At 61.1% G+C, this 56,225-nt stretch carries 54 protein-coding genes and 1 tRNA gene (2 of these 55 cut by a window edge); 27 read left to right on the top strand and 28 right to left on the bottom strand.

Translation table 11 applies throughout. The features are described 5' to 3' along the window. The 4 genes in view from J4E00_RS14580 to J4E00_RS14565 are tightly spaced (each overlapping or abutting the next) and all read right to left on the bottom strand, a layout consistent with a single transcriptional unit that may run on beyond the window. Positions 1-2,280, bottom strand: the 5' portion of a protein-coding gene (locus tag J4E00_RS14580; RefSeq protein ID WP_208175912.1) for a hypothetical protein. It extends 186 nt beyond the left edge of the window; 2,280 of the gene's 2,466 nt are visible here — the first part of the coding sequence; its start codon is at positions 2,278-2,280; the stop codon falls past the left edge of the window. After that, on the bottom strand, positions 2,273-2,995 hold the full coding sequence (locus J4E00_RS14575; RefSeq protein ID WP_208175911.1) for a hypothetical protein: 723 nt from the start codon (positions 2,993-2,995) through the stop codon (positions 2,273-2,275). Before J4E00_RS14575 ends, J4E00_RS14580 begins: the two co-directional genes overlap by 8 nt. Next, positions 2,992-4,143, bottom strand: coding sequence for an AAA family ATPase (locus tag J4E00_RS14570; protein ID WP_208175910.1), 1,152 nt, complete (start codon positions 4,141-4,143; stop codon positions 2,992-2,994). Before J4E00_RS14570 ends, J4E00_RS14575 begins: the two co-directional genes overlap by 4 nt. Further along, the gene (locus J4E00_RS14565; protein WP_208175909.1) at positions 4,143-4,772 is read right to left on the bottom strand and encodes a hypothetical protein; all 630 of its coding nucleotides are present in this window, start codon (positions 4,770-4,772) and stop codon (positions 4,143-4,145) included. Before J4E00_RS14565 ends, J4E00_RS14570 begins: the two co-directional genes overlap by 1 nt. Positions 4,773-4,996: 224 nt before the next feature. Between J4E00_RS14565 and J4E00_RS14560 the strand changes: the two genes are divergently transcribed. Next, the gene (locus J4E00_RS14560) at positions 4,997-6,127 is read left to right on the top strand and encodes a hypothetical protein (RefSeq protein ID WP_208175908.1); all 1,131 of its coding nucleotides are present in this window, start codon (positions 4,997-4,999) and stop codon (positions 6,125-6,127) included. Positions 6,128-6,186: 59 nt separating this feature from the next. Here the strand turns inward: J4E00_RS14560 and J4E00_RS14555 are convergent. Next, a tRNA-Met gene (locus J4E00_RS14555) sits at positions 6,187-6,259 on the bottom strand. A 121-nt stretch (positions 6,260-6,380) separates the two neighbouring features. Then, the gene (locus tag J4E00_RS14550; RefSeq protein WP_208175907.1) at positions 6,381-6,575 is read right to left on the bottom strand and encodes a hypothetical protein; all 195 of its coding nucleotides are present in this window, start codon (positions 6,573-6,575) and stop codon (positions 6,381-6,383) included. Between the two features lie 256 nt (positions 6,576-6,831). On the opposite strand from J4E00_RS14550, the gene J4E00_RS14545 reads away from it, so the two are divergent. From J4E00_RS14545 to J4E00_RS14515, 7 genes are all read left to right on the top strand, one after another. Further along, positions 6,832-8,088 (top strand): TCR/Tet family MFS transporter, encoded by a 1,257-nt coding sequence (locus tag J4E00_RS14545; RefSeq protein ID WP_208175906.1) that lies wholly within the window; start codon positions 6,832-6,834, stop codon positions 8,086-8,088. A 70-nt stretch (positions 8,089-8,158) separates the two neighbouring features. Then, positions 8,159-8,587 carry a hypothetical protein gene (locus tag J4E00_RS14540; protein WP_208175905.1) on the top strand — a complete coding sequence of 143 codons (429 nt, stop codon included), beginning with the start codon at positions 8,159-8,161 and terminating at the stop codon, positions 8,585-8,587. Positions 8,588-8,798: 211 nt separating this feature from the next. Beyond that, positions 8,799-9,167 (top strand): BlaI/MecI/CopY family transcriptional regulator, encoded by a 369-nt coding sequence (locus J4E00_RS14535; RefSeq protein ID WP_208175904.1) that lies wholly within the window; start codon positions 8,799-8,801, stop codon positions 9,165-9,167. A gap of 2 nt (positions 9,168-9,169) precedes the next feature. After that, positions 9,170-10,711: a M56 family metallopeptidase gene (locus tag J4E00_RS14530; RefSeq protein ID WP_208175903.1), complete on the top strand. Its 1,542-nt coding sequence runs from the start codon at positions 9,170-9,172 to the stop codon at positions 10,709-10,711. A gap of 16 nt (positions 10,712-10,727) precedes the next feature. Then, the gene (locus J4E00_RS14525; RefSeq protein ID WP_208175902.1) at positions 10,728-12,293 is read left to right on the top strand and encodes a TlpA family protein disulfide reductase; all 1,566 of its coding nucleotides are present in this window, start codon (positions 10,728-10,730) and stop codon (positions 12,291-12,293) included. 85 nt (positions 12,294-12,378) lie between these two features. After that, positions 12,379-14,484, top strand: coding sequence for a M13 family metallopeptidase (locus J4E00_RS14520; protein ID WP_208175901.1), 2,106 nt, complete (start codon positions 12,379-12,381; stop codon positions 14,482-14,484). Between the two features lie 145 nt (positions 14,485-14,629). Beyond that, positions 14,630-16,381: a T9SS type A sorting domain-containing protein gene (locus tag J4E00_RS14515; RefSeq protein WP_208175900.1), complete on the top strand. Its 1,752-nt coding sequence runs from the start codon at positions 14,630-14,632 to the stop codon at positions 16,379-16,381. An 88-nt stretch (positions 16,382-16,469) separates the two neighbouring features. On the opposite strand, the gene J4E00_RS14510 is transcribed toward J4E00_RS14515, so the two are convergent. Further along, positions 16,470-17,666 carry a hypothetical protein gene (locus J4E00_RS14510; protein WP_208175899.1) on the bottom strand — a complete coding sequence of 399 codons (1,197 nt, stop codon included), beginning with the start codon at positions 17,664-17,666 and terminating at the stop codon, positions 16,470-16,472. 24 nt (positions 17,667-17,690) lie between these two features. On the opposite strand from J4E00_RS14510, the gene J4E00_RS14505 reads away from it, so the two are divergent. From J4E00_RS14505 to J4E00_RS14495, 3 genes are all read left to right on the top strand, one after another. Then, the gene (locus J4E00_RS14505) at positions 17,691-17,972 is read left to right on the top strand and encodes a hypothetical protein (protein ID WP_208175898.1); all 282 of its coding nucleotides are present in this window, start codon (positions 17,691-17,693) and stop codon (positions 17,970-17,972) included. A 12-nt stretch (positions 17,973-17,984) separates the two neighbouring features. After that, positions 17,985-18,368, top strand: a complete 384-nt coding sequence (locus J4E00_RS14500; protein WP_208175897.1) for a T9SS type A sorting domain-containing protein — start codon at positions 17,985-17,987, stop codon at positions 18,366-18,368. Between the two features lie 190 nt (positions 18,369-18,558). Further along, positions 18,559-20,298 (top strand): T9SS type A sorting domain-containing protein, encoded by a 1,740-nt coding sequence (locus tag J4E00_RS14495; RefSeq protein WP_208175896.1) that lies wholly within the window; start codon positions 18,559-18,561, stop codon positions 20,296-20,298. A gap of 212 nt (positions 20,299-20,510) precedes the next feature. On the opposite strand, the gene J4E00_RS14490 is transcribed toward J4E00_RS14495, so the two are convergent. From J4E00_RS14490 to J4E00_RS14475, 4 genes are all read right to left on the bottom strand, one after another. Next, positions 20,511-21,581, bottom strand: coding sequence for a chorismate mutase (locus J4E00_RS14490; protein ID WP_236049797.1), 1,071 nt, complete (start codon positions 21,579-21,581; stop codon positions 20,511-20,513). 182 nt (positions 21,582-21,763) lie between these two features. Beyond that, on the bottom strand, positions 21,764-22,690 hold the full coding sequence (locus tag J4E00_RS14485) for a prephenate dehydrogenase (RefSeq protein ID WP_236049795.1): 927 nt from the start codon (positions 22,688-22,690) through the stop codon (positions 21,764-21,766). Positions 22,691-22,711: 21 nt separating this feature from the next. Further along, on the bottom strand, positions 22,712-23,905 hold the full coding sequence (locus J4E00_RS14480; protein ID WP_236049793.1) for a pyridoxal phosphate-dependent aminotransferase: 1,194 nt from the start codon (positions 23,903-23,905) through the stop codon (positions 22,712-22,714). Between the two features lie 90 nt (positions 23,906-23,995). Further along, a complete protein-coding gene (locus J4E00_RS14475; RefSeq protein ID WP_208175894.1) occupies positions 23,996-24,940 on the bottom strand; it encodes a prephenate dehydratase in 945 nt (314 codons plus the stop codon). Between the two features lie 482 nt (positions 24,941-25,422). Here J4E00_RS14475 and J4E00_RS14470 point away from each other — a divergent pair, with 482 nt between their 5' ends. From J4E00_RS14470 to J4E00_RS14455, 4 genes are all read left to right on the top strand, one after another. Further along, positions 25,423-25,971: a GNAT family N-acetyltransferase gene (locus J4E00_RS14470; protein WP_208175893.1), complete on the top strand. Its 549-nt coding sequence runs from the start codon at positions 25,423-25,425 to the stop codon at positions 25,969-25,971. Between the two features lie 108 nt (positions 25,972-26,079). Then, positions 26,080-26,718: a YhcH/YjgK/YiaL family protein gene (locus J4E00_RS14465; RefSeq protein WP_208175892.1), complete on the top strand. Its 639-nt coding sequence runs from the start codon at positions 26,080-26,082 to the stop codon at positions 26,716-26,718. Positions 26,719-26,775: 57 nt separating this feature from the next. Further along, positions 26,776-28,029 carry a TPM domain-containing protein gene (locus J4E00_RS14460; RefSeq protein WP_208175891.1) on the top strand — a complete coding sequence of 418 codons (1,254 nt, stop codon included), beginning with the start codon at positions 26,776-26,778 and terminating at the stop codon, positions 28,027-28,029. Positions 28,030-28,211: 182 nt separating this feature from the next. Beyond that, on the top strand, positions 28,212-28,757 hold the full coding sequence (locus J4E00_RS14455; RefSeq protein ID WP_208175890.1) for a GNAT family N-acetyltransferase: 546 nt from the start codon (positions 28,212-28,214) through the stop codon (positions 28,755-28,757). Between the two features lie 2 nt (positions 28,758-28,759). On the opposite strand, the gene J4E00_RS14450 is transcribed toward J4E00_RS14455, so the two are convergent. Continuing rightward, entirely contained in the window at positions 28,760-29,425 is a 666-nt protein-coding gene (locus J4E00_RS14450; RefSeq protein ID WP_208175889.1) for a hypothetical protein, read from the bottom strand. Between the two features lie 47 nt (positions 29,426-29,472). Beyond that, on the bottom strand, positions 29,473-30,072 hold the full coding sequence (locus tag J4E00_RS14445) for a TetR/AcrR family transcriptional regulator (RefSeq protein ID WP_208175888.1): 600 nt from the start codon (positions 30,070-30,072) through the stop codon (positions 29,473-29,475). A gap of 117 nt (positions 30,073-30,189) precedes the next feature. On the opposite strand from J4E00_RS14445, the gene J4E00_RS14440 reads away from it, so the two are divergent. From J4E00_RS14440 to J4E00_RS14425, 4 genes are all read left to right on the top strand, one after another. Next, positions 30,190-30,957 carry a creatininase family protein gene (locus J4E00_RS14440; RefSeq protein WP_208175887.1) on the top strand — a complete coding sequence of 256 codons (768 nt, stop codon included), beginning with the start codon at positions 30,190-30,192 and terminating at the stop codon, positions 30,955-30,957. A gap of 111 nt (positions 30,958-31,068) precedes the next feature. Continuing rightward, positions 31,069-31,707 (top strand): HAD family hydrolase, encoded by a 639-nt coding sequence (locus tag J4E00_RS14435; RefSeq protein WP_208175886.1) that lies wholly within the window; start codon positions 31,069-31,071, stop codon positions 31,705-31,707. 47 nt (positions 31,708-31,754) lie between these two features. Beyond that, a complete protein-coding gene (locus J4E00_RS14430; RefSeq protein WP_208175885.1) occupies positions 31,755-32,105 on the top strand; it encodes a DUF433 domain-containing protein in 351 nt (116 codons plus the stop codon). Between the two features lie 114 nt (positions 32,106-32,219). Next, the gene (locus J4E00_RS14425) at positions 32,220-32,645 is read left to right on the top strand and encodes a hypothetical protein (RefSeq protein WP_208175884.1); all 426 of its coding nucleotides are present in this window, start codon (positions 32,220-32,222) and stop codon (positions 32,643-32,645) included. An 11-nt stretch (positions 32,646-32,656) separates the two neighbouring features. Here the strand turns inward: J4E00_RS14425 and J4E00_RS14420 are convergent, their stop codons facing one another. From J4E00_RS14420 to J4E00_RS14405, 4 genes are all read right to left on the bottom strand, one after another. Next, on the bottom strand, positions 32,657-34,318 hold the full coding sequence (locus J4E00_RS14420) for an MFS transporter (protein WP_208175883.1): 1,662 nt from the start codon (positions 34,316-34,318) through the stop codon (positions 32,657-32,659). Positions 34,319-34,445: 127 nt separating this feature from the next. Further along, positions 34,446-35,480, bottom strand: a complete 1,035-nt coding sequence (locus J4E00_RS14415; protein WP_208175882.1) for a LacI family DNA-binding transcriptional regulator — start codon at positions 35,478-35,480, stop codon at positions 34,446-34,448. Between the two features lie 296 nt (positions 35,481-35,776). Then, positions 35,777-36,379: a pentapeptide repeat-containing protein gene (locus tag J4E00_RS14410; RefSeq protein WP_208175881.1), complete on the bottom strand. Its 603-nt coding sequence runs from the start codon at positions 36,377-36,379 to the stop codon at positions 35,777-35,779. 82 nt (positions 36,380-36,461) lie between these two features. Then, on the bottom strand, positions 36,462-38,534 hold the full coding sequence (locus J4E00_RS14405) for an ExeM/NucH family extracellular endonuclease (RefSeq protein WP_208175880.1): 2,073 nt from the start codon (positions 38,532-38,534) through the stop codon (positions 36,462-36,464). A gap of 221 nt (positions 38,535-38,755) precedes the next feature. Here J4E00_RS14405 and J4E00_RS14400 point away from each other — a divergent pair, with 221 nt between their 5' ends. Both J4E00_RS14400 and J4E00_RS14395 read left to right on the top strand, forming a co-directional pair. Then, positions 38,756-40,108: a Gfo/Idh/MocA family oxidoreductase gene (locus J4E00_RS14400; RefSeq protein WP_317196630.1), complete on the top strand. Its 1,353-nt coding sequence runs from the start codon at positions 38,756-38,758 to the stop codon at positions 40,106-40,108. 170 nt (positions 40,109-40,278) lie between these two features. Beyond that, positions 40,279-40,701 carry a hypothetical protein gene (locus J4E00_RS14395; RefSeq protein WP_208175879.1) on the top strand — a complete coding sequence of 141 codons (423 nt, stop codon included), beginning with the start codon at positions 40,279-40,281 and terminating at the stop codon, positions 40,699-40,701. 157 nt (positions 40,702-40,858) lie between these two features. Here the strand turns inward: J4E00_RS14395 and lysA are convergent, their stop codons facing one another. Then, positions 40,859-42,094, bottom strand: a complete 1,236-nt coding sequence (gene lysA, locus J4E00_RS14390; RefSeq protein WP_208175878.1) for a diaminopimelate decarboxylase — start codon at positions 42,092-42,094, stop codon at positions 40,859-40,861. Between the two features lie 195 nt (positions 42,095-42,289). On the opposite strand from lysA, the gene J4E00_RS14385 reads away from it, so the two are divergent. Then, a complete protein-coding gene (locus J4E00_RS14385; RefSeq protein ID WP_208175877.1) occupies positions 42,290-42,814 on the top strand; it encodes a DinB family protein in 525 nt (174 codons plus the stop codon). 98 nt (positions 42,815-42,912) lie between these two features. Here the strand turns inward: J4E00_RS14385 and J4E00_RS14380 are convergent, their stop codons facing one another. Next, positions 42,913-44,004 (bottom strand): NADH:flavin oxidoreductase/NADH oxidase, encoded by a 1,092-nt coding sequence (locus J4E00_RS14380; RefSeq protein WP_208175876.1) that lies wholly within the window; start codon positions 44,002-44,004, stop codon positions 42,913-42,915. A gap of 330 nt (positions 44,005-44,334) precedes the next feature. On the opposite strand from J4E00_RS14380, the gene J4E00_RS14375 reads away from it, so the two are divergent. The 4 genes from J4E00_RS14375 (at position 44,335) to J4E00_RS14360 (ending at position 48,787) form a co-directional block, all read left to right on the top strand. Further along, positions 44,335-46,392: an ExeM/NucH family extracellular endonuclease gene (locus J4E00_RS14375; protein ID WP_208175875.1), complete on the top strand. Its 2,058-nt coding sequence runs from the start codon at positions 44,335-44,337 to the stop codon at positions 46,390-46,392. Positions 46,393-46,525: 133 nt separating this feature from the next. Beyond that, complete coding sequence (locus J4E00_RS14370; RefSeq protein WP_208175874.1) at positions 46,526-46,957, top strand: hypothetical protein; 432 nt, start codon at positions 46,526-46,528, stop codon at positions 46,955-46,957. 48 nt (positions 46,958-47,005) lie between these two features. Next, complete coding sequence (locus J4E00_RS14365) at positions 47,006-47,668, top strand: helix-turn-helix domain-containing protein (protein WP_208175873.1); 663 nt, start codon at positions 47,006-47,008, stop codon at positions 47,666-47,668. A 138-nt stretch (positions 47,669-47,806) separates the two neighbouring features. Continuing rightward, a complete protein-coding gene (locus J4E00_RS14360) occupies positions 47,807-48,787 on the top strand; it encodes a hypothetical protein (RefSeq protein WP_208175872.1) in 981 nt (326 codons plus the stop codon). Here the strand turns inward: J4E00_RS14360 and J4E00_RS14355 are convergent. After that, entirely contained in the window at positions 48,784-49,698 is a 915-nt protein-coding gene (locus J4E00_RS14355; RefSeq protein WP_208175871.1) for a DUF5694 domain-containing protein, read from the bottom strand. The genes J4E00_RS14360 and J4E00_RS14355 overlap by 4 nt on opposite strands. Positions 49,699-49,906: 208 nt before the next feature. Next, entirely contained in the window at positions 49,907-50,641 is a 735-nt protein-coding gene (locus tag J4E00_RS14350) for a DUF3826 domain-containing protein (RefSeq protein WP_208175870.1), read from the bottom strand. A 190-nt stretch (positions 50,642-50,831) separates the two neighbouring features. On the opposite strand from J4E00_RS14350, the gene J4E00_RS14345 reads away from it, so the two are divergent. Beyond that, complete coding sequence (locus tag J4E00_RS14345) at positions 50,832-51,713, top strand: SDR family oxidoreductase (RefSeq protein WP_208175869.1); 882 nt, start codon at positions 50,832-50,834, stop codon at positions 51,711-51,713. A 249-nt stretch (positions 51,714-51,962) separates the two neighbouring features. Here J4E00_RS14345 and J4E00_RS14340 read toward each other — a convergent pair whose 3' ends face one another. The 7 genes from J4E00_RS14340 to J4E00_RS14310 all read right to left on the bottom strand — a co-directional run. Further along, positions 51,963-52,496: a hypothetical protein gene (locus J4E00_RS14340; protein WP_208175868.1), complete on the bottom strand. Its 534-nt coding sequence runs from the start codon at positions 52,494-52,496 to the stop codon at positions 51,963-51,965. Positions 52,497-52,604: 108 nt separating this feature from the next. Beyond that, on the bottom strand, positions 52,605-52,922 hold the full coding sequence (locus tag J4E00_RS14335; RefSeq protein ID WP_208175867.1) for a hypothetical protein: 318 nt from the start codon (positions 52,920-52,922) through the stop codon (positions 52,605-52,607). Positions 52,923-53,044: 122 nt separating this feature from the next. Next, positions 53,045-53,482 (bottom strand): carboxymuconolactone decarboxylase family protein, encoded by a 438-nt coding sequence (locus tag J4E00_RS14330; RefSeq protein WP_208175866.1) that lies wholly within the window; start codon positions 53,480-53,482, stop codon positions 53,045-53,047. Between the two features lie 66 nt (positions 53,483-53,548). Then, a complete protein-coding gene (locus J4E00_RS14325) occupies positions 53,549-54,166 on the bottom strand; it encodes a Crp/Fnr family transcriptional regulator (RefSeq protein WP_208175865.1) in 618 nt (205 codons plus the stop codon). Positions 54,167-54,835: 669 nt separating this feature from the next. Continuing rightward, positions 54,836-55,237 carry a RidA family protein gene (locus J4E00_RS14320; RefSeq protein WP_208175864.1) on the bottom strand — a complete coding sequence of 134 codons (402 nt, stop codon included), beginning with the start codon at positions 55,235-55,237 and terminating at the stop codon, positions 54,836-54,838. Positions 55,238-55,335: 98 nt separating this feature from the next. Beyond that, positions 55,336-55,926: a Crp/Fnr family transcriptional regulator gene (locus J4E00_RS14315; protein WP_208175863.1), complete on the bottom strand. Its 591-nt coding sequence runs from the start codon at positions 55,924-55,926 to the stop codon at positions 55,336-55,338. A 98-nt stretch (positions 55,927-56,024) separates the two neighbouring features. After that, a protein-coding gene (locus tag J4E00_RS14310; protein ID WP_208175862.1) for a hypothetical protein crosses the window boundary here: on the bottom strand, positions 56,025-56,225 show its final stretch. 273 nt of this gene lie beyond the right edge of the window; the window shows 201 of its 474 coding nt (coding positions 274-474); its start codon lies beyond the right edge, outside the window; its stop codon occupies positions 56,025-56,027.

Raw genomic sequence — 56,225 nt, 5'->3', positions numbered from 1 at the left:
GCGCAGGTGGAGCAGGCCGCGCGGGTCCACCACGGTTTCGCTGCCATCGGGCCAGGTGAAGCGGTGGAAGCGCACCTGCTCGTTGGGCGTCAGGGTGGCAGTGCCGGCCCCGGTTGCTTGCACCCGGCGCACCGCGTTGCGGTCCGAGGCAACGGTCATCAGCTGCAGGCCGTGGTTCAATGTTGCGGCATAGCTGATGAGTCGCAGCTCATGTCCTTGAATCACCAGCTCACTCAAGCCATTCACTTCCAGCCGGCTTATGCGCAGCAACACGTTGTACCCGTTGTTGACATGGCGCTTGAGGTGACCGAAATCAGGCCGAAATACGGGATGCGTATTAGCCGGGAAGATGTTGCTGTGATGGTCGGTCAGCCGTCGTTGCTGCCAATCGAATACGGCTACATTTCTGGATTTCCGCTGCACATAAAAGCGCTGGTTTATGAATGCTGCCCGAACGATGTCTTCCCCCGCTTCCAGTTCCCCGGATAAGTCGATACTAGTCACTTCCTGCGTCATATCCACCTGGCCAGCTTCCAAGTTGTAGGGCGCAAACAGGTAAGCTAGCAGCCGCCCGGGGCCACTTACCAACACGTAAAACTGCGTTTGGCCATCGCTGCCAAACCAGTAATTGCCCTCCTCAATTACCGGCAAAAGCTCCCGTGCTCCCAGATTTCTATCGGTCCAAAACAGTACCCGCCGTACGTCATTGATGGCCAGCACACCGATTTCCGGCACTTGAAATGTGTTCCTGATGGACATGAACAGGCCCGTGACCGGCAGGTAAAGCGGGGCTGGGTCGCATTGCAAAAAAGCCGGCGAATTGGCGTTATACTGAGCAGGGCGGCGCGACTGACGCGGTGGCGCGGCAAACAGCAGCTCCTCCAAATCATAGCGGGCGGCGCTGAGCGGCACGCGGTGGCCGTTCTGGTACTCGTAGAGTTGCAGCTCGCCGCTGCGGTCCACTGTGAGCAGGAAGCGCAGGGCAGTTTTGGCCTCGGCCAGCGCGAGGGCAAACTCGGGCTGGTGCAGCAGTTGCGCATCAGTAATGAGCAGGCTATCGGCCGGGGCCTGCGTTTGCGAAAGCCGCGCAAATGCCTGCAACGCCACGCCGCCGTGCAGCGCCACATCAAGCAGCTCCAGCGCCGCCACCACGCCTTCGAACGTCTCTAAGTCGAGGGGTGAAAACTGCTCTCCACCCAGGGCCACGGCCGCCACCGGAGCCGGCGGGCGAGTCTGACGCGAGTTGCGGGCCCAGGCCAGCGCGGCGGCCAGCGCAAACACGCGCGGTACGCCCCACATGCGCAAGGTGGTATCGAGCAGGATGATGCGCGGGCGCACGTCCTGGCGTGGCGGCTCTTCGCGGCGCAGGTACAGGGCTTCGTTGTTCACCAGCCGGGCCATCAGCGAGAGGTCGTCGTGGGCCAGCTCGCTGAGCAGCAGCCGGTCGAAGTTGCCCCGGTTGGTCACATCCGATACGCCGCCCAGGGGCTGGTCGCTGGCCCCTTGAAGGTGCATGGGGATGCGCAGCGCCGCCACCAGGTGCTGGGTGAGGCGGGCCAGGCCGGCCGTGCGCGGGTCCTGCGCCAGCTGGGCCATCAGGTCGAGCGGCGGGGCGAGGATTTCGGGAGCGGGCGGCTCGGGCAACGGCAGGGGCTCGGGCAGTTGGTCGAGGCCGGTGCGCAGGTGTAATTCGAGGCTGCCCGGGACCTCAAACCGCCGGCCTGCATTTCCCAATGGGATGAGGTCACTAATGAGTTTACTCCAATGGGAGGACGGGCCTATTCCTTGTAAAGCAACATCCAGCCGGCCACTTGCCCACTCATCAACCATCGATAATGCTTGCACAGGCTCGATGCTTCGCGACGTGCGTTCCGCAAATACCTCTCGAAATAGATGCTGCTTTGGTACGCCAGTACGCAGTTCGGCTGGCAAAGCGGCCACCTGCTGCAACAGCTTAATTGTATAGTCTATGTTTCTCGTCAGCAGTGTGTCATCCAGAAACCCGCTGTATTGCCGACGTTGCTGCCACAACCGCTCCCCAGCCGCATCGGACCAGCTACTGCAACCGGCAAGCAACAGCAATACCGACCCAAGCTGGGGCAAGGCCAAGCCATTGGTAAGTAAGCTCTTCAGCATCCCCAACAATTCCTCCCGGTAGCCGATGGTGTTACCGTCCTGCCATTCCACTACGTCCAGCCCTTCTGCCCACCGCCAGAAATAATCAGTAGTGGCCTGAAAATATTTAATTGCAGCATCTTGTCCTTCTTCACGTTCACTCATCACCAAAACCCTTAGCCGTGAGCCGTACCGCACTGCGCGTCACGGGCAATAAATGCTCATTCGGAATCCGCTCCCAACTGCCATCTGCCGCGAAAAGCAGCACAGAATCGACCGCCGGGTTGAGCTGCCGGGCGAGCAGGGCAGCCAGCATCGGGGCTTCAAAATCGAACCCGGCGGGCAGCAGCATGCCCTCGCTCAGCCAATGCTCCTGGCCCGGCAGGGGCGGCAGGGGCGTGCCCAGCAGCAGTACGCGCCGGTCGGTGGCCACGGCAAAGCGCAGGCCCGTCAGCCGGATTTCGGGCGCGGTGTTGGCATATTCGTGCCAGGCGGCAAGGGTGGTGAGCAGGGCAGCGCCCGTCTCGGCCTGGGCCGAAGGAGCCAGTTGCACACGGTAGCGCGGGGCAGCCTGGGCGGGCAGCGCGGCTGTCGGCAGTTCCAACGGCACAAACACCCGAATGGGCTGCCAGACCAGCGTCGGCAGCTGCGCGATGGGCGTGAGGCTGCCCGTGGGAAACAGCCGGCCGGCGGCATCCAGCACGAAGGAAGCCGTGGCCGGCAGCGCCCGCACGGCCAGCGGAAGCTCGCCGGTGGCGGGCAGGCCGCGCAACCAGAGCTGCCCGGCGGCTTCGGTGGCTTGCAGACCTGGCACGGCGCGCACACCGCCCAAGGTTTCCCGGGCGGAAGCGGCCAGCACGAAGACGCGCTCCGTCATCATGCGTGCTGCAGCACTTTCTGCCAGAGGGCGTCCAGCGGCTCCTGCACGTAGGCACGCTGCACCTCGTTGGTGAGCCACTGGGCCCGGCCGTGCAGGTAGCGCAGCTGGTCTTTGATGGCCGTGCGCTCGGCGGGCGAAGTTTCGGGCAGTTCCCACTGGGCGGCCAGGGTGCTGATTTCGCGCAGCAGCGCGTCGGCATCCGGGGCGTCGTGGCCGGCGGCGCGGGGGTGCTGGGCGGGCTGCGCGTCGGCGTGCACTACGGCATCCACGATGCCAGCCACTACTTCGCGCTGCTCGTCGGTGTCCCAGATATAGCGCAGCACCCACATATCGGAGGGGATGACGGTGGTGCGCTGGCACAGCAACGCGCTGGCGGCCAGCAGCCGCTGCAGCTTCACGGCACGGCGGTCCGACACGGCCACGCCGGCCAGCCGCAGCTTGCGGATGAGGTCGGTGTAGGCCGGACGCACTTCGCGCAGGTCCACCTGCGGGATGGCGGCTTGCAGACGCAGAATGTCCTCGGCGGCGATGGTGGGCGCGGTTTCATCGGCGCGGCGCTCCAGGTTCCAGCCGGCTTCCAGCACTTCGACCAGGGCATCGGGAGCTACGTAGTCGCAGTGCACCCGCACCAGGAAGCGGTCAAATAGCGCTTGCAGGGCCTCGTCTTCGGGCAGGTGGTTGCTGGCGCCCACCATCAGCAGGGCGGGCAGGGCGCGGGTTTCGCGGCCGCGCCGGAACACCCGCTCGTTCAGCACCATCAGCAGGCTATTGAGGATGGCGCTGTTGGCATTCAGCAGCTCATCCAGAAAGATGAGGTGGGCCTCGGGAAGCATGCCTTCGGTGTTGGTGACGAGGTCGCCCTCGCGCAGCCGCCGGATGTCGAAGGGCCCAAACAGCTCGTTCGGTTCGGTGAAGCGCGTGAGCAGGTATTCGAAGGTGCGGCCCTGCAGGCGCTGGGCCAGGGCGCGCACCAGGGCACTTTTGGCCGTGCCGGGCGGCCCCAGCAGAAACAGGTTTTCGCGCCCTACCAGGCAGATGCTCATCAGGTCGATGATGTCGTTTTTGCCCACAAAGGTGCTTTTGAGGTGGCCCGCCACGAGGTTGAGCTTCTCAACCAGCAGCCATTCCTCGGTCAGTAGATTTTCCATTAGGTTAGTAAGTTGAAGGCCGCGAAATCGGGCCAAAGGGTAGCGGCGTGGGCGCCCAGCGCGGCCTGCACCAGCGGCGCAAGGTGCGGCCGGGCCGCCCGCACCCAGTCCTGCAGCCCAATAATGCGGTCAATATAGGCCTGCCGCAGCGCCGGATGCGCCAGCAGCACTGCTTCCGCTTCCGCCGCGTCCGGTGGGGTGCCCACGAATGAAAATGGCCACTGCCGGGCCGTAACCAGCAGGCGGGCCACCAATGCATCGCCGGGTGCGAGGCCCTTGGCCAGCCGCAGCAAGTCGGGCAGGTAGCGAAAGGTCAGGTCGACGGAGTAGATGGCTTCGGGCGTGGTTTCACCCGGAAAATCGGCCAGACACTGCGCTACGACGGTTTCATCCAGTTCCCGCAACAAAGTCAGCTGGACGGTATGGTACAGGTATTCGACCGCCCACAGCGCGGCGGGGGCGTTGAAAGCGGGCGCGACGTACGGCATTTCCAGCGCATCCTCGGCATGGCGGGCGCGCAGCCGGACTTCGGCCGCCGCTTGGTCGGCCGGCTCGAAGGGCACCGGCTGACCGCCCAGGGTCACGGCACCGGTGTTCAGCAGGTCATCAAGAAAGCCGGACAGCAGCATGCAAGAGCATTAATTACAGGAAATAGCGGGCGTGGAAGCCAGCACCGCGCCTGCGCGGGAAAGCCCCGCAAGTTGCCTCCGAAACCGTGGAATCCCTAACCGAATGGCCATGTCCTTGGGTGCGGCTTCGGGAGCGGGGCATTTCGACACCGCACTGGCTTTGGCCGCTTGCTCATAACGGCTACTTTGCCGTAGTTTGCTGGCCCTCACTGTGATGCTTTGCCATGAATGACCTCCTTACATCCCCGATAGTCATTCGCCGCTCAAAAGCCCTCGGCTTTGTATTGGTGGTCGTCACGGGCTTGCCTTTGCTGCTGGCGCTGCATCAGTACCTATACAATCCTGCCTGGAAACCACCGGTGGGGTCAAGTTTCTTTAACGGCCCGCTCGAATTTCTGCTCGTTTTTCTGCTGGGCGTACTGGTGCTGCTACGGCCGGCGCGGCTGACGCTAACCACCGAAGGCTTGACATATGAGCGGTTTCTCTGGTTCTGGCGCCGCTCCTGGCACTGGCAGGAAATTACTGCTTTCGAGTGGCAAAAGATTGGAACCGGCAAAAACACGCGGCATTCCATCGTGTTTTCCAGTGGTCCTGAACAGGTTGAGGTGCCCTCCTACTGGGAACTGCCAACGAGTACGGTACTCGCGCTGCTGAACCAGGCCCGCACCACCTGGCGTGGGAGTTCCTCCGGGATTTTGGAGGTACTCTCGGCCGAAAATCCTTCTCCCGCATTACGTTTCCCACTACCAGGGAGACAGGCAGAAGCAATAACGGTGGCACCCGCCCGCATCACCGCCCGGGACTTCTGGCTCTGGCTCATTTCCCTGGCGCTCATCGGGGTGGGCTCAGGTATTGATTACCTATTTGGCTACAAAGACAGCCTCTTTATTGAAGGCGGGTATATGTTGCTCATCATCTTCGGCTGGCTCGGACTGCTTTTCGCAGCTGTTGTCGCACTGCCCGGAGCAGCAAAACAGCAGGAAGAATGGGAACTGCGGCCGGCTCCATTCCGGGTCCGCTTGTGGCGGCGCGTTAAGCAGTTGGCCTACGCAATGGCCTTCCTTACCTGTCTTGGACTTCTGGTTGGCAACCTGCTCGTCATCAACCAGCAACGGACCCAGCGCGTCGCGCGCATCCTGGCTACCGAGCCCACTATGACTACGCTGGCCACGGTAATCCAGTTGCGGGAACGGGGCAGTCGCTCGGGGACCTTTCGCTCTACCGTGCTCACCTACCAAGCCGGAACAATGCTGATAAACCAAGCCCTGCCAGGCATCGGGCAGTATGCAGTGGGGCAGCAGCTGCGCGTAAAGTACGCGGTAAGCTACCCGGATATGTTCACTATAGTAAATTGAAAAGCCAGAAGCTACGCCAAATGAAAAGGCCGTTTCCACATTGGAAACGGCCTCTTAGGTAGCGGGGACTGGACTCGAACCAGTGACCTTTGGGTTATGAGCCCAACGAGCTACCAACTGCTCCACCCCGCACTGTTTGGTTCTGCAAAGGTAGCTCGATTTGTTGGGGAAACAAGCCTGCGAGAAGAAAAATCCGTTCTGACATAGTAAAACATTGCCTATCAGACGAATATTTTATCAAAAGCCCAGCTGTTCAGGCACGGTCGCTAGTGGTTTTTACCAGGTTGATGCCGGCGAAAAAGAAAATGAGGCCAACTACAAACGGAACTATGGAATTCATTTTGCCCAGATGCAGGCCGCCGATGCCCAGAAAACCCAACGCGCCCAGGATAATGCCAATGATACCCAGGATGGTGAGAATGCTGCCGAAAGTGCGTTTCTGATTCATGACGCGAGAAGTCGAGGTGAGAGAATATCCTAAAGACTCAGGATTGGGCTTCATACGCGAGCAAGCAGAGAAAGGGCTAAGATGTACCTCAAAAATGACTTTGCTGTATGCCTGTCAGGCATGCAGCAGGAAATACTGTTGGTATTATAAGCGGTACATAGTCAATAGCTAACCTACCTTATACGTGTCGAGCGCACCAAAAAGCCATTTTATTTAGCAATATTTGCTAAAATATATCGCTTTTATTCAGTTCGAAATGACACCCAAACGCTCCCCGGCCCTCGGCTTCATCTTCGTCACCATTCTGATTGATGTTATCGGGCTGGGCATTATTATTCCAGTGGTGCCTAAGCTCATTGAGCAGCTCACGGGCGAGGGGTTGAGCCGGGCTTCGATATACTCCGGCTGGCTCACCTTTGCCTACGCCAGCGCGCAGTTTTGCTTTGCGCCGGTAATGGGCGGGCTCAGCGACAAGTTGGGGCGGCGGCCGGTGCTGCTGGCCGCGCTGTTTGGCCTGGGGATTGATTATGTGTTTGTAAGCTTTGCACCCACGCTGGCCTGGCTGTTTGTGGGGCGCGTGCTTGCGGGCATCACAGGGGCCAGCTTCACCACGGCCACGGCCTACATCGCCGACATCAGCACGCCCGAGAAGCGGGCTCAGAACTTTGGGCTGGTGGGGGCAGCATTTGGCATTGGCTTCATCGTGGGGCCGGCTTTGGGTGGACTGCTAGCTGATTTTGGGCCACGGGTACCGTTTATGGCGGCGGCAGCGCTGAGCTTGTGCAATGTGCTGTACGGCTTCTTTGTGCTGCCGGAGTCGCTGGCTCTGGATAAGCGCCGGCCGTTTGAGTGGCGGCGCGCCAACCCGGTGGCGTCGCTGCTGCGCCTGGGCAAGTACCCGGCCACGTTGGGACTGGTGGCGGCGTTGGTGCTGCTGTACCTGGCAGGCTCGGCCACGCAGTCGATTTGGACGTTTTACACCATGCTCAAATTTGGCTGGACCGAGCGGCTGGTGGGCATTTCGCTGGCCGTTATCGGGCTGTTTTCGGGACTGGTGCAGGGCGGCCTGGTGCGCATTGCCATCCCAAAGCTGGGCGCGGCGCGGGCCATTGTGATTGGGCTGCTGTGCTATACGGTGGGGTTTGTGCTGTTTGCATTTGCCTCGCAGGGCTGGATGATGCTGGCCTTTCTGGCGCCGTACTGCCTGGGTGGCATTTCGGGACCGGCGCTGCAAAGCACCATTTCGGGCCAGGTGCCGGCCACTGAGCAGGGCGAGCTACAGGGCGCACTTACTAGCCTTATCAGCGTGACGGGCGTGGTGGGGCCGGTGCTGATGAGCTATTTATTCGGGGAATTTACCCGCAAGGGCGCACCGGTTTACTTCCCGGGGGCTCCTTTTATTGTGGGCGCCTTGCTGGCCCTGGGCAGCGTGGCGCTGGCGGTGCGCTCGCTACGCAAATACCCGCCCGTGGCGTTCCAGCCCGCCGAAACCGAAGCGCTGCCGGCGCACTAATGGAAGTAAGGTATTGCCAGGCCGATGAGCAAATGTCCTTAATTTGCCCGTTCATCGCCCTTCCACCGCTATGAATCTGGATACGACCAGCCCCTTACTTCACCTGGCCCACCGCCCCGACCTCGACATCATGGTTGGACGCTGGGGCTACCAACCTGCCCCCGACGAGCTGCCCGCCGTGTACCAACAAGTGGAGAAAGAAGCCTTACGCTCACGGTGCCGGTTCTGGCTGCAAGACATCCGCCGCCGCACCCTGAATGACCCCCAAACCACTCGCTGGCTGCTCAATGTCTTTTTCCCGGACATGGCCCAGCGGTTGGGTGGGCGCCTGTTTATTGCCTACCTGGTGGGGCCGGCTCTGCACGAGTCCATCGTTAAGCAGCCCGGCTACGTGCCCGCCGAAGCCTATAACGACAAGCCCTTTGCCACCTCCTTTTTTGGCGATGAGGGCGCGGCCATCCGCTGGCTTCAGATTCAGCAAACGGATAAGGTGCGCTGACAAGGCGCTTGGATAACAATCCCCTGTGTCATGCTTTGGCTCCGCTTAACATGACCCGGAGGACCAATAATTTATTAACAGCAAAAGGCCATTCCTGTAGCGGGAATGGCCTTTTTGCGTTCCTTCTAAAAATTGTTAGGTACCACTCTAATCGCAATTACGAAATTATCGTAGATTTACGACGCATTCGTAATCCTACTGCTTCAACCAAATGGAACGCCTCACCCAACCCGAAGAAGATGCCCTGCGCGTACTCTGGCCGCTGCCTGCCGGGGGCTTTGTCAAAGATGTGTTGGATGCGCTACCCGCCCCGCGCCCGCCCTACACTACCCTGGCTAGCACCCTGCGAAACCTGGAACGCAAGGGCTACGTGCGTGCCGAAAAGCTGGGCAATTCTTACCGCTTTGTGCCCGTGGTGACGGCCGACGACTACCAGCGCCGCTCACTGGGCACGCTGGTGAAGCAGCATTTCCAGAACTCTTATAAGGACTTGGTTTCGTTTTTCGCGCAGGAAAACAAGGTGAGCGCCGAGGATTTGCAGGAGATTATCAAGCTCATCGAGAGCAAGAAGGAGGAGTAGCCATGCTGTCTGTTCTGCTCTATTTGCTGAAGGCCAATGCCGCGCTGCTGCTGTTTGCGGTGGCTTATTTCGGGCTGTTGCGCCGGCTCACGTTTTTTACCCTGAACCGGGTTTACCTTTTGTTTGCGCTACTGTTTGCGGCTGTATACCCGGCCCTGCCAGTGCCCGCGCTGCTGCCGGCCGAGGCCGCTCCCGCCATGCTTTTGCCTGTGGTGGGAAATGCAGGAGTTGCGGTCGCTTTGCCGGCGGCTGGGGCGCCAGCTGTTGATTGGGCAGCTGTGGGGGTGGCCTTATACGGCGCAGGCGTGGTGGCATTGCTGGGACGACTGCTGATGCAACTGGTATCGCTGGCGCGGCTGCGACGGGCTTCCCGGCCGGCCGTGGTGCAAGGGCAGGCGGTGCGGGTGCTGCCGGGCGAAATAAGCCCGTTTTCCTTTGGACAAAGCATTTACCTGAACCCGGCGCAGCACCCCGGCCCCGAGCTGGCCGCCGTGCTACGGCACGAATTGGTGCACGTGCGCCAATGGCATACCGTGGACGTGCTGCTGACCCAACTGGCGCTGGCGGCGGCCTGGTGCAACCCCGCGGCGTGGCTGCTGCGCCGCGCCCTGCTCGACAACCTCGAATACCTGGCCGACCACGCCGTGCTCGAAGCAGGCCTTGACCGCCGCGCTTATCAATACAGCCTGCTCCGCCTCAGCCATGCAGCGAACGGCCTTTCCCTGGTTTCCCATTTCACCTTTCCAACCCTTAAAAACCGCATTGCTATGATGAATAAACCATTTTCTTCAAGTGGACAGCTAGCCCGCTATTTCGTAGCCGGGCCGCTGGTGCTGGCCGTGGCGCTGGGCTTTTCGGCAGCGCGGGCACAGGTGGTTGAACCAGTAGCACCAGTGCCGGTTCTCGCCGAAACTGCTCGTGCTACGCCAGCCCCGCCGGCCCCGGCAGCAGAAGCTCAAGCGGTGCCTGCGGTTTCACACCGGACGGGGCCGGTGCGTAAGACACATTCTTCTAAACCGCTCGTGGCCAGGACTGACGCTGCTAATCCTGCACCTACGCAAGGCGGCCGGCTCGTAAGCAAAATCAGCGGCCCGCAACCGGTATACTATGTAGATGGCAACGTGACGACCGATGCCATCAACGGCGTCGACCCCAAGGACATTGCTAGTGTGAATGTGTTCAAGGGCGAGCAAGCGCGCCGGCTGGCCGGTGAAGCCGGAGCCAGGGGCATTGTCGTTGTCACGACCAAGCAAAAGCAAAACACGCCGGAAGTGTTGGCTTTCAACGAAAAAATGGGCATTGTGGCGGCGCCCGTAGTGCTGCCACCGGCCCCAAGTGTGCCTTACTTAGCTGCACCCGCGCTGGCATACATCACGCAGCGCTACCCGGGGGCGCGGCTGCTGGGCGTGGCAGAAGTGAAAGCGGCAGATGGCAGCCCGTCCCGCTATCAGGCCGAGGTGGCAATTGGCCGGCGGCCCGGCTACCTGCTGTTCGATGGCCAGGGACAGTTTATTTCGGATTCTTATACCAGCTACTTGAAGTAGCGGCTTTTTCCAACCCATGAACTTCCGGATTTCCCTGCTTGGGGCGGCGCTAGCCGCCGTCCCTGGGCCGCTGTATGCCCAAAAAAACGTGGCCCCGTCCACCCATATCACCATCTCGGGTCAGTTTACCGGCGTGCCGGACTCGACCATTATTAGCGTTTTTGAGCCCATGCCGGGCGTGGCGCTGAACTACTTTTTCACCGATGTGCCCAATGAGACCGTGGTACGCGACGGGCGCTTCAGCTACCAGCTGCGGCACGCGGAAACAGGCTTTGTGCGCTACGATGGCAAATACATAGCGCACAACCTGTCGTTTGTGGAGCCCGGCGCCCGCATCACCTTCACCCTGACGCCCGGCACCGGCAGCGCCCCCCCCACAGTGGTTTTCGGTGGTACCAATGCGGCGGGCAACAACTTCATGGAGCAGGGCAAACTCCTGAATGGCGGCCCCGCTGATGGCCAGCGCCTGACGCGGGTGATGGCCGCCGCTCCCACAGCCGCGGCCGGGCTGGCGGCTCTTGAAGCCGAAATGGCCACGCCCAAGGCCCTACTCGCGGCCGCGCTGAAGGCGCACAGCATCAGCCAGCGGTGCCACGACGCGCTGGCGGCCGAGGTGGAGCAGCGCGTGCTGTTCTGGCTGGGCAATGCGCTGGCGGTGCATTTCCGGGACCCCGCCAAGGCCAACCTACATCTGCAGATGCCCGACGCCGACGCCCGGAAGGTGGCCGTGGCCCTCTTCACCCGCTACGACCCCGCCCTACCCCGCTACCGCTACAGTGCCCTGGGCAACCTCTTCAACGCGGCGGTGCTGCGCGAGCAAGGCGTGCTGCCCAGCCCCGCGCCCACGGCCCGCATTTGGGCCGGCTACGCTCCGCAGTTTGCACCGGTGAACTCGGGCATGAACGTTTTTGACTACCTGCCCGCCGCTGCACAGAGCCGAGCTATGGGCGACGTGTTACTGACCGCGCTGGCCTTCAATGCCATGAGCGCGGCCGATTTTGCCAGGGTGGCGGCCGATTACCGACGGCTGTTTCCGGCCAGTCCGTACGTGCCCATCATCGCCAAAGCCCTGCCCAAGGCACCCGCCCCAGCCGCGGCCAGCACGGGCCAGAATCAGACTTTCGGCACTCTGGCAGCGGGGGCACACGTCCTGGCCTTCGCCCCCGCGCCGGGCCTGGATACGGTACGGACGCTGGCAGCGCTGGTGCGGCAGCAGTTTCCTGGTCGGCCGGTGTTCGTCGATTTCTGGGCCTCGTGGTGCGGGCCGTGCATTGCGGAGTTCAAGTATGAGCCGGGCCTGCACGAGTTTGCCAGCAAAAACGGGGTTGAGGTGCTTTACATCTCGGTCGACAAAGCGGGTTCCCGGGAGAAGTGGGCGGCGCTGGCGGCCAAAAATGGCCTGCGCGGCTCCCACTATTTGGCCTCGGAGGCCGTGCAGGAGTCGCTGAAGAAGGTGATTCCCTACCTGCCTACTTACATGCTGTTTGATAAGAACGGGCAGCTGGTGGAAGCCAGCGCCTACCACCCCAGCGACGGCGAAAAGCTCTATCAGCAGATGCGCGAGCGGCTGGGGCTGCGGTAGGGCCTTTTCATAATTCCGTCCCCATGCAATTATTGGGTGCGGCGGGAGTCTTTGGCGCTACTTTGCGCTTGAAACCCTTACTCCTATGAAGAAATCTGTTCCTCATCTCGGCCTGCTGACGGCGCTGGCCCTGGCCGGCTGCACCAGCACCAAACCCACCGCCCCTACCAATGCCAGCACCACCGCCTCGGCTGCGCCCGTTGCCGCCACCGCACCCGACCCCAAAGGCGTGGGCCTCGACATGGCCGACCTTGACCGCTCGGTAAACCCCTGCGACGACTTCTTCCAATTTTCGGGCGGCAACTGGCTGAAAAATAATCCGGTGCCGAGCTACGCCAGCAGCTGGGGCCCGCGCAACCTGCTGGGTAACCGCACCCAGGATTTGCTGCGCAAGATTCTGGAAGACGCGGCGGCTAACCGCAACGCCGCGCCCGGCAGCAATGCCCAGAAGGTGGGCGACTTCTACGCCAGCGCCATGGACACGGTAGCCATCGACCGGGCCGGCATTGCGCCGCTGAAACCGGAGCTGGACCGCGTGGCCAACATTCGCAGCCTGGCTAACCTGCGCACGGAAATTGTGCGCTTGCAAGAGCTGGGGGCCAACGTGTTTTTCAACGCGGGCGTGGACGTGGACGAGAAAAAGACCACCCAATATGCCGTGCAGCTATACCAGGGCGGCATCACGCTGCCCAACCGCGAGTTCTACTTCAAGACTGATGCCCGCACCGAGAAGGTGAAAGCAGCCTACCGCGCTTACATGACGCAGGTGTTTGGTTTGTTGGGCACGGCCCCGACCGTGGCCCAGCTCGACGCGGCCACCGTGGAGCGCATCGAAACGCGGCTGGCCAAGGCCTCGCGCACGCCGGTGGAGCTGCGCGACCCACAGGCCAACTACAACAAGATGACCGTGGCCGCCGCCCAGCAGCGCTACCCCGTGCTCGACCCCAAAGGCTTGCTAGCGGGCATGCAGTTAGGCAAGGCGCAGGAGGTCATCATTGGCCAGCCGGCGTTTTTTGATGAGGTGAATGCGTTGCTGAAAACCGAAAGCCTGCCCGACCTGAAGGTATACCTGCGCTGGCACCTGGTGCGCTCGGTGGCCAGCACGCTGCCCACGCCCTACGCCGAAGCGGCTTTTAAATACAGCCAGGCCCTGACCGGGGCCAAGCAGCAGGCCCCACGCTGGAAACGCATCCAGGCCGCGACGGACAGCTACCTCGGGGAGGCATTTGGCCAGCTCTACGTGGACCAGGCATTCAGCCCCGAAGCCAAGGCCAAGGCCTTAGAAATGGTGGGCAACATCAAAGCCAGCATGGCCGAGCACATCCAGACGAATACCTGGATGAGCGCGCCCACCAAGGCCGAAGCCCTGAAAAAGCTGAACGCCCTGCGCGTGAAAATCGGCTACCCCGACGTGTGGAAGGACTATTCGGCCCTGCCCATTTCGCGGGAAAGCTACGCGAAGAACGTGCTGGCGGCCCGCCTGTGGGAGAGCCGGCGCGAGGCGGCCAAGTTCGGCGGGCCCATCGACCGCAACGAGTGGGGCATGACGCCGCCCACCATCAATGCTTATTACAACCCGCCGATGAATGAAATCGTGTTTCCGGCCGGCTACCTGCAGCCGCCGTTCTTCGACCCCAAGGCCGACGACGCCATCAACTACGGGGCCATTGGCGGGGTAATGGGCCACGAGATGACGCATGGCTTCGACGACCAGGGCCGGCAGTACGACTCGGAAGGCAACCTGCGCGACTGGTGGACGCCGGCCGACGGGGCCGAATTCACGAAGCGCGCCGCCGTGGTGGGCCGCCAGTACGACGCCTTCTCCCCCCTCGACTCGGTGCACGTGAACGGCCAACTCACGATGGGCGAAAACCTGGCCGATTTTGCCGGCCTTACCGTGGTGTATGGGGCGCTGGAAAAGCAGCTCCAGCAACGCTACGGCAACGGCCCGCGCCCGAAGTACGACGGCTTCACGCCCGAGCAGCGCTACTTCCTGAGCTGGGCCCAGCTGCGCCGCACCAACATCCGCCCCGAAGCCCTGCGCCAGCAAATTGCCACCGACCCGCACTCGCCCGGCCAGTACCGCACCATCGGGCCCCTCATGAACATGCCGCAGTTTCAGCAGGCCTTCGGCTGCCCGGAGGGGAGCAAGATGATTCGCAAGCCGGCCGATAGGGCCGTGATTTGGTAGCAGCGCGAACGTTTGGTTCGCGCCCCCACACCGCTTGCTAACCAGTTAGAAAGAAAGCCCCGGTGCCGGTGCATCGGGGCTTTCTTATGCCGCTGTATTTACCCCAGCCTTCTACCAATGGTGAGCCTTTACTTCCTTTTTATTCATGAAGCACTTCTTCTCGTGGATGCGCGGCTGCACTTTGGCGGCGCTATTGATTCACCTGTGGCTAGCGGGGCCGGCGGCGCGGGCCCAGGCCCCAGCGTGGCAAACCGTGATAGCGGCGAACCAGAATCGTGGCGATTACTCTACTATCAAAGCCACAGTTACTGACGCCAGTGGCAATGTGTACTTGGTCGGCGATTTTGGGGGCACTGTACACTTCGATAGCATAACGTTGGTATGCAGTGGTGGCGACACGGATATTTTTATCGCAAAATGGAGCCCGATTACCGGTTTTGTATGGGCTAAACGAGCGGGCGGTAATTCTCTCGATTATGCCGAGGCAGTAGCCATAAACGGCACCGATATTTACGTGGCCGGTACGTTTGCCAGTAACACCGCCGATTTTGGAAGCAGTATACTCACTAATGCAAATGCTACTACCACTCCTGTCGGGGATATGTTCGTGACCAAACTAACGGACGCAGGCACCAGCGCAAATTTTATATGGAGCCTACGGGCGGGCGGCCCTTATGATGATGGTGCCACAGGGATAGCCGTTAATGGAGCCAGCATTTACGTGGTTGGTTCGTTCAGCGATACGGCCAATTTTGGCAGCGTCGTGCTGACGAGTGCCGGGCGGAACGATGCCTTCGTTGCCAAGCTTGTAGACGCAGGCCCCAATGGCAGCTTTTCATGGGTTCAACGCGCCGGTGGCCCTTCCTTCGAGCGCCTGAATGCGGTGGCTATTAATGGCACCAGCATCTATGTGACAGGCACTTTTTCCAGTGCCTTGGCTGATTTTGGCAGTAGCATCTTAAATAGCATTGGCAGCTATTATGATGTGTTCATTACCAAGCTTACCGATGCGGGCACTACTAGCAGCTTTACGTGGACAAAACAAGCCGGTGGCACGGGTTGGGACGAGGCTTTTGATATTGCCGTTAATGGCGCCAACGTGTATGTTGTGGGCGAATTTTCTGGTACCAGTGCCACTTTTGGCAATACTACTGTGACCAACACCGGCAACAGCGTTACCTATGATGCGTTTGTAACCAAAATAATTGACAGTGGGAGCACCAGCAATTTTAGCTGGACTCAACAAGCTGGCGGTCCTCTTAATGACCAGGTTTATGCCATGGCAGTACACGGCTCTAGCTTGTATCTAACGGGGGGATTTGGGGGTCCTACAGCACTTTTTGGAAGCACCATGCTAACTAATGCAAGTGGCACTCTCAATCCCAGTCATGACATATTCACGGCCAAGCTGCTAGATACAGGCACTTCCGGCAATTTTGCTTGGGTTCAGCAGGCAGGGAGTTCCATCGCTGATGAGGCATATGCTTTGGCTGTCAGTGGAGCTACTATTTACGTGGGCGGTACCGTTGCCTCGCCCGCCAGCTTTAGTAGCATAACCGTTAACAGCCCTAATCTTTATCGAGTCGCCTTCCTTGCCTCCCTCACCGACCCCACCCTGATCGCCACCACGGCCGCGCAAGGTTCTTTGCCCTTCACTCTGGCCCCCAACCCCGCCCGCGCCGCCACCACTCTCACGCTGCCCGCCATGCCTGGCGCTCCCACCGCCACTCTCACCCTGACCGATGCCCTGGGCCGCACCCTGCACACCACAACCGTGGCCCTGCCCGCCGCTGGCCTGCGCCACCCGCTGGACCTCAGCGGCCTGGCTCCCGGCCTCTACGCCGTGCAGGTGCGGGCCGGCAGCACCACCAGCACCCAGCGCCTGGTGGTGGAGTAAGTCACGCTGAGTAACCAAGTTGCAGCGTATCGAACGAGAGCCGCATAGGGGCCGTACCCGAGGGGCCAGTCCGCATCCCTATGCCCTTTTAAATTCCGCCGCAGGGGTACCGCAGATTTGGCATCGAAACGGGGGGTTCCCAGCGGTGCTGGGGGTCGAGCTGGTGAAACTCGGCCAGCAGCTCTGCTCGCGTCACCGGGTGAAATACCAGCGCTGGCTCGGGACGGGCGCTAAGTTTCACGGGGCGGGTGGCCAGCTCGATTTGGCCCTTCACCCAGCGCACCGCCACCAGCGTGGCTGGCTCGTTGGTGGGCACGTTGGCAAATACGACTTGGCGGCCGTGCGCTTCGCCGTGCAGCAGCCCTCGAAAATCTTTGAACACCAGGCTGATTTCTACGGGCTCGCTGTCGGTGGATACGGCGTAGTCGAGCAGGGTGGCAGCGGGCCGGTCAAGGAATCGGTCGCAGTTAATCCAGCTCAGCTGCGTGGTGGCAAACAGATAACCGCTTACCTCCGCCAGGCTGTCGGCTTGCGTGGCGCGGGGCCCTTGCCGACGCGGTACGGCCGCATAGGTGGCACCTTCGCTCCCAGCCTCCAGGTCGCTGAGGCAGGCGGTACGCCAGCGGTAGGCTTCCGGGGCACCACGCAGTGGGGCAACGGCTGACACTGCACCGGGCTCCATGCCCTCTACGTAGATAAAATCAAACCGGGGCTGTGCCAGTACCAGCGGCGGCACCGTGGTAGCGCGCACGGGCGGCAGCGGCTGCCATTGGACGGGGCCACGGCCAGCCAGCTCCTGACCAGCAAATAGACGCATGCCCGGCTCGGGCCGAAACGCCGGAAACAGCACGGCCAGCGCCACACCCGGTCGCAGCTGGCAGGGCTGGCCACTGCCCGTGCGCGCCGCCAGATGCACCATGCCGCCCGTGGCCAGCAGGCGGGGGCCCGCCTGGGTGGCCAGCCCGTGGACCAAGGCATCGGCCAGGTCGTAGTATTCGCGCAGCTCCACCTCCACGGGCCCGGTCACTGGCTTGCCAGTGGCCGTGGCAAACGCATTGGCCGGTACCCATACCGAGGTACCGGCTGCTCCCCGCACCCGCGCCGCCCGGTCCGCCGGCACTTGAAACACCTGAACCGGGGGGCCGCTGGCCGCCAGGAAATCGTTCAGGGACCGCCGGGCAACGGCCTTGGGGTCGGGCGGGGCGGAAGCCGTTTTCTCCTGACGGGCATCGTCGGCACAGGCGCTGAGCAGGGCCAGGGAAAGCAGCAGGTGAGGCTTTATCATGTCGCAAGCTACTGCGCTGGCGCGATGCGGGCACGGCCAGTAGCGTGGCCTGGGCTCAGCGTGTCGGCGGCAGCGGCATCGACGCGCCTGCGGCCCCTAGCGGGTACTAGTCTGTACGTGGCGGGCGGCTTCAAAAGTCCCACCGCCAGCTTTGGCTCAAACACGCTCACCAATGCCGACGCTAGTGGCAACAGCAACGACGTTTTCTTGGTCAAGCTCACCGATGCGGGCAGTACTGGCAGCGTGGCCTGGGCCCAACGCGCCGGCGGTACTGATGATGACGCTGGTATTGCATTGCTTCTGTAAGGAGCAGCCGTATTGACCGGGGGTTACTTTACTGGGCCCACAGCTCCTTTCAGTACCCTGGCGCTTGCCGGCCCGGCTTCAGGCCCCACTGCCTTCCTAGCCTCCCTCACCAACCCTACCCTCACCGCCACCGCTGCCGCGCAAGGCAACTTATCCTTCACCCTCGCGCCTAACCCCGCCCGCACTGCCGTCGCTGTGCAGCTGCCCGCCCGACCCGACGCTCCCACGGCCACCCTCACCCTGACCGATGCCCTGGGCCGCACCCTGCGCACGGCCATACTAACTGCCGCCGGTCTTCACCAGGAGTTGGACTTGCGCGGCCTTGCTCCCGGCTTGTATACCGTGCAGATGCGGGCCGCTAATACCGTTGGTTACCAGCGCCTAGTAGTGGAATGAGGCAGCTTCTTGCTTAGCCCATGTTGCTACTCGGTGCACGGTGCAAAGCAAATACCTTTGCCATATAGCAGTATTTAGGGTTAATAGATTGTTTTTCGCAGATAAGTCCCTTTGCCTTGCATTTGGACTTCTGTGTGCGCCTAACTTTACTGAGTTCCACCACGTAATGGCGCTTTTAACGCCTCTATTCATGAAAGCTTTTTCCTCCTTACTGTGCAGCGGGCTAGTATGGCTACTGGTGCTGACCAGGCCAACAAGTCAGGCCCAGACGCCCGCCTGGCAGTCGGCCATGGTGGTGGGGGGAAGTAGCTCCAATGTCGTTATCAAAGCCACAACCACTGCAGCCAGCGGCGACCTTTACGTGGCCGGCAGTTTTTCCAACTACGTCAGCATTGGCAATACTCAGCTGCTCAGTACCGGCGGTACCGACGGCTTTATAGCCAAATGGAGCCCGGTTGCCAACGACTTCGTGTGGGCCTACCGCCTTGGCGGCACCGACCTCGACCAAGTAACGGCCGTGGCACTCAGTGGCAACCAGGTGTACATCGCTGGCACCTTTTTCAGCCCCACCGCCAGCTTCGGCAACGTGAACATCAGCAATGCCGGCGGCTTCACCACCGTGGGCACCGATGGCTTCGTAGCCAAGCTCACCGATGCTGGCACCAGCGCCAGCTTCAACTGGGCCCAGCAGTTGGGAGGCGCCGGCCAAGATGCTGCTACTGCCTTGGTAGCTAATGGAAGCAGCGTGTACGTGGGTGGTCATTTTGCCAGCCCCAGCGCCAGCTTCGGCAGCGTCACGCTCACCAATTCCACCTCCTCGCCCACATTTGCCGATGGCTTCGTAGCCAAGCTGGTCGATGCCGGCACGAACACCAGCGTCAGCTGGGCCCGGCCTATCACCGGCCCAGCAGCCAAGTACGTCAATGCCCTCGCCGTAAGCGGTGCCACCGTGTACGCCACGGGCTACTTCGGCGGCCTTTCGGTTTCCTTCGGCGGCACTACCCTTCCTAACTCCGGCGGCACTGCCAATGCTTACGTGGCCAAAATAGCCGATGCCGGTACCAGCAGTACTTGGCAATGGGCCCTGCAAGCCGGTGGCACGGGCCGCGACGTGTGCAACGCCATTGCCGTGAGCGGCAGCCGGGTGTACGTGGCCGGCAGCTTCTCCGGGGCCACCATGCCACTGGGCAGCCTCACCATTGCCAACGCTGATGCAGGTGGTACTTCCGATGCCTTTGTAGCAGCCGTGGCCGACGCGGGCAGCACCGCCACCTGGCGCTGGGCCCAGCAGGCCGGCGGCAGCTCCAACGACCAGGCCACCGTGCTAACCACTTCCGGCACCAGTGGCGTGTACCTGGCCGGCACTTTCACCAGCGGGGCCTTCACTATTGGCACCACCGCATTCACCAATACCGGCGGTAGCGCCCTGGTTGCCAGCCTCACCGATAACGGCCTCACGGCCACGGCCAACTGGGCCCAGCGCGGAGGCACCACCAGCACCAATGCTGACGCCGCCTGCCTGACCCTGACCGGGGCCAAGCTATACGTGGCCGGCAGCTTCCAGAGCACAGCCACCTTCGGCACCCAGACGCTGACCAGCTCCATTCCCGGCGCAGCCAACTTCCTAGCCTCCCTCACCGACCCCACCATCACGGCCAACACATCAGCCAAAAACAGCCTGTCGTTCGAGCTGGCGCCCAATCCGGCCCACGCCGCCACCAGTGTGCAGCTACCCGGCGTGCCCGGCGCGACCACCACGACCATGGCTTTGCTTGATGTACTGGGGCGCAACGTACGCACTGCCACCGTGCAGCTGCCCACCGCCGGCCTGCACCACGAGTTCAACCTAACGGGCATCACCCCTGGCATTTACACCATGCGCGTAACTGCTGGCACCACCGCATCTGCCCGCCGGCTGGTAGTGGAGTAACAGCACTGCACAGAAAGACCTTGTCATTGCGAGGAGGCACGACATTCCGCGAATTGAGCGGAGACAATCCGTCCTGTTCTCAGCGCCTAACCTCATAATGGAACGAAGCCCCGGCACTGCGTAGCACCGGGGCTTTGTCACTTCTCGAGGTTGGTCGCGTTGGGAGAACGGTTGCCGCGTTGCGCTTGCAATGACGCTGTTTCCCAACCGTTCTACCCTTCCATCACTTTATTCTGGCGGTTGATGGACTCCAGGTGCACGGCGGCCAGGTATTGCTCCACAAAGTCGTGGGTGAGGCCCACGGTGGCACCCTGGCGCTGGGCGCGTTCCAGTACCTCGTTCCAGCGGCTGGTTTGGAGGATGGTGATGTCGTTTTCCTTTTTGTAGAGACCGATTTTCTCAGCCACGCCCATGCGGCGGCCCAACAGCTGCATAATCTCGGCATCGAGCTGGTTGATTTGCTCGCGTAGCCCGGACAGGGCCGTGAGGAATTCGCGCTGGTCGGTGGTCTCGTGCCGCCACACCAAGCCCTCAATAAGGTCGCGGAGCGCTTCGGGGGTGATTTGCTGCTTGGCATCGCTCCAGGCATTGTCCGGGTCGATGTGGCTTTCTATCATCGTGCCATCGAAGTCCAGGTTGAGGGCCTGCTGGGCCACCGCAGCCAGCGTATCGCGCCGTCCGCAAATGTGGCTGGGGTCGCAGAGCAGCGGTAGTTCGGGCAGCCGGCGCTTCATCTCGATGGGCAGGTGCCACATCGGCGCATTGCGAAAATCGGTATTCCCATAGCTCGAGAAGCCCCGGTGAATGAGTCCTACCTGCTTCAAACCGGCTTTTTGCAGGCGCTCCACCGCGCCCACCCACAACTCCAGCTCAGGGTGAATGGGATTTTTCACTAGCACCGGCACATCCACGCCGCGCAGTACGTTGGCGATTTCCTGCACCGAAAACGGGTTACCGGTCGTGCGCGCGCCCACCCACAGAATGTCGACGCCGAAGGCCAGGCAGTCTTCCACGTGCTTGGCCGTGGCCACTTCCACGGCAATGGGCAGGCCGGTTAGCTCACTGGCTTTCTTGAGCCACGGCAGCCCCTTGGTGCCCACGCCCTCGAACATGCCGGGTTTGGTGCGTGGTTTCCAGATGCCGGCGCGCAAGGCCTGCACCTTGCCAGTAGCGGCCAGGCGTTGGCAGGTTTCGAGCACTTGCTCCTCGGTTTCGGCCGAGCACGGGCCCGAAATGAGGAAAGGCTTGTCGTCGGGCTGGCGGTTGAATAAGGCGGATTTCATTTGGGTTTCGGGAGTCATATGAATTTTGAATTTTTAGTCCTCAGAACGTCAAAGTGAGCCGAGCCTACCTCGCATGCGGCAGTAATCAAGACTGGCCAAAAGTTGATTTACCTACTCGGCAAGATGATGCGGCTCGGCTCCGCGTGATGTTCTTTATGGTTGTGTTGAAAAGCATGAGTCCATCACGGAATGATTTTCCGGATGTGATTAGCCTGCTGAATCTGCTCCGTCAGGCCGTCGTAGTCTTCCCGCGCCAGCAGCTCGCGCAGGTGCTGGAGTTGGTGCAAATGCTCATCGAGCACATCGAGCACATTGAGTCGGTTTTGGCGAAAGATGGGCACCCACATTGCCGGCGAGCTTTTCGCCAGCCGCACTGTGGAGGCGAACCCCCCGCCCGCCAAATCGAAGATGCGCTGCTCCTCCTTTTCCTTTTCCAGCACCGTGAGTGCCAGGGCAAACGAGGTGATGTGCGAAATGTGCGACACATAGGCCGTGTGCAGGTCGTGCGCCGCCGCATCCAGATACAGCAGCCGCATGGGCAGCGCCTGAAATAGGGTGGTAACCGTGGCCACGGCGTCGGCGTCGCTCCGCTCCGTGTCGCAGAGCACCACGGTTTTGCCATCGAACAGGCCCTGTATGGCTGCATCCGGCCCTGAGTATTCGGTGCCAGCCATGGGGTGCACCGCCACGAAACGTCCTCGGCGCGGGTGCCCAGCCACAGCCGCCAGCAGCGCCCCCTTGGTCGAGCCCACGTCGAAAACGACCTGATGGCTTTCAACGGCATCGAGCACGGCGGGCAGCACCGTGAGCATGGCGTCCATGGGCACGGCCACCACCACCAAATCGGCCCAGCGCACGGCGGCAGTCAGGTCCGTTTCAATGGCATCGACTAAGCCCAGCTCCAGCGCCCGGCGGGCGTGCTCCGCGCTATGCTCTACGCCTACAAACTGCTGCGCCAGCCCGCGCTGCCGCAAGCTGAGGGCCAGCGAGCCGCCAATGAGGCCAAGGCCGATGATGGCAACGGTTTTAGTGCTTGGTACCTGGTGCTTGGTGCCTGGCATTGTTTCACTGCCGGCAGTTGATGGTGAAGGCATGGGGAGCTTTTCCATTGTTTCAGGTTTTCAATTCGACTAAGCACTACGCACCAGGCACCAATTTTCAACCCGCGCCAGGGCCTCACGCAGCAACGCTTCCGGCTGGCACAGGCTGGCCCGAATGTATCCGAGCCCATTGCTGCCGAAGATGCCGCCCGGCGTGAGGAACACCCGCGCCTCGGCCAGCACGGCATCGCTTAGCGCGTAGCCATCGGTGAAGCTGGCCGGTACCGCCGCCCAGATGAATAGGCCTGTCTGGCCCGGCGCAGGGGCACAGCCCAGGGCCCGCAGCAGCTCCAGCACCAGCTCGCGGCGGGAGCGGTAGGTGGCGTTCAATGCTGCAAACCAGTCTTCGCCGAGGGCCAGGGCCGCCATCGCTGCTTGCTGCACCGGCAGAAACATGCCCGAGTCCATGTTGCTCTTGAAGCGCAGCACATCGGCCAGAATATCGGCTCGGCCGACCAGCATACCCACCCGCCAGCCGGCCATGTTATGGCTTTTGCTGAGCGAGTTCAGCTCAATGGCTACCTCGCGGGCACCGGGCACCGCCAGCAGGCTCACAGGCGGCGTTTCATTCAAAATGAAGCCGTAGGGATTATCGTGCACCAGCAGAATCCCATGGGCTTTGGCGAAGGCCACGAGGCGCGTTAGGAACGGCAAATCGGCGGCCGTGCCGGTGGGCATGTGCGGGTAGTTCACCAGCATCAGTTTCACCCGCGAAAGGTCGGTTTCAGCTAGCGCCTCCAAATCGGGCAGCCAGCCTTGGGCTTCCGTCAGGTCATATTCGCGCACCTCGGCCCCGCAGATTTCGGCTACGGCGCGGTACGTCGGGTAGCCGGGGTTGGGGATGAGCACAACATCGCCGGCCTCCAGAAACGTCATGCCGATGTGCATCAGGCCCTCTTTCGAGCCCAGCAGCGGCAGGATTTCGGTGGCCGGGTCCAGCGCCACGCCGTAGTGCCGCTGGTAGAAACCGGCCATCGCCCCACGCAACGTGGGCGTGCCCTGGTAGCTCTGGTAGCCGTGGGCATTGGGCTGGGCGGCAGCTTGGGTTAGCGCCTCAATCACGCTGGGGTGTGGCGGCAAATCCGGGCTGCCAATGCCCAGGCTGATGATATTGGCCCCGGCGGCATTGAGGGCCGCCAGTTCGCGTAGCTTGCGGGAAAAGTAGTATTCGCCGGTGTGAGCCAGGCGGCTGGCAATGGAAATGTTCATGATGCTGGTTGTCATTGCGAGCGGAGCGAAGTAACCCATCCTTGTAAAAGCGCTTCACTTCGTGATATGATGAGACTTGAAATCTGGAAGAAACAGAGCGATTGGTCACATTTCGAGGGTTGGTCGCGCCGAGAGGACGGATTGCTGCGCTCCATTGCGCTCTGCTTGCAATGACAGTTCTGCACCCATTGCCTCCTCCATGCTGCCGCGCCGGTACGCCCCCAGCACCCGCAGCTCCTCCGTGACTGGCGCTAAATCATCCAGCAATGCCTCCAGCTGGCTGATTTCAGCAAACTCCACATCGGCATGGAATCCGTAGTGCCAGGCTCCTGCCGGGGTACGAGCATGGCCGGAACGCGGACACGACTGCAGCTTGCTCAGATTCAGCCCTTGTGCCGCCACACGAGCAAGCACGGCAGCCAGGCTCCCCGGCGCGTGCGGTGCACAGAAATAGAGCGAAGCCTTATCTGCCAACGGGTCACTTTCAGCGGTTTCGGCGCGCTCTAGCACCAGGAAGCGGGTGTAGTTGTGCGGGTCGTCGTGGATGGCGGGGGCGAGGATTTCGAGGCCGAACTGCGCAGCAGCCTGGGCCCCGGCCACTACAGCCACGCCGGGCGTGCGGGTTTCGGCCAGGAGCTGGGCACTATGGCCGGTGTCGTCGGTTTCCACCAGCTTCCAGTGAGGGTGGCGGTCCAGGAATTCGCCGCACTGGCGCAGGGCCATGGGATGGGAGTGGACGGCCTGCACATCGGCCAGCGTGGTACCGGGCAGGCCCATCAGGTGCTGGTGAATGGGCAGGTACACCTCCCCCGTCACACGGACAGCATGGCGCTCCAGGAGTAGGTAGTTGGGCAGAATGCTGCCGGCCAGCGAATTTTCCATGGCCATGAGGCCCGCGTCAGCTGTGCCATTTACTACATGGGCCACCACAGCCGCGAAGGTGGTGCAAGCCAGCAACTCGGGCTTAGCCCCGAAGAACTGACGGGCCGCTACTTCGTGGAAACTTCCCTGAAAACCCTGGATGGATACGTTTCTTGGTGCCTGGTGCATGGTGCTTGGTTGTTGGCTGGCTTTCATTACCGTCTCTGTTTTCCCTGTTACCATCCTGAACGCAATAAAAAAGGGCCTCGCTTGTGCGATGGCCCTGGTTGTTGATTGTCGTGCGATGGTTGGCACGGGCAACAAGGGGCCGGCTTCTTCGGATAAAAGAAGTAGCAGCAATAGCTAAAGAAGAAGGCTTGCAGGGACTGCATGAGCGGAAAAATAGGCATTAAAAAAGCGCCTCCCGAAGAACGAGCGGCGCTGGAGATGCTTGAGGGCTAGCTACAAACGGCGGCTCGTTCTACGCGGTGGCGTAGAAGTAATAAAAGCCAAAAAAGTAGCGCGTCTGGAGCATGAGTTGCGATGTTTGCGGCTGCAAGGTAGGCAGCGCTGCGAGAAAAGCAAATTTTCGGACAATTTGTTCGTCTTCATTGTTGGTCCGTAATCAATGCCGCCGGCCGCGCCGCCGCTTCGTATAATTTAATTCCACTATGATTCCGCTTATCACCCAAACGCCCCACCTCACCATTCTGTCGGCCAGCCGCGCCCTGCTCACGGCCGAGCTGCACAAGCCCCATTATTTCCCGGTGTTGCTGGGGGCCGCCCTACCAGATAACTGGCCGCCCAGCACCTACGAGCGCGCCATTCAGGAGAATGCGCTGGCGCAGCTCACGGCCGGCGGCCGTGATGCTGCCGGCTGGTATGGCTGGTATGCCCTACGCAAAGCCGACGATGCCGCTCCACGCACCCTCGTGGGCATGGGTGGCTTCCTGGGCCCGCCCGATGCCACCGGCACAGCCGAAATCGACTACGCCATTGCCTCGGACTGGCGCAGCCAGGGCTTGGGCACGGAACTGGTAGCGGGACTGGTGCAGCAAGCAGCTGCCACGGGCATGGTGCGCCGGCTGGTAGCGCATATTCCAGCTGATGAGCCAGCCGCGCAGCAGGTGCTGCTACGCAACGGCTTCGCGCCGGCTGATGCTCCCGAGGCGGACGGCCGCCAGCGTTTCGAGCGGGCCGTGGAGCCGGCCGCGGCGTAGTACGCCCTGCCACCCAGGTTGCAGCTCTAGCCGCAGCCTAACTGGCACGGAAGCTGCCAGCACGCGGTATCTTCACCGCGTTCAATGACGCTTTCTCTCTTTTCAAACATGAAAAATCCCTTGCTGAAAACCGGCCTGCTGCTGCTTGGTGTGGCGGCGCTTGGCTTCACGGCCCGCGCCCAAACCACTCCTGCTGCTACCACCGAGACCTGGACCAAAAAAAAGGCCGAAAAGTGGTTCAAGAGCCGCGTTTGGGCCAATGGCTTGAAGCTGAATGTGCAGGAGTCGATTGACAAAGTCGAGTTTGCCAAGCAGTATAATGCCAACAAGGCCGTCTGGGATAAGGCTTTCGCCTACTTCCGCGATACCAACCTCGACCAGCTCACGCCCGGCAAGTACCCGGTAGACGGTGATAACGTAACCGCTGCCGTGACCGAAAACCCTACCAAAGACTACGATAAAACCAACTGGGAATCGCACCGCAAGTTCATCGACATGCAGTACGTGGTGCAGGGAGCCGAGAAAATTGGGGTGGTGCCCATCGACAAAGCCACTGTGACTAAGCCTTACGATGAGACCCGTGACGTGGCCAATTACAGCGCCGAAGGCACGCTTTACGAAGCCAAGCCCGGCACTATTTACGTTTTCTTCCCAAGCGATGTGCACCGGCCCAACATCAAAGCCGACGGCTTCGACAAGGACAAGAAGCTGGTACTGAAAGTGCGGGTGGCCTCTACGGGCAGCTAATTAGCAGCGGATGACGTAGAAGGCGCATCAAAGGCTTTCCACTTCATCCGCTGAGCTATGCATCGTTTCCTGCTTTTCGCTTTTCTATTTCTCTCGGCTGGGCTGGCGCGGCCTGTGCTGGCCCAGACCGACGGCTTGCCACCCCGGCCCAACCCCTTCCGCTTCGTCAATGACCAGGCCCAGCTGATGCAGCCGGCCGACGCTAAGAAGCTGGAAAACGGCCTGCGCCGCTACGCCGACAACACTGGGACGCAAGTGGTGGTCGTGACCGTACCCTCGCTGGGCGGCCGCACCGTGTCCGATTACGGCCGGGCCTTGGGCAACGCCTGGGGCGTGGGGCAGCGCGACAAAAACAACGGTATTGTGGTGCTGGTGAGCCAGCAGGAGCGCAAGGTGACCATCCAGCCCGGCAGTGGGTTGGAGAGCGTCATCACGCCAGCTGTGACAAGCCGCGTCATCAATGAAATGACGCCCGGCTTCAAGCAGGGCAACTATTTCGCCGGTCTACGCACCGGCCTGAATACGCTGATGGCCACGGCTAACCCCAATACAGCGAAGAACCAGGCAGCCGCTAGCAACGACGTTGCCACGCCCGGCGCAACGGACGGCATGAGCACGACGGAATCATCGGCATCGTCGAACCTGTCGCAGAATACCCAGTACCCAACCTCCAACGAGCCCGTCACGACGCCCATTGAGTCGGCGCCATCGGGCCCGGGCATGGGCACGCTGCTAATTGGCGCGCTTGTGATTGGCGGTATCCTGTGGTTTATCATCCGCATGTTCCGCAATCGTAGCGCGGCGGGCAGCGCCCCGCAGAATGGCACGCCTAACTTCTACCCTAATCGGCCTAGCGGTCCGGCTGGTGGCGGTTACGGCCAGGCCCCCGGCAACTACGGCCCTGCCGGCTATGGCCAGATGCCAATGCAAAGCAGCGGCTCCGGCATCGGCGGTATGCTGGCTACTGGTGCGGCAGCAGCGGCCGGTGCCTATATCGGCAACCGCATGGCATCGGGGCACGATACATCGGGTCAGAACATGTCGAATTATGACAACAGCAATTTCAACACTGGCGCGGCTGGGGTAGCGGGTGCTGCTGGCACGGGTGCGGCCGGCGACTACTTTTCTTCACGCGACGGCGGCACGACTGAAAATACCTCCCCCGACTATTTTTCCGACGCTAATACGGCCTCAGATAACTCGTCGGACTACTTCTCGTCGGACGATAATTCTTCCTACGACGACCCGTCGTCCGGCGACACCGGCGGCGGAGGCTTCGACAGCAGCAACGACAACAGCGGTTCCTGGTAGAGCAATGGCCTGCCAGCTGGCAGCAGCTACTATGAAACGGGCCCCGGCGCAAGCAGCGTCGGGGCCCGTTGGCGTTCCGGTGCTGTGGTAAATAACCGTAAGTTGCGCTCCGAAACACGGGACCGGCCGGAACGCAGCCTGTTCTGAGCCGCCCTGGTTTGCCCGCACTTTTTCCTTCTGCAATGTCCACCACTCCTCCTATCCAACTAGCCCCCATACTGGAAACCAGCCGCCTACGCCTGCGCGGCTTTCGCGCCGATGACTTCGATGCCTGGTTTGCCATGAGCCGGAACATTGATTACCACCGCTACTTTACCCCGGAGCCCATGCCAGCGGAGGAAGTATGGAAGCTGCTGCTGCGCAGCGCTGGCCATTGGGCGGTGATGGGCTATGGCTTCTGGGCTGTGGAGGAAAAAGCCAGTGGCCGCTTTGTGGGCGGCATCGGCTTTCTGAACCTGAAGCGCGACATTGACCCGCCGCTGGGCGACGCACCCGAAATTGGCTGGGTGCTTGACCCCGCCATCCACGGACTGGGCTATGCCACCGAGGGCGTGACCGCTGCCTTGGAATGGGGCGCGCAGCACTTCGGACCGGTGCGGACGGTGTGCATCATTCACCCCGAAAATGAGCCCTCGCTACGCGTAGCGGCCAAATTCGGCTACCACGAATACGCTCGCTCCACCTACCACGATGCGCCAATCGTGCTATTGGAGCGTCTCGTACAATAGTGCTAAAGCGTCCCTTGGCGGTGCACTCGCAATAGCCGCACGATGGCATAAATGCCCGGCAGCATGGGCAGCGCGGCCGTCCACATGCCGGGAAAGTAGTAATGGCCGGTAGTGCCGAAATAATAGTTCGGCATGTTAGCCACAAAATGCCCGTTGCTTACCACGGCCGAAATTGTGTGGGTCAGTTCGGGATGAATAGCCGGTTTTAGGGCCGAAAAAATAAAGTGCGTGAATTCGGCCACGCCCGGCCCAATGAAAATGAACCAAGCCATAAAGCCTGCGATGGGCACGCGATAGTACAGTCCCAACGCTGTGAGCGTATACAGCACGGGACCAAAAAAGGCGAACACCAGCAGGAAGCCCCGCTCCGTCCAGCTGATGTCGAACAGCCGGCTCATCGCCGGGCCAAAGCCGGTCAGGTACTCCTCCGTCATGTGAATTTCCAGGGCCGCTACCGTCAGCAGGAAAAGCGGCAGAATGAGCGCGGGGTCGGTGGGACGGCTCAGGTTGGTTCTGTACCACAGCAGGAGTGCTACCGTGCCCGAGCCACCCACAATTACTACTGGTGGCAAGCCGATATTATAGTAGCCAGCGGCCATTGCCACGACCAGAAAAACCAGCGCGCCGCCAAAGCTAGCCCGTTGGGTAAAATTGGTTGAATGTATCATGAGTGAATTTAAACTAACCAGTTGGTTAATGAACGAGTAAAAAAAACTCACAGCTGCCTTAGCAGCAGCTGCGTGATGTGAGAGGTACGCTCACGGAGAAAAGCACGGTATTTTGCCTCATTCTTGTGCATGAGGGGGCTGAGTAGGGGCTGGGCCAGCACAGGATACACACACAGAGACACCATGTTGGCAAAAAAATGCTCGGCCGCATTAGGCTCCTGATACTGCGGCTTGGTGGCAGCCAGCTGCTGCCGAAAGTTGGTCAGGTCGATAATGCGGCGGTCGCTGAACTGGGCGCTGAGGCGCTCGGGATGCTGTTGCAACTCGTGCATGATAAAGGCGGCGAGGGCCGGCGTTTCCATCAGGGCCGTAGTAGTGTAGGCCACGTACTGCTCAATTTTGGTTTGTAGCGGGGCCGTGCCACTCAGCACCTGCGCGATGCCGCCCAGAAACTGCCCCAAGGCCTGCTGAAATACCATGTCGAACAGCTGCTCCTTGCTCTTGAAATAATAGTGCAACATCGCCTTATTGATGCCGGCCAAGTCAGCAATTTCTTGCATTCGAGCCCCACTGAAGCCCTTTTGATAGAACACAGCGCTGGCTAAAGTCAGAATTGTGTCGCGGGTGGAGGCATCCAAGCTTTTCATGAATTAACCAGTTGGTTAATTCAAAGGTAATTATTTTTAACATAATCTGCGCTTAGCCGACACGAGCTGCACCACAACCGATAACTTCGTTCTTACGTCATCATTCTCCCTCCCCTAATGGCCCCGCGTCCCTACATTCTCGCTGAAACCACCTGGAAAACTGTGCAGGAGCACTACTATGAAGTAGTGGTCCTGCCCTGGGGTGCCACCGAGGCGCACAACTACCACCTGCCCTACGCTACCGATAACATCCAGGCCGATTACGTGGCGGCGGAGGCCGCGCGCAAGGCGTGGGAGAAGGGCGCAAAAGTGGTGGTGCTGCCCTGCATCCCGTTTGGGGTGAACACCGGCCAGCTTGATATCACGCTGGATATGAACCTGAACCCGAGCACGCAGCTGGCTATTCTGGGCGACATTGTGCACACCTTAGCCCGCCAGGGCATCCCGAAGCTGGTGATTCTGAACGGCCACGGCGGCAATGACTTCCGCCAGATGCTGCGCGAACTGCAAGCCGATTTCCCCAACGTATTCCTAAGTACGCTGAACTGGTTTAAAGCGGCCGACCGCAATCAGTATTTCGACGCGCCCGGCGACCATGCCGACGAGCTGGAAACCAGCACCATGCTGCACATCACCCCCCACCTGGTGAGCCCATTGGCCGAAGCCGGCGACGGGGCGGCCAAGCAATTCCGCATCGCGGCGTTGCGCCAGGGCTGGGCCTGGGCGCAACGCGAATGGAGCCAGGTTTCGGCCGATACCGGCGTGGGCAACCCTGCCGCTGCCACGGCCGCAAAAGGCGCTGCCTTTCTCGAAGCCGTGACCACGAACATCGCACAATTCCTGGTAGAGTTGGCCGCCGCCGACCCGCAGGATTTGTACGAATAAGAACCCGAAGGCTATTCAGCAAGTTAGTTCAGGACCGGCGAGTGGTTTTGCTGGTCCTTTTTGCCGTTGCCTGGTCCAACCACGCCAGACATCAAATGCTCATACCAGCCTATGCCCGTTCAATTTGACAGCGTGATTTTCGACCTCGACGGCACCTTATGGGATGCCTCGGTGGCCATTACCAAAGCCTTCCAGACGGCCAGCAGCAGCGTCGACTACATTGACCACGACGTGACCCTGGCCCAAGTGCAGGCCGTGACCGGCCAGCCCTACACCGTGGTATATGAGCGGCTGTTTCCGAACCTACCCGCTGAAAAATTTGATGAGTACCGCACCCTCTGCGCCCGCCACGAGCTGGCCGCTGCCGTGGAGCACGGCGGAGCTTCCTACCCCGGCCTGGAAACCACGTTACGCTATCTGCTGAACCAGGGCTACCGCCTGTTCATCGTCAGCAACTGCCAGCGAGGCTACGTGGAGGCTTTTTTCGAACACACCGGCCTGGAACGCTACTTCGAAGGGCACCAGTGCTTCGGCACCAAGCTGCTGCCAAAATCCGAAAACATCCGCGAGATAGTGGCGGAGTTTGGCCTGCAAGCACCTGTATATGTAGGCGATACCCTGGGCGACCTCACTGCCAGTCAAGCGGCGGGCGTGCCGTTTATCTTCGCTACCTACGGCTTTGGTCAGCTGAATGAGGCGGAAGCGCCCGTCCGCATCGACCACCTCGGCGACCTGGAGCGACTGCTGTAGCAACGGGCCAGTTGCGCACCCGGCCGGGTTTTTGTAATATTGGAAATATGAATTTTCCAGCCATTCCCCGTATTACCATCCATCCGGCCATTTGTGAAGGGCAGCCTACGGTGCGCGGCCTGCGCTATCCCGTGTGGCAAGTGCTTGATTGGCTGGCGGCGGGCCTGACTACGGATGAAATTCAGGCCCAGCACCCGGTGCTGGAGCCCGAAGACTTCCAGGCGTGCCTGGCGTTTGCGGCGGGCCGCCTCAAGCCCTTGGCCCGCGCCATTGAGCCACCAGCAGAAACTGAAAATTCGGAGCAGTGGCTGCTGGGCCGCCAAAGCCAGTGGCTGGCCGAGCAGGAATTCCTAAAGCAGCTTTGGGAGCGTAATCCAGCTCGCCCGTCGGCTTCGTAAGCACAAAAAGCAGCCGTGGTGCCAGCGCGGCTCAGCGTCTTTGGCATTACGCGTAACTGCGTAGCTTTGGCAGGCTTGCCATTGTCGAAATATAGCCGTGGTTTGTTGTGCCCCATGTACCAGGAACTCGCCTCAAGCTCTTTTCTGCACGTCTCTTACCGGCCCGATTCGTGCCTTCTCATCGGGCGCTGGCTTGCGTCCATCAGCGAGGAGCAGTTGCGTGAGGGCTACGAAACCATGCGCCTGGCAGCCCTCGAACACAACTGCACGCACTGGCTGATGGATGCCCGCCGGCGCGTCGACCGCAGCCGCAATGGCCCCGAATGGGTCGTAACTACTTTCCTGCCCAAAGTGCAACGCGAGTTCGACCGCCGGCTCTGCGTAGCCTTCCTCGTACTGCCCAACCGCCTTGCCGAACTGGAAGCCGAAGGTGAATCGGAGAAGTCACCCGACCGGGCCGCGCTTTTTCAATACGCCCGCTTTATTGACGAGGGTGCTGCCAATGCCTGGCTCGACCACTACCGGCTGGGTGGGCAGTAAGCCGGCAGGCCTTACCGCTGGCTTTCCAGCGTGGCAATGGGCGTGGCCATTTCCACATTTGATGTATTGGGGAACGATAGAAAGTGCGTAACCCTGGGCTCCTCGGGCCCTCGATGAAACTGCCGCACGCGGGCCTCCACCACTTGGTCTTCGCGGGTGAAGCGGTGGTGCTGGCGCTCGTGTTCGCCCCAGGTAGCCACATAGAAAAACTCGGTAATGCGCGTGGGCTGTGCCACGTCGGAAAACACGCCAGCGCGCAGGGCGCCGTCGCGCAGTCGCAGCCGTTTTAGCTTCTCGGCGGCAGCCTGGAAAGCGGCCCAGTCGGTGGGGTCGATGCGGTATTCCACCATCACCAGCACGGGGCCATCGTCAGGGTCGATGGGGCCTTTTGTGGTGGGGTCGGGCCAGTGCTCGGCGGGAGCCAGGTCCAGGCCCTCGGCCGATTTCATAGGGAAGGGCAACGCCAGCAGCGTGCTGGCCAGCATCCAGCCGGCGGCGGCCAGCAGCGCAATTTCCAGCGAGAGGTGGTCGGCCAGCTCGCCCCACACCAGACTGCCCACCGAGAGGCCCGCCTGAAACACCAGCATGTACACGCTAATCACGCGGGCCTGCACCCAGCGCGGCACACTCAGCTGCACCGTGGTGCTAAAGCTGGTCATCACCATCAGCCAGGCAATGCCCGAAATGAACATCACCGCGTAAAGAATGTAAATCTGCGTCACCAGTGCCAACGCGGTATTGGTACCCACGAAAACCAGTACACCCAGCAGCACGCGTTGATTGAAAGTGAGCCGCGAGCCCGCCCGGCCCATCAGCAGCGCTCCCGTAATGGCGCCCGCGCCCAGCCACGACAGCATCACCCCGTAGTGCCCGGAGCTCAGGTGCAGCTTGCGCGCTACCACCACCGATACCAGGCCCCACATGGCCGCCGCCCCAAACGCAAACGCGAACGTGCGCACCAGCACCCCATAAATGGCCGGCGAATACTGCACGTAGCGCATCCCCGCCCGCAACGCGCCAATGAAGTTTTCGGCCGGTCCGCTGGTCACCGTAGGCTTGCGCTTCCAGAAGTACACCACCGCCCAGGTGCCCAAAAACGAAATTCCGTTCAGAATAAACACCCAGCCTGCTGAGTAATAGGCAATAATGGCCCCGCCAATGGCCGGTCCAATAGCCCGCGCAATGTTGTTGCTAACGCCATTGAGCGTAATAGCTGAGGGCAGTACCGGCCGCGGCACCAACTCCGTGGCCACTGCCTGCCAGATGGGTGCATTCAGGGCCGCGCCCATGCCCAGCAGGAAGGTAAAACCCAGCACTCCGTAGGCCGAAATGCCGTTCATCAGGGTGAGGGCTCCCAACCCCGTGGCCACCACCGCCATGAAGCCCTGCGTGAGCAGCAGCAGCTTGCGGCGGTCAATGAGGTCGGCCATGGCACCGGCCGGCATGCTGAGCAGGAAGGAAGGCAATGAGGTGGCGGTCTGCATCAGGGCCACCAGCAGTGCCGAGCTGGTGAGCATGGTCACGAGCCACACCCCGGCCACGTTCTGCATCCAGGTGCCCACGTTAGATACCATGCCCGCAATCCAGATAGCGCGGAAAACGGAGTAGGCGAACGGCGTCCAGAGGGTTACTTTGGCAGCAGGGGCATCGGGCGAAACAGCAGTATCGGACATCAAGCAGCAGTAGGTTTTCGCTGATGATAACAGCGAAGCGGCGCAAATGGCTTCCTACGGCGGAGGACGATAAAAGGTGGGGAAAGGAACGTCATGCCTTGGCTACGCTCGGCATAACGTTCTACAATTATCGGCGCTGCGACGACTCGCGCACCAATAGCTTGGGCTTGAGCACGATGGGCTTGGGGGGGCCCTGACGCTGGGGGCTGCCTTTCAACATTTTTTGCAGCAGCTGCACGGCGGTTTTACCCATTTGCTCGCAGCGCTGGTCTACCGAGGAAAGGTTGGGCTCGGTGAGGGTGGTGAACATTTCGTTGCTGAAGCCCACCACGGCCACATCCTGCGGCACGCGCAGGCGCTGGCTTTTGGCGGCTTGTACCGCCCCGATGGCCGCCAGGTCGTTGCTCGAAAACACGCCATTAGGGCGCTGAGGCAGCTTTAGCAGCTGGCGCATGGCCTGGGTGCCGCCCTTCTGGTTCATCTCGCAAAACAAAATCAACTCCTCGTCCACCTCGATACCGTGGGCGGTGAGGGCGTCGCGGTAGCCCTGGTGGCGGTTTTTGTGGATATTGAGGTGCAGCGGGCCGCTAAGGTGGGCAATACGCGTGCAGCCCTGCTCTATAAGGTGCGTCACCACCTGGTAAGCGCCCTGATAGTCGTCAATCATCACCGAACTGATGTTGCTGCCCTCGAAATCCTCCACCACGCGGTCGAAAAACACCAGCGGAATGTTCTGCTGGCGCACGGCCTCGAAATGCCGGAAATCGTGGGTTGTATTGGCCAGCGATACCATGATGCCTTCCACCTGCGAGTTCATCAGCAGGTCGATATTGGTTTGTTCCTGGCGGGTGTCTTCGTTCGATTGGCAAATCATCACGTTGAAGCCCAGCTTGGCGGCTTCGGTGGCGATGCCGTGTACCACTTGTGGGAAAAAGTGCCCCGTGATGTGCGGTACCAGCACGCCCAGTGTGTTGCTACGGCCCCGACGCAGGGCGGCGGCCAGCTGGTTGGGCTTGTAGTGTAGCTCTTCGGCTAGCTGGCGCACGCGGGCCTTGGTGGCTTCGCTCACGTCGTCGTGGTCGGAGAGGGCACGGGAAATAGTGGAGGGCGACAAGCCCAGGGTCTTGGCGAGGTCGGTAATGGAAGCGCGGCGATTGGCCATCTGAATTCGTTGTAGCAAGATAAAAAAACACCCGCGCGCTGGTCGCGCAAGGCGGCGTCTGGCGCAACCGGAAGCGAGCCTGTGAGTTGCTCTGAAGCGCTCCGGCGCCGCCTACTAACAAGGAACCGAAAGGGGAACAACAGCCCGGTGAAAGGGCCATTTTTTCGGGCATAGATGGGAATTCCCCCGCAATCTAACAACCGGAATCGAATCCGGAACCCTCGCGGCTATGTTTTTTGCGTTGACATTCAGGAAAGGCCATATTTAAGCCTCATTCAGGACCTTCTGCGCAAACGTTATTCCACCACCAATTCCCACTTGGCAACTACCCCCAGCAGGCCGTGCAAAGTGAATTTCGCACCTTTCAGCGGATTGGCTTCGGGGTCGATGGTAAAGCCGGTAGCAGTGCGAAAATCAGCGCCCGACAGCCGGGTATTCTGAAATACCGTGCCCGCCAGCACACACTCCTGAAACACGGCTTCGGTGAGGTCGGCGTCGGCAAAATCGGCATCCTCCAGGTTGCAGCCTACGAAACGGGTGGCGGGCATGGTGCGGCCCGCGAAGGAGGCATAGCGCAACTGGCACTGGTCGAAATGCACGCCAAACAGCATATCGCGGCAGGCTGTAAACTGCAATCCTAGCAGCTTGCATTCGTCAAACGCCACGTTCTGCAGGGCCGTGCCTGCTAGCTTGGCCGCCGAGAGGTTGCAGCGCTCAAACCGGCAGTCGGTAAAGCGCAGCCGGCTCAAATCGGCTTCGCCGAACTCGCAGTTGATGAAGTGATATTCCTCGAACTCGGTATGACCCAGCAGGTGGCGGGCGTCCCAGCGCTCTACCACGTTTTCTTCGGGAAAATGGCTCGGCTTACGGAGCAGGGCGGGCTTGCGGCGGGGTTTCATGGTTGGCTAAGGCAGGATTTGCGACAGCGAAGAACGTCATGCCGAGCGTAGCCAAGGCATCTCGCGGGCCGGGCATTGTTCCTTATTGCTTCACCACGCGCTGCGCCTGGCTAAATCCAGCGCCGCTCAGCCGTAGCAAATAGGTACCCGGCAGCAGCCGCAACGTCTTTTGGCGGATTTCAGCCTGCAAATACTCAGCCGAGCCATGCAGCGAAAGCACGCGCTGGCCCAGCGCGGATACGACTTCCAGCGTCATCGGCCGCGCTTCAAAGCCAGCAAGGCGCAGGTTGAAGGCCCCCGTAGCGGGATTCGGAAATACCTGAAGCTGGCCTGTGGTAGCTGATTTTGCCGTGCCCGTCACGGTACTGCGGAAGTTCAGGCCAATCAACACGGGGTCATGGTCGGAGGAGCGGAAGGGGCTGGTAACGTCTGTAGCCGCACCGGCCACATCGTATTCCAGAAACTCGGGCTCGGCGGCGTTGATGTGCCACTTTTCTACGGCCGCGTGGCCGACCAGCTCGGGCGAGAGCACAGCGTGGTCGAGGCTGCCGCTCAGGCCATTGAAGACGTAGGAAACGCTGCTGGCGGGGCTGCTCAGCACAAAGCCGGCGGCCCGCAGAATGTCCATGGGGTCTTCCTCGTAGTTGGCGTTGTAGTCGCCCACGCTCACCACGTAGCGCGTGCCGGCGGGTCGCACCGTGTTGTTAATAAACTGTACCAGAGCGGCGGCCTGATTCTTCCGGCGCAGGTTGGACGCGCCCTGGCCATCCTGCTGGTCGGCGTTGGCCCCGCTGCCGCTGGCCTTGGACTTCAGGTGGTTCACGACGAGCGCGAAGGTGTCGCGCACGGCCGTGTTGTTGGTGGTAAAAAGCTGGGCCAGCGGTGGCCGCTCGAAGGTGCCCGTGACGGTAGCCAGCAGCACGTTGCCGTAGGGCGTAAGGACGGCCGGCTTGTAGACGATGGCGCAGTGAATGAGGTCGGTGTTGTTGGGCTGGCTGTTGGCCCCGTCGTTGATGAAGGCGTAGGTGCCCGCGCCCAGCACTTGGTTCAGGCCGTTTACCAGGTCCTGAATGGCCGAATTGGGGCCGGTGCCATCGTTCTCAATCTCCATCAGGCCAAATACGTCGGCATTCATCTGGGTGAGGGCGGCGATGATTTTGCTGCGCTGACGCTGGAAGTCGGCCAATGTATTGGCACCGCGCGAGGTCGGAAAGCCGCCGCCCAGCCCGTCGCCGTTGAAGAAATTGAGCACGTTCATGCTGGCCACTTTCACCTGCGCATTGCTGAAAACCGGCACTGGCGGGCGCACGGTGGTTACTACTGGCGCGTCGGCCCCAGCCAGAGGCTGAATGCGCCAGCTGCTGCTGGCATAGCCCATAATGCCACGTAATTGCGTAATGGTGCTGCCCACCCGTACCGTGCCGGTGGCCGCGTCGAGGTAGGGAATAGGCTGCGGATTGACGGTGACGCGGCCGTCATCGAGGAGCAGGGACTTACCGACGTTGGCGGCCTGGTAGGCATTTACGGCGGGCACGTTGCTGATGCCTGTGCTGCTGGTGCCGCTGGCGGGGTCGTCGTTGGGGTCCACCAGCTGGGTGGGTTGGTAGACGAGGCCGCGCAGGGAAATATCCAGCTCACCCCGCGATTTCAGCGTGGACAAATCCGACACCGTAACCGGAGCCGAAAACTGCACCCGCATGCCTTCATATGCCTCCGCGTTGGCTATGGAAAAAGTAGCATTGTCGAGCACCGTAAAGGTTGGTTGCGGGCTGCTGGCTGCCAGCACGGTAATGGTGGGGCTGGTGAGTACGGCTTGGTTGAAGGAAGGTGTGCTGGCAATTTCCTGCACTGCCCCGCTGATGCGCACGCGGTTGCCCACCACTACGGCAGGGTTGGTTTGCACCACGTATAGGGCGTCCGAGGTGGTAGGGTCGGCATCGGCGCTGGCGGCGTCGTTCTGCACGTAGAAGCCAGCCGGGCTCAGGCCTGGGTACACAGCCGTCACCACGCCTTCGATGGTGTAGGTGCCCGAAGTGGCCAGCACGCCCGTGCCCTGGATGGTGCCAATGGGCGTGATGGTTTGGGCCTGGGCCAGACTACCCGTTAGCAGGCCGAGAAAAGCAACAAAGAAAGAGCGGGTCAGAACCGGCATCATACAGTTGAAAACAATTATAATCCCAATACGGGGACTACAAATGTACTTGTAAATTGACAGTTGGACCCGAAGCAGTTCTCTGAAAAAAACCGCAGGGCTCGGCAGGCACTCACCCGCATAGCTCAAGCTGAACCATGGCTGCAATAAGCGCAACCAGCCCGAAATTTTCGGCAACTCGCAAGCCGGCCCGGCACGTAAGCAAAAGCTGTACTCTTCCAATTATGACCATGTTCCAGGAAAATACCGCTTATAACACGGCCTTCAACTCCGAAGCCGAAAACGGCTACGACTATTCGCGCCGCCACTTTATCAACCACGCCGGCCGGGGGCTGCTGGCGGTGGGCGTGGCTAGTGCCCTACCCCTGGCCGCTGCCGGAGCAGCCACTGCGGCCAAAGAAGCTTTCCCGCCCACCAGCGGCCCGCTTGATATCAAGCTGCCGCCGCTCGAAGCCCCCACCGACCCCAAAGGCGCCGAGCCCTTCAACCCCGACGCGCCCGAGCGCCGCGTGGGCTATGCCGTGGTAGGCCTGGGCCACCTTACGTTGAATGAGATTCTGCCGGCTTTTGCTCAGTGCAAGCACGCCAAACCAGTAGCGCTGGTGAGCGGCGACGCCGATAAAATGGCCAAAGTAGCTCAGCAGTACGGCATCAAGCCCAGCAGCTGCTACTCGTACCAGACCTACGACAACCTCAAGAATAACCCCGAGGTGGAGGTGATTTACATCGTGCTGCCCAACTCCATGCACCACGAGTTTACCATTCGGGGCGCCAAGGCAGGAAAGCACATTCTCTGCGAAAAGCCCATGGCCAACTCGGCCAAAGAGTGCGAAGAAATGATTGAGGCCTGCAAAAAAGCCGGCAAAAAACTCATGATTGCCTACCGCATTCAGTACGAGCCGCTGAACCGCCAGGTGCAGAAGCTGGTGCGCGACAAAACCTACGGCGCCACCAAGATGCTGCAAATGATGAACACCCAAAACCAGGCCCACGACCAGCAGTGGCGCCATAAAAAAGCCCTGGCCGGCGGCGGCTCCCTGCCCGACGTGGGCTTGTATTGCCTCAACACCACCCGCTTCCTCCTCGGAGAGGAGCCCATCGAGGTATCGGCCCAGATTTACAGCACGTCGGGCGACGACCGGTTCAAAGAAATCGAAGAGAATGTGAGCTTTACACTGCGCTTCCCCAGCGGCGCCATCTCACAGTGCATGACCGGGTACGGCTCCTTCAACAACAAAAGCTACACCGTGTACGCCGAAACCGGCAGCATCAAGATGGACCCGGCTTTCCCCTACAAAGGCCTGCACCAAGAGCGCATTCACGCGCCCGGCGGCAAGCAGCTAAAGGAAACGCCCAACGACCCGCAGAAGGACCAGTTTGCCCTCGAAATGGACCACATGGCCGAGTGCGTGCGCCAAAACAAAACGCCCTACACGCCCGGCGAAGAAGGTCTGCAAGACCAGCGCATTATGGAAGCCATCTACAAATCGGCCAAGGAAAACAAGCCCGTCAAACTACCCGCCGTGGCCAAGCTCGACGCTTTCCGGGGAGAGGCACCTAAGGAAGAAGAAGCCTAAGCCACAATAGGTCGGCGAACGACTTAACGCTTTCAACGGCTGCCAAAAGCAATTCGCCGAAAACCGTTCCGCAACGCCCAACCTCAGCCGGAGTTTTCGGTTGAGGTTGGGCGTTGCCGCCCAGGGTAGTTTTTCCGTGCCGCAATTGCCTTGTTTAGTTGCTTACCTTGATGACTCCCCCCACCCGTTCCCTTTATTTTGAAAACAGCAGCGGCCGCATCTGGGAAGAGCCCAGCGGCTACCTGCGATTGGAGTACCGGCCCGGTCCGCGCGAGGCCGTGCAGTTTCGCGCTTTGCTCACGCACACGGCGCAGGCCATGAGCCGGCGCCAGTGGGACAAAATGCTGGTCGACCAGCGCGACATGGCCCCTTTCAATCCCAGCGAGCAAGACTGGATGACCAACGAGTGGCTGCCGCGCACCGTGCAGGAAAATGGCTACCGCTACGGAGCCATTCTGGTAGCCAAAAACGTATTTGCCCGCCTGGCTACCAATCAGTTTGTCATGGCCAGCCGCAACCTGCCCCACACCTACCGCACCTTCGAAACCGAGGATGACGCAGTGGCCTGGCTGCTGAAGCCGGGGCATAATTGAGGACAACAGGGCCGTAAAAGTGAACTGTTATGCCGAGCGCGACCGAGGCATCTCGCGTGCAAGCGTAACTTCAATCGCAGGGGAAAGAATGACTACTCTACGCGGGATGCCTTGGCTGCGCTCGGCATGACAGGCTTCTTGTCTTTGGTAAAACCAGCTACGCTGGCTGCGCAGGCACCTCTGCCACTACGTCTACCTGCCCAGCCAGCAAGTCCTCAAAGGTTTGGCGCTTGCGGATGAGACGCAACTCGCCGTCCTCCTGCAGCAGCACTTCGGCCGGGCGAGTGCGCGAGTTGAAGCTACTGCTCATCTCGAAACCGTAGGCACCGGCGTTGTGGAAAGCTAGTAGGTCGTTTTCGTGGATTTCGGGCAGCAGCCGGTCCCAGGCGAAGGTGTCCGTTTCGCAGATATTGCCCACCACGGTGTACAGTCGCTCCGAGCCTTTGGGATTGGTCAGGTTGCTGATGTGGTGGTAGCTGTCGTAGAACATTGGCCGGATGAGGTGGTTGAAGCCCGAATTCACGCCGGCAAACACCGTGGCAGTTGTTTGCTTCACCACTGCCACGTTCACCAGCAGGTAGCCACTTTCGCTCACCAAGTATTTGCCGGGCTCAAACCAGCACTCCAACGGCCGGCCGTATTCTTTCTCGAAGGTCTGAAACGCTTGGGCCACCTGCTGGCCCAGCGTGGCCACATCGGTTTCGGGGTCGCCGGGCTTGTACGGCACTTTGAAACCTGAGCCCAAGTCCAGAAAATCTAGTTCCGGAAAGCGCCCGGCGGCATCAAACAGGATTTCGAGCGAGCGCAGGAACACGCCCACGTCCTTGATTTCGGAGCCCGTGTGCATGTGCAGGCCTTTGACGTGCAGGCCGGTGCCCTTCACCACGCGCTCCAAATGGCGCAGCTGGTGAATGCTGATGCCGAATTTGGAGTCGATGTGACCGGTTTGAATCTTGTAGTTGCCGCCCGCTTCAATGTGCGGGTTCAGGCGCACGCACACTGGGTAAGAACCGCCAAAAGTGGCTCCGAACCGCTCCAGCAGCGAGATGTTGTCAATGTTGAGGTTGACGCCCAACTCCTTGGCTTCTACCAGCTCTTCAAACGTTACGCTGTTGGGCGTAAAGAGAATGTTTTCCGGCAGAAAACCCGCGTGCAGCCCCAGCCGCACCTCGTTGATGCTCACGCAATCAAGCCCGGAGCCCAAGCCGTGGATGTGGCGTAGAATAGCCACGTTGCTCAATGCTTTACAGGCGTAGAAAAACCGGGTTTTATGCCCCGAGAAAGCCGATTTAAGCTTATTGTATTGGCGCGTAATAATGGTAGCGTCGTAAACGTAAAGCGGGGTGCCGAACTGGTCGGCCGCAGCGCGTAGCGAGTTATTTATATTGGGCATAATCACAAAAGTACTGCCTGGGAAGGCCGCTTGACAGGTCTTGTTTAATATGAACGGTGGAATTGAGAACGTGATGCTGAGGCGTCTCGCGTGGCTTAGTAGCTTAACCGTTCAGCAGTATTGATTAGTGCTAGCCGCAAGATGTCTCGGCTGCGCTGGGCATCACGTTCTTTTATCTATCAAACATTCCCGTTTATGTCAACTCCCCAAAACCTTGAAATCTGGCTGCGTGGCCCCATCCCCGGAGTGCCGCCGCTGCTCCAGCCCGTGGCCCACGCCCTACTACAGGCCCGCGACGAGCTGAATGCCGCCATGCAGGAATTCCCGCCCACACTGCTCAATGAACGGCCGGCTGGGGTAGCTTCCGTCGGCTTCCACCTCCAGCACCTGGCGGGCGTGCTCGACCGCCTACTAACGTACGCCCGCCAGGAAACTCTGACGGAACAGCAGTTCGCTGCTTTCAATGCCGAAGTGCCACCGTTAAGCATTGCCCAAGACACTGTTGAAAAGCTGATACAGGAGTTCAACAACCAAATCGACAAGGCGCTGGCTCAGTTGAAAGCCACTGATGAAGCCACCCTCTCCGAAGTACGCGGCGTGGGTCGAGCGCAGGTGCCATCCACGCACCTGGGACTGTTGGTGCATGCGGCTGAGCACACCACGCGCCACCTCGGCCAGTTGCTGGTGACGGCAAAATGGGTACAGAGTCTGGCGATATAGAAACGCGCCCCTTCGCATCGCGGCGTCTGCACTGTTTAGGCAGTTCGGTCAACGCCGAGACGCGAAAGGGCGCGTTTCAATAACTATTCTGGAAACTCCTACCGCTGGCCAGCGGCTGAAGCTATGCGCGGCTTGGCACGCTCGTACTGCGCCGGCCATTCCACTTCCACGCCCAAATCATGGGCAGCGAAGAGGGGGAAATAAGGCTCGCGCAGGAATTCGCGGGCCAGCAGCACGAGGTCGGCTTGGCCGTTGGCCAGAATGGCTTCGGCATCAATAGGCGTGGTAATGAGGCCTACTGCGCCGGTCCGAATGCCGGCTTCGGCCTTGATGCGCTCAGCAAACTGCACCTGGTAGCCGGGGCCGACGGGAATGGGTGCCTTGGGCACGTTGCCGCCTGTAGAAACGTCAATTAGGTCTACACCACGCGTTTTGAGCAGGGCCGCCAGCTGCACCGATTCGTCGGCGTTCCAGCCACCTTCGGTCCAGTCGGTGGCCGAGATGCGCACGATGAGTGGCAGGTCTTCGGGCCACACTTCGCGGGTGGCAGCCACCACCTCCAACAGCAGCCGGGCGCGGTTTTCGAAGGTACCGCCGTATTCGTCGGTACGGTGGTTGCTGAGGGGCGACAGGAACTCGTGCAGCAGGTAGCCATGCGCGCCGTGCAGCTCAATCACCTGAAAACCGGCGGCCAAAGCCCGCTGGGCGGCGGACCGGAAGTCGGTAATGACTTTCTGGATGCCAGCGGCATCCAACGCTTCGGGCTGGGGATAGTTATCAGTAAAAGCTTCGGCGCTGGGGCCTACTACCGGCCAGCCGCCTTCAGCGGCGGGCACCTCGCCCGAGCCAGTAAAGGGGCTGTACGTGCTGGCTTTGCGGCCCGCGTGGGCCAGCTGCACGCCAGGCACACTGCCCTGCGCCGTGATGAAGTCGTTGATGCGCCGTAGCATAGGCACTTGCTCGTCTTTCCAGATGCCAAGGTCTTCGGGGCTGATGCGGCCTTCCGGCGACACGGCCGTGGCCTCCTGAATGATGAGGCCGGCCCCGCCCACGGCCCGGCTGCCAAGGTGAACGAGGTGCCAGTCGTTGGCAAAGCCGTCTTGGGCGCTGTACTGGCACATGGGCGAGACAACAATGCGGTTTTTCAGAGTGACGCCGCGCAGGGCGAGGGGTTCAAATAGCTTGGGCATATCGGGGTCCAGTGAGGGATACGAAGCCTTATAAACCCGTTTTTGAGGGTTTGGGTTATGCGGCTTCGGAGTGGTGGGACCACAGGCATCAGACAGCGCCAAGGCCTTAAGCAGTTGTTGGAGCTGGCAGACCGAGTACCCGTAGCGCGGCTTTGGCTCGCGCAGGAGCTTGACAGAAGGCCGTTGCGTGGCTCGGTCAGCCGAAGTAGCGCTCCGCAGTACCCGTGCGGCGCAAAGTATGAACAACCTAATAGCGCCGTTGAAACGTAGGGCTGTTGCCAGCAGCCCAATATATTTGTCACCCCGCTTATGTTCATTTTTAACTTGGCCATGTACCAAAAGCTCCTCTTTTCCGCAGCTACCCTCTTAACTGCTTATTCTGTAGGCGCTACCCCCATCGGGGCTATTCAGGGCACGGGCAAAGTGGCCAAAGCAGGCAGCTACACTATTGAGGCGGTGGTGACGGGCGTGTATGCCGGCCTCAAGCCAGCCGGTTTTTACGTGCAGGACGACAAAGCCACGGCCGATGGCAACCCCGAAACCTCCGATGCACTGTTTGTAATTCAGAGTAACCCTACTGTGAAGGTGGGCGACAAGGTGCGCATCACTGGGGTGGTGAAGGAGGACGCGGGTGCTCCGTCCTTCAACCAGGCCGTGCTCACCGAACCAAATACCACCGTGGTGTCGTCGGGCAATGGCGCGCCGGCCTTTACCACCATCGTCAACAGCGCGTTTTCGGCGGCCACGGCGGAGCGCTACGAGGGCATGCGGGTGAATTTCGTGGCCCCGCTCACTGTGACCGACAATTACAACCTGAAGCAGCGCGGCGAGCTGATTGTGTCGGTGGAAGGCCTCACCTATCAGCCCACGCAGTTCATCGACCCGAACGACATTCCGGCTACGGGCACCCACACCAGTGGCGTTGCCAACGTGCCTGCCATCAACGCCTTCCAAGCAGCCAACGACAACCGGAGCCTAGTACTCGACGACGGCAGTTCGGTCACCAACCCCACGCCTACGCCCTACCTCGATGCCCGCTTCCACACGGTGCGGGTGGGCAGCACGCTGGCCAGCTCGGGCGGCATTCTGGGGTTTGGCTACGGGCGCTGGCGCCTGCAGCCGCTGGCCGGAGCCGAAGCGCCGGTAATCACGGTGGCCCGGCCGCTGTCGCCGCCCAGCTTCGGGCCGGTCAATTTGAAGCTGGCGAGTTTCAACGTGCTCAACTATTTCAACGGCGATGGCGCGGGCGGCGGCTTCCCCACGCCGCGCGGGGCCAAAACGCTGGCCGACTTTCAGCGGCAGCGCGCCAAGATTATTCTCGCCCTCAGCCAAATGAATGCCGACATAGTGGGCCTTACCGAGATTGAGAATGACGGCAACGGCTCGGCCTCGGCCATCCAGGATTTGGTGGATGGGCTGAACAAGGTGATGGGTGCGGGCACCTACATTTTCGTGAACGACGGCGACGGCGAAAAGCAGCCCAACAACACCGACCTGATTCACTGCGCCATCCTGTACAAGCCCGCGATGGTGCAGTCGCTGGGGCCGGCGCTGGTGGCCAGCACGCCGGGCGTGTTTGAGCGGCCGCCACTGGCGCAGGTGTTCATCACCAAGCGCAAGGAGCGGGCCGATACGCTGGGCTTTGTGGTGAACCACTTCAAGAGCAAAAGCAGCGGCAGCGGGCCCAATGCCGACCAGAACGACGGCCAGGGCGGCTCCAATGCCCGCCGCAAGGCCCAGGCGGCGGCCCTGGTTGAGTTCATCAACAAGACGGTGATTCCGGCCGGGGCCGCGCGCATCGTGAGTGCCGGCGACTACAACGCCAACTACGAGGAAGACCCCATCGACATTCTGCGGTCAGCGGGCTTGGTACCGGCCACGCCGCCCACCAGCGCATCTTATGTCTATAAAGGCCTCACCGGCTCGCTAGACCACGCTGTGGTGACACCTAACCTGGTGGGATTTGTGGATGTGAAGAAGTGGCACATCAACTCGGCGGAGCCTAGCGTGCTGGAATACGACCAAGCCGGCGAAGCCACCGACGTCAGCACGCCGTTCCGTTGCTCCGACCACGACCCGGTACTTATCGGGGTGAACTTTGCAGGCGTCCGTAATGCCTACTACAAGGCACAGAACCGCCTGTTTGTGTATCCTGGGCCGGCGGCTGGTCCGCTGGCTTTCAGCCTGAAGAATGTGCCGGCCAGCGCTGGGGCCGTTACGCTTGACTTCTCGCTGCCGCAGGGCACACCCATGCTGTTGCTGCACGGCACGCCCGGCATGCTGGCAAGCCAGCTCAATAATTACACGGCCCACCTCGCGCCGGGCATCTACGTGCTGAAGATAAGCGGCACCAATTTCCAGAAAACCCAGCGGGTGATGAAGGAATAGCCTACAAGAGCAGTCACGGCCTTGGCTGAATTCGGGGTGAGCCACAAAGCGGCAGCGGCGAGAACTTTGCATGCCTGAAAACCACCGGGCATTCCCCAGGTTTCCTACCCGGCACCGACTGCTTTTTCCCTTCATGAGTCTCGCAAACCCGCTTTTGTTGTTTAAGAATAATGCTGGCCAGCTATTGGCCGACCCTACTGGGTTTCTGAGAACCAACTGGGGCTCACAGGCGCGGACACTGGCCGAAACCCGCGACTTGTTTATCAACATGCAACGGGAGTTGCAGCGGCACCGCTGGAGCCGCATCCTGATTAATCAGGTGGGCATGGCCCCTTTCAGCCAGGCCGAGCAACAATGGGTGGCCCATGAGTGGCTGCCCCAGGCCGTACAGGCGGGCGGCTACCGGCACGGGGCCGTACTGGTATCGCACGATGTGCTGGTGCGGCTGGCAACGGCCTACGTCACCACGCATGTGCAGGGCCTGCCGCTGGTGTATCGCTCCTTCGACAAGGATGCCGACGCCGTGCGCTGGCTGGTGCAGCAGCCCAAGTCGCCGATAGGGTGAAGCCGGGCAAGGGCGCACTTTTACGGCTAATTTCCGTACTTGCCGCCCATGTTTTCTACCGAACGCATTTCGACGCTACGCAAAAGCAAAGGGCTGTCGCAGGAAGTCCTAGCCGAACAATCGGGCGTGAGCCTGCGCACCATCCAGCGGATGGAGCAGGGCGACACCGTGCCGCGCGGCCACACTCTTCAGGCACTGGCCACGGCCCTCGGGGTACCGCTCGACGCCCTGCGCACCGAGCCGGCCCCGCCCGCCGAGGCGTCCCCCGTTGCCGCTCCGCCCACCACGGAACCGCAGTGGCCCGTGCCACCCGCACCGCCCGTTGCCGATGCGGCCCCGGTCGCGCTGCCCACCGACCCTGATTTTTTGCAGTGGCTCAACCTGAGCGCCCTCAGCTTCCTCGTCCTGCCGTTGCTGAATGTGGCGGTACCGTGGTGGCTGTGGCGCACCCGCCGCCACCGCATCGCGCACGTGGCGGAGCTGGGGCGCCGCATTGTGGGCTTCCAGGTGCTGTGGCAGGTGGGTACATTCTTCCTGATGCTGCTGGCCCTAACGGCTCAGCTGGTGTTGTTCCGGCGCTTCCACGTGGCCCTGCCGGAGCTGTGGCTGAGTGTGCTGATTGGCACCTACGCGGCCAACGTTTGCACGGTGGCGTACTACGGCGCGCAGCTGCGCCAGGGCCGGCTCAACGTATACCGCTACCGGCTTTAAGCTCCACTAGGCAAAACAATCCACCTTCACTGTCAATGAATTGACATAAGTGGCGGCAAAATGGCGGGCTAATGGCGCCCGGTTCCGGGAGGAACCACGGATACTTTTGACGCAGTAAATCACCCGCTTTTCTGCATCATGAAACCCGCACTCAAAATTCTCCTTTCTGTCCTGACCCTGTTCCTGCTTAGTGGCATCGGCGGCTACTTCTACATGCGCCAGAAGTTCACGCCGGCGGCCAACCAATTGGTGGTGTCGGGGCTGCCAGCCACTACTTCCTTCACCTGGTGGGCCGATACTGCCCGGGGCCGGGCCATGCCCCACGCCGCGGTGCTGGTACCGGTGCGGCTGCCGGGCTGCCCCCGCACCTGCTACTTCCAGTTCGACACGGGGGCCCCTTATTCGTTGCTCTACACCGAGTCGCTGGCTTCGCTGCAAGCCGCCTATCCTACCCTGCCCTTCGCCCAAGCGGCCGATACCGTGCGCGACTTTCGCTGCTCGCTGGGCCAGAGTCAGCTGCTGGCCCACTGGGTCCGCGTGAAGCCCCATGGCCCCCACAACTTGCCCGCCGACACAGCCACTGCGTTCATCATCGGCACGCTGGGCGCTGACGTTATCGACGGGCGAAGCCTGGTGCTTGACTTTGCCCACCGCCGCTTTAGCCTTGATGCGCACCTTCCCGATAGCCTGGCCCAGCGCGCCACCTTCGTGCCGCTGGCCTTCGAAAACCGCCGCGTGCTGCTGACCATGAATCTGCAAGGCAAGCCCCGGCAGTTGCTCTACGACTCGGGCACCAGTGCGTTTTCCCTGCTCACCAGCCACGGCGAGTGGGACCGGCTGGCCCAACCCGGCGCGCCCGTTCACAAGGTAGACGTAAAGTCATTTGACCGTACCCTCACCTCGTACACGGCCCCCACGGCAGCCACCCTGGAACTCGACAACACGGTGCCGCCATTGCCCCTGGGCACCACCACCTACATGGAAGGTATTAGCCTGACTCAAAGCATGCTGATGCGCTTCTCGGGCATGGGCGGCATGCTCGGCAACCGGGCATTCGATGAGCAAACCATTTTGCTGGACGTGCCCGGCGGCCGGTTCGGGCTGGTGCGGAGGCGCTAATGGCGGCCCAGATAGGGCGCGGCTTCCACCAGCCGGTAGGCCGGGTCTTCGCGGAAGATGCCTTTCAAGGAGCCAATGTGGCGCAACCCGATTATCAGCAGCTGGCGGTTTTGGTGGGTATCCAGCTGAGTGGTCACGATGTTGGAATACACTTTCAGGTCGCGGTTGTATAACACGGAAATAAACTCCGCGCCCACGTAACGCGGGTTGATGAAGGCGGAATCCACCATCGGGTCAGGCTTTAGGGTGCCGTTGGTGACGCGGGCCGGCACGTTATACACCAGCGTGTGCAGCTGCTGCACGATGGCCGGCTTGTTGAGCGTCTGCATGTACTGCGACATGGTGGATTTGCCGTCCAGTAATTCCCTGTCGAGTGGGGCTACGTACTGCTCTCGCCAGCGGGCCGTGGCCTGCTCGTAAAGCTCAATGTTCTTGCCCCGGTTCAGGATGCTCTGGGAGGTACCGCCAGGGGCATTCGCGCAATGGATGCGGGGCAGGCCCAGGCGCTTGCCCAGCGCAAACCCCAGCTGGTACACCTCGTTGCGGCCACCGGGCATGGTATTGAGGTCGAGCTTACCCTGCCGGTAGAGTTGGTAGAGGCTGTCGATGCGGGGCTGGTCTTCGGGCAGCACCTCCACCAGGATGCCATCGGGCCGGTAGCGCTGCAGCCCGTCGAGTAGGGTGCTCAACTCGGCTTGCCGCCTGGGCGTGAGCACGTCGGAGTTCGGGTTATCTGCTTTGTAGAGCTGTGCCAAGTGGTTGGAGCCCAATAGCAGGATGTCGGTAGTGGCGGCCGCGTTGGCGGCCGGGCCAGTGGGTTGTTTTTTGGTAGTGGTGCAGGCGGCCAGGCCCAGCATCAGGACCAGGGACTGGCTCGCCCGGCGCCAGGCGCGGGAGTCGAATAGGTTCATGCAAAAAAGGAAAGGCAGCGTGTGCTGGCAAAGAAACCAAAGTTGTTCTGAAAGCTGCACACCCGATGCAGATGCCACCCCTACCCCACACCATTCGGCCCAGCCTAGACACAGGCCCAACTGACGACTACCAAAGCGCCTGCATCAATTCACCACCTTATCCGGTGCGGCATTGACTTCCATGTGCGGTGTGCTTGTGCTATTTGCCCTACTGCTGGGTGGTCTTCGGCGCGTTGGGTTTGTCGGCGGCTTTTTTGGCATTTGCCGCGTCCACGTACGTTTTGAACAGCTCACGCCAGTTGCGGCCGTGGGTGTTCAGGTACTCCTCGTTCTTGTTTTTGTAGATTTCAAAAACGGCGGATATCTCCTTCATGTTCTTGAAATCCACGGCCTGTTCGCGGGCCTGCTTCAGGTTAGTCAGAATCACCTGTTCTTCCGTAGGCGTCAGGTTGGGCACGATGGATTTGTAGCCATTCAGCGTGAAGGCGACTTTGCCGATGGTGTATTTGTCCAGCACGGCCTCTACCTGCTCGAGCGTTAGCTGCTGGCGCAGGCCGGCCATCAGGTTGTCGTGAATGGCTTTTGGCATGGCCGAAACGGTGATGAGCTGCCGGTCCATGGTGGTCAGCGGCTTGCCGGTAGCCGGGTTGATGCCGGCCGGGGTTTCGGTGTAGGGGTGCGCGTTGTGGTAATCCCGAATGGCCTTCAGGTGCGTGGCTATTACCTGCTGCACAGCGGCCTCCTTTTTGGGGTCTTTTAGCTGAAGCGCGGCTACCCATTCGGTGGCTTTCTGTTCGACTTCCTGATTGGCTTTTGCGCTGGCCTCCGCGCTCACGGCCGGTACTGGGGCTGCGGGACTGGCAGTCGTTTGGGCGCAGGCGGCCGAGGTGGCCCACAAGCCCAGACCCAATGCCAGGGCCGCGGCTGTAAAATGGTTGCTCATAGCAAGGTTATCATTAGCGCACGCCGAGAGCCGGCCCGCGAAGATACCAACACCCCACCTACCTGCTGCTTCCCCAAACGGCGCAATTGTTTGAATTCTACAGCAGATGGTTTGCGTCGCGCAGCGCCGGCGTTGGTTCACGGCCAGACCTTTGTGCCGTACTTATTTCATCCTTTAAACACTCCATTCTATGAAGGTTTTTGTAACAGGCGCGTCGGGCTTTGTGGGCTCGGCCGTGGTGCAGGAATTGCTACAAGCCGGGCACCAGGTGCTTGGGCTGGCCCGCTCCGAGGCGTCGGCGCAGGCCCTGACTGCTGCTGGCGCCGAGGTGGTGCACGGCGACCTCAACGACCTCGACAGCCTGAAGCGCGGCGCGGCAGCGGCCGAAGGCGTGATTCACCTGGCGTTCAACCACGATTTTTCGCAGTACCAAGCCGCCGCCGTTACCGACCAGCAGGCCATTGAGGCGATGGGCAGCGTACTGGCCGGCTCCAACCGGCCGCTGGTGGTGACGTCCGGTCTGGCCGGCTTTGAGCCGGGCCACCTGGCCACCGAGGACGACGTTCCCGGCGCCTTCGCCCGCGTTTCGGAGCAGGCGGCCCTGGCTTTGGTGCCGCAGGGCGTGCGGGCCATGGTGGTGCGGCTGGCCGCGTCTGTGCACGACGTGAACGACCACGGCTTCGTGCCCTACCTCATTCAGCTCGCCCGGGAGAAGGGGGAGGCGGCCTATATCGGCGAGGGCCTAAACCGCTGGCCGGCGGTGCACCGGCTCGATGCGGCCCACCTGTTTCGGCTGGTGGTGGAAAATGGTACGGCTGGCCAGCGCTACCACGGCGTGGCCGACGAGGGCATTGCCCTGCGCGACCTGGCCGCCGTCATCGGCCGTCACCTGAACGTGCCGGTGGTGTCGAAATCAGCCGAAGAAGCCCCCGAGCACTTCGGCTGGATCGCCCGCTTCGCTGGCCTGGGCCTGGCTGCTTCCAGCACGCTCACGCAGCAGCGGCTAAACTGGCACCCCACCCACCCCGACCTGCTGGCCGATTTGGAGCAGGGCCACTACTTCGCCGGCTAGCCGCCGCTGGCCCGGACCATACAGAAAGCCCCCGTAGCAGTTGCTGCGGGGGCTTTCTGTATGGCTATTCGGGCGGTCTGGGCGATTTTGGGCAACCACTTGCATCTGCTGTCTCCGGGCGGGCAAGCGGGGGAGCAATACCTCGGTTGCCTTTCGCGTCCTCTCGGTACGGTAAGCAGTTCCTATCCCAGCCGAAGGGATTCCCGGCCGCTGAGCGTTGCGTAGCCGGCCCCCGATGGCGCGGGGCAGCTAGTCGGGCTGCATCAGGCCCACAAACACGAGGCTCCAGCCCACCAGCCCCGCCGACAGCGCAATCAGTTGCCGTGCGCTGAAATGCGGCTGGTGGCTGCCGCCGTAGGCCGGCGCCTGAAGCATGGCATCGCGGAACGCTCGGAAAGCGGGCACCAGAAACCCTATCGCGCCCAGGGAAACGAGCCACAGCGGGTCGGGCAGCCGGGTCAGCAGGCTCAGAACCACGTAGCCGGAGGCCAGCCCGCCTGGGTTCGCAATGGGGGTATAGCCGCCGGTGGAGCGCGCAAATTGGTTGATGGTTTTCAGTAGGTCGTGGAAGGTGAACAGGCTGAAGAGCGCCCGCATCACCGGCCAGGTATCCGTCTGCTGCCACTGTCGGAAAAAGCGCCACGTTTTATACTGCCACCACAGGCCGTATAAGCCCAGGCTGAGCAGGCAGAGCACCAAAAACTTGTTGGGGCTGATGAGGGGATACGCTTCCCAGGTTTCGGCCTGCGCCGAGCTAGCGAGTGGCGTAGCAAAAGATTCCATAATCAGGTGGCAGATTGGTCGGCAGCGGCCGATATGAGCGAACAATATACGGTGCTCAGGCGGCGTGCCCGGTGCCGGGCTCGCAGGTCCTCCACGGTGGAAATGCCTCTATGGCTTGACGAAAACATACGTCACGGTCTCATCAAACCCACCCGCCGAAATGTTGCTTACGGTGCTGTTCTTTAGCTCGTAGCCGTCGGTATAAAGCTCGGTAAATAAGACGAGGAGCTTCTCGGCATTCGGCTCAAAGTTCTTGATGGCCTCCTGCGTTCCCAGCGCAATGGTCCGTGTATTCTGAGGGCCGCGCGTGAGCGTGAGTGTATTGTTGCGGGAGTGTATTTGCACCAGCACCACACTCGGTGGAGCGGCAAGGGCGGGCAGGGAAAGTATCACCGTCAGAACGGCGCTCAGCAGAAACGTACGCATTGTTGAAAAGGGCTGAAAAGGGCAAAACCTAAAGGTACTCCCCGGCCCCAAACGCCAACCAGCCGCCACCAAAACGGCAGCGGCTGGAAGAAGCGGATTCCCATCGGGCTTTATGCTACTACCTAGGCCGGCAGGGGCTTGTTGGTGGCAATGCTCATGCGGTTCCAGGCATTGATGGCCACAATGGCCATGATGACCTGGGCCAGGTACTGCTCGCCCAGGGCGGCCACGCCTTGCTGGTAGGTGGCGGCCGACACGTGCTTGCTAATGAAGGTCACCTCTTCGGTCATCGCCAGAATGGCTTGCTCCTCGGGGGTGAAGAGAGTGGTCTCGCGCCAGGCACTGAGCAGGTAGAGGCGTTGCTCGGTTTCGCCGTGGGCGCGGGCTTCGCGGGTGTGCATGTCGAGGCAAAAGGCGCAGCCATTGAGCTGCGAGGCCCGCACCATAATCAGGTGGTGGTGGGTGGTGGTGAGCTGGGTGGTGCCCAGGTATTTCACGAGGCCATACATGGCTTTGTAGGCGTTGGGCTCGAGTTGCTCCAGATTAAGTCGCTGGTCCATAAGAAGTGGGGGTTGAAGTATGTGACAAAATTCCGCCCCCGCCCGGCTGGTTCTCCTTAACCTAGATTAAGAAACGCCGGGCTCGTAATGGCTGGCTTTGCCGGCAGCATGGCCCCCGGGCCGGGCCCGAATCTTACTCAGAAACTCGGGCGTGAACCCCAAATACGAGGCTAGCATGTACTGCGGCACCCGCTGCACAAACCCCGGAAACAAGGTACTGAACTGGTGGTAGCGTTCCTCGGCCGATAGCCCGAACTGGAACAAGGGGCGCGTTTGGTCGGCAGCAGCCAGGCGCTGCAGCACCAGCCGGAAGTAGCGCTCCAGCACCGGTACCAGGGCCAGCAGCTCCTCCTGGCGCGCATGGTCGAGCACGGCCACGGTGGTGGGCTCCACTGCCTGCATGAAAAACTGCGACGGCCGCTGGCTCAGCAGGCTGGAGTAGTCGGCCAGCCACCAGCTTTCGAGCGCGAAACGCGTGATTTGCTCGGTGCCCTTCTCGGTGATGAAGTACATACGCAGGCAGCCTTGCAGCACGAAGTAGCTGGCGGTGCAGGGTTGCCCGGCCTCTAGCAGGTGGGCTTTGCGCGGCACGGACTGCAGCGTCAGGTGGTCGCACACCAGCTGGGTTTCGGCCGGGGTCAGGGCTACGTAGCGGGCAATGTGCGCAAGGAGAGCGGTGTACATGGGAAGCCAACGGCTTATGGGCCAGCCGCGAAGGTAGGCGGCCACAACCGGCATTCGTTAACCGGCGGGCGAAGGTATCGTCCGGCTGCTATACGCTCACCTTCACGCCGGCTACCGGGTACACTGTGCTGGCAACAGTGGCACCGGCGGCTGGTACTACCGTCCAGCCTACGACGCGACTTGTTTAGCCGCCGATTACCAGAGTTACTTCACCATTGGGAATAACAATGGTGCTCCCCGAAGTGGCACGTTAGTCATCACCAGTGTCAGCGCCTCCCCACGCCGCTTCTCGGGCACGTTCGCATTTGAGGGCTTCAGCACCAACAACTCCGGGGCTTATGTTTCGGCCCGGATTACCAACGGTGTATTTGCCAATCTGCCCTACTAGAGCGGTTTCGGAGCCAGTGGGCCGTAGCGCGAACTTTTAGTTCGCGTCCCGGAACGATTACCGAATGTCGTGGGGACGCGAACTGAAAGTTCGCGCTACGGCCCGTCCTGTATACTGACCTCAAAACTACTGTAAGCACAACGCCCACGTTGGCATGCCGGGTTCGCGGTAGCCATATCCGCGTTTCCCCTCATTGTCCCTTGGCACATAAACGCCCCTAACACCAAGCCAGCCGCTACCGGCAACGGCAGCGGCTGGGTATACCGGTCACTTGGGCTCTATCAGCGCACCGCTGTGGCTTCCACCTCCACTTTCAGGCCCGCGTAGGCCAGGAAGTTTACTTCTACCATGGTGGCGGCCGCCTGAATGCCGTGCCGGGCTACCCAATCGGTGAACACGTCGAAGCTTCCGCCTTCGCCAAACAGCGCGTCAGTATCGATGGTGTACACGCGCAGGTGCACGATATCGCGGCACTGGTAGCCGGCTGTTGTTATCACCTGCTCCACGTTGCCGAGCACTTGTTGAAGCTGGGCCCGCATGTCGCCGGTGCTGGGGTTGCCCTCGGCGTCGATGGCGGCCTGGCCGGCGCAATAGAGCGTGGCCGACGGTTGGGTTACTTCTACGGCTTGCTGGTAGGCGCTTTGCGCCTGCCACTGCCACGGGTTAATTGCTCGCTTTTCCATTGAGTTGGCGGTTAAGTGCACCCGGCCTGTGAAGGCCGCGGCGCGGGGTGAGGTTGCGGAAGCAAAGGTCCCGGCCAGTTGCACCTCATCCCTGTGACTTAGCGCACTATTTTGGGCACCCGGCCCGGCTCAACCAGTCGGCTCAGGGTTTCGCGCGACAGGCCCAGGTAGGCCGCCAGCAGCGTTTTAGATACCCGCTGCGGCAGCGTGGGGTACTGGCGCAGCAGCAGCTCGTACCGCTCGCGGGCCGGCAACGCCAGCAGCGACAGGATACGCTGCTGGGCAGCCACCCCGCCCCGGGTGAACTTGACCAGGAAAAAGCGCGCCATCTGGGGCAGTTGGCGGCAGAGGTAGTCGTAGCCCTCCAGCGGCAGGCACCACACGGCCGTGTCTTCGAGGCACTGCAGCGACAGCGTGGCCGGCGTCTGGGCCAGGTAGGCGGCAAAGTCGCCCTCCCACCAATCTTCCAGCGCAAACGACACGACGTGGGCCCGGCCCGTCGCGTCGGTGTGCACCAGCTTCAGCAGGCCGGTTACCACGAAATACATCTCGCGGACCCGCTCCCCTTCCCGAATCAGAAACTGGTGCTTGCGCAGCTGCCGGCTGGTAAACTGGGCCAGTACCAGCGCAAACTCCTCGTCGGTGAGCGACACTATTTGTTCCAGATGCTCTCGTAACTGCTGCTGCATGGCCCTAACATACGCAGGGCCACCCCAGCAGGAGCAGCCCAAAATAAACCTGTTACCGAAGGCAGTAGCTGAGGAAGCTGCCGTGGCTCAGCAGGCAGCTACGGTTTCACGCGTACGTAGCGCTCGATATTAATTCGGTTCACGCCAGCACTTTCCACCTTCTCCACTCCGCTTTGCGTGAGGGTATCGTTTTTCAGCGTAATAGTGAATGCAAAATCATTGTCCTCCCAGTTTCGGGCGCTGCAATACTCCAAATGCTCACTGTACAGGCTGTCTTTGAGTGAATACCGGCCCCCACC

The sequence above is a fragment of the Hymenobacter negativus genome (genome assembly GCF_017571495.1).
GTDB classification, from domain to species: Bacteria; Bacteroidota; Bacteroidia; order Cytophagales; family Hymenobacteraceae; genus Hymenobacter; species Hymenobacter negativus.
This window is presented reverse-complemented; position numbering and strand designations above follow the sequence as displayed.

Coding starts and splice junctions, on each gene's coding strand:
- J4E00_RS14575 (WP_208175911.1), bottom strand. CDS start 2,995: ATGATGACGGAGCGCGTCTTCGTGCTGGCCGCTTCCGCCCGGGAAACC.
- J4E00_RS14570 (WP_208175910.1), bottom strand. CDS start 4,143: ATGGAAAATCTACTGACCGAGGAATGGCTGCTGGTTGAGAAGCTCAAC.
- J4E00_RS14565 (WP_208175909.1), bottom strand. CDS start 4,772: ATGCTGCTGTCCGGCTTTCTTGATGACCTGCTGAACACCGGTGCCGTG.
- J4E00_RS14560 (WP_208175908.1), top strand. CDS start 4,997: ATGAATGACCTCCTTACATCCCCGATAGTCATTCGCCGCTCAAAAGCC.
- J4E00_RS14550 (WP_208175907.1), bottom strand. CDS start 6,575: ATGAATCAGAAACGCACTTTCGGCAGCATTCTCACCATCCTGGGTATC.
- J4E00_RS14545 (WP_208175906.1), top strand. CDS start 6,832: ATGACACCCAAACGCTCCCCGGCCCTCGGCTTCATCTTCGTCACCATT.
- J4E00_RS14540 (WP_208175905.1), top strand. CDS start 8,159: ATGAATCTGGATACGACCAGCCCCTTACTTCACCTGGCCCACCGCCCC.
- J4E00_RS14535 (WP_208175904.1), top strand. CDS start 8,799: ATGGAACGCCTCACCCAACCCGAAGAAGATGCCCTGCGCGTACTCTGG.
- J4E00_RS14530 (WP_208175903.1), top strand. CDS start 9,170: ATGCTGTCTGTTCTGCTCTATTTGCTGAAGGCCAATGCCGCGCTGCTG.
- J4E00_RS14525 (WP_208175902.1), top strand. CDS start 10,728: ATGAACTTCCGGATTTCCCTGCTTGGGGCGGCGCTAGCCGCCGTCCCT.
- J4E00_RS14520 (WP_208175901.1), top strand. CDS start 12,379: ATGAAGAAATCTGTTCCTCATCTCGGCCTGCTGACGGCGCTGGCCCTG.
- J4E00_RS14515 (WP_208175900.1), top strand. CDS start 14,630: ATGAAGCACTTCTTCTCGTGGATGCGCGGCTGCACTTTGGCGGCGCTA.
- J4E00_RS14510 (WP_208175899.1), bottom strand. CDS start 17,666: ATGATAAAGCCTCACCTGCTGCTTTCCCTGGCCCTGCTCAGCGCCTGT.
- J4E00_RS14505 (WP_208175898.1), top strand. CDS start 17,691: ATGCGGGCACGGCCAGTAGCGTGGCCTGGGCTCAGCGTGTCGGCGGCA.
- J4E00_RS14495 (WP_208175896.1), top strand. CDS start 18,559: ATGAAAGCTTTTTCCTCCTTACTGTGCAGCGGGCTAGTATGGCTACTG.
- J4E00_RS14490 (WP_236049797.1), bottom strand. CDS start 21,581: ATGAAATCCGCCTTATTCAACCGCCAGCCCGACGACAAGCCTTTCCTC.
- J4E00_RS14485 (WP_236049795.1), bottom strand. CDS start 22,690: ATGGAAAAGCTCCCCATGCCTTCACCATCAACTGCCGGCAGTGAAACA.
- J4E00_RS14480 (WP_236049793.1), bottom strand. CDS start 23,905: ATGACAACCAGCATCATGAACATTTCCATTGCCAGCCGCCTGGCTCAC.
- J4E00_RS14475 (WP_208175894.1), bottom strand. CDS start 24,940: ATGCACCAGGCACCAAGAAACGTATCCATCCAGGGTTTTCAGGGAAGT.
- J4E00_RS14470 (WP_208175893.1), top strand. CDS start 25,423: ATGATTCCGCTTATCACCCAAACGCCCCACCTCACCATTCTGTCGGCC.
- J4E00_RS14465 (WP_208175892.1), top strand. CDS start 26,080: ATGAAAAATCCCTTGCTGAAAACCGGCCTGCTGCTGCTTGGTGTGGCG.
- J4E00_RS14460 (WP_208175891.1), top strand. CDS start 26,776: ATGCATCGTTTCCTGCTTTTCGCTTTTCTATTTCTCTCGGCTGGGCTG.
- J4E00_RS14455 (WP_208175890.1), top strand. CDS start 28,212: ATGTCCACCACTCCTCCTATCCAACTAGCCCCCATACTGGAAACCAGC.
- J4E00_RS14450 (WP_208175889.1), bottom strand. CDS start 29,425: ATGATACATTCAACCAATTTTACCCAACGGGCTAGCTTTGGCGGCGCG.
- J4E00_RS14445 (WP_208175888.1), bottom strand. CDS start 30,072: ATGAAAAGCTTGGATGCCTCCACCCGCGACACAATTCTGACTTTAGCC.
- J4E00_RS14440 (WP_208175887.1), top strand. CDS start 30,190: ATGGCCCCGCGTCCCTACATTCTCGCTGAAACCACCTGGAAAACTGTG.
- J4E00_RS14435 (WP_208175886.1), top strand. CDS start 31,069: ATGCCCGTTCAATTTGACAGCGTGATTTTCGACCTCGACGGCACCTTA.
- J4E00_RS14430 (WP_208175885.1), top strand. CDS start 31,755: ATGAATTTTCCAGCCATTCCCCGTATTACCATCCATCCGGCCATTTGT.
- J4E00_RS14425 (WP_208175884.1), top strand. CDS start 32,220: ATGTACCAGGAACTCGCCTCAAGCTCTTTTCTGCACGTCTCTTACCGG.
- J4E00_RS14420 (WP_208175883.1), bottom strand. CDS start 34,318: ATGTCCGATACTGCTGTTTCGCCCGATGCCCCTGCTGCCAAAGTAACC.
- J4E00_RS14415 (WP_208175882.1), bottom strand. CDS start 35,480: ATGGCCAATCGCCGCGCTTCCATTACCGACCTCGCCAAGACCCTGGGC.
- J4E00_RS14410 (WP_208175881.1), bottom strand. CDS start 36,379: ATGAAACCCCGCCGCAAGCCCGCCCTGCTCCGTAAGCCGAGCCATTTT.
- J4E00_RS14405 (WP_208175880.1), bottom strand. CDS start 38,534: ATGATGCCGGTTCTGACCCGCTCTTTCTTTGTTGCTTTTCTCGGCCTG.
- J4E00_RS14400 (WP_317196630.1), top strand. CDS start 38,756: ATGACCATGTTCCAGGAAAATACCGCTTATAACACGGCCTTCAACTCC.
- J4E00_RS14395 (WP_208175879.1), top strand. CDS start 40,279: ATGACTCCCCCCACCCGTTCCCTTTATTTTGAAAACAGCAGCGGCCGC.
- lysA (WP_208175878.1), bottom strand. CDS start 42,094: ATGCCCAATATAAATAACTCGCTACGCGCTGCGGCCGACCAGTTCGGC.
- J4E00_RS14385 (WP_208175877.1), top strand. CDS start 42,290: ATGTCAACTCCCCAAAACCTTGAAATCTGGCTGCGTGGCCCCATCCCC.
- J4E00_RS14380 (WP_208175876.1), bottom strand. CDS start 44,004: ATGCCCAAGCTATTTGAACCCCTCGCCCTGCGCGGCGTCACTCTGAAA.
- J4E00_RS14375 (WP_208175875.1), top strand. CDS start 44,335: ATGTACCAAAAGCTCCTCTTTTCCGCAGCTACCCTCTTAACTGCTTAT.
- J4E00_RS14370 (WP_208175874.1), top strand. CDS start 46,526: ATGAGTCTCGCAAACCCGCTTTTGTTGTTTAAGAATAATGCTGGCCAG.
- J4E00_RS14365 (WP_208175873.1), top strand. CDS start 47,006: ATGTTTTCTACCGAACGCATTTCGACGCTACGCAAAAGCAAAGGGCTG.
- J4E00_RS14360 (WP_208175872.1), top strand. CDS start 47,807: ATGAAACCCGCACTCAAAATTCTCCTTTCTGTCCTGACCCTGTTCCTG.
- J4E00_RS14355 (WP_208175871.1), bottom strand. CDS start 49,698: ATGAACCTATTCGACTCCCGCGCCTGGCGCCGGGCGAGCCAGTCCCTG.
- J4E00_RS14350 (WP_208175870.1), bottom strand. CDS start 50,641: ATGAGCAACCATTTTACAGCCGCGGCCCTGGCATTGGGTCTGGGCTTG.
- J4E00_RS14345 (WP_208175869.1), top strand. CDS start 50,832: ATGAAGGTTTTTGTAACAGGCGCGTCGGGCTTTGTGGGCTCGGCCGTG.
- J4E00_RS14340 (WP_208175868.1), bottom strand. CDS start 52,496: ATGGAATCTTTTGCTACGCCACTCGCTAGCTCGGCGCAGGCCGAAACC.
- J4E00_RS14335 (WP_208175867.1), bottom strand. CDS start 52,922: ATGCGTACGTTTCTGCTGAGCGCCGTTCTGACGGTGATACTTTCCCTG.
- J4E00_RS14330 (WP_208175866.1), bottom strand. CDS start 53,482: ATGGACCAGCGACTTAATCTGGAGCAACTCGAGCCCAACGCCTACAAA.
- J4E00_RS14325 (WP_208175865.1), bottom strand. CDS start 54,166: ATGTACACCGCTCTCCTTGCGCACATTGCCCGCTACGTAGCCCTGACC.
- J4E00_RS14320 (WP_208175864.1), bottom strand. CDS start 55,237: ATGGAAAAGCGAGCAATTAACCCGTGGCAGTGGCAGGCGCAAAGCGCC.
- J4E00_RS14315 (WP_208175863.1), bottom strand. CDS start 55,926: ATGCAGCAGCAGTTACGAGAGCATCTGGAACAAATAGTGTCGCTCACC.